We start from the raw sequence: 57015 nt of genomic DNA, 5'->3' as shown, positions 1-57015 counted from the left end.
CAATGAAGACCATGGGGCCGCGGCTTGGCACGACGAGACTTTCACGCAGCGAGCTGGCGAAAGCGAGGAATGTCCCTTGAAGAGATTCGGATTGACCAGCATTGTGATCCCTACCTATAACGGTCTTCGTTTGTTGAGTTCCTGCGTAGAGTCGATTCGCCATCATACGGATGCCCCCTATGAAATCATTGTCGTGGATAACGGTTCGAGCGACGGAAGCGTTCCTTATTGCCTTCGCGAAGGCTTGACGCTCATTTCTTTGCCCGAGAATGCCGGGTTTCCAGCAGCATGCAATCGTGGCTTATCGATCGCAGCGGGCGATCAGTTGCTGCTCCTGAATAATGATGTGAAGGTTTCGCCGCGCTGGCTGTCCAATTTGCTATCGGCGCTATGGAGCGCAAGCGAAGTTGGAATGGTGGGACCGGTCACTAATTATGCCAGCGGCCGCCAGCAAGTCGCCATTTCCGCAGAGAATGACGAGGGATTCTATGCCATCGCAGAACAGTTCAACAGATCGGATCCTGCAAAATGGGTGGTGGCCCAGCGGCTTGTCGGCATGTGTCTTCTAATGAAGCGGGAGGTATGGAGCAGGTTAGGCGGTTTGGATGAAATATTTTCCCCCGGTCATTACGAAGACGATGATTACAGTTATAGAGCACGCCAGCAGGGTTACAAGTTGCTGATTTGCGGAGATACCCTGGTGCATCATTCAGGGAGTGCAAGCTTTAAAGCCGGGCATCCGGAGGGATGGGACCGTTTGATCGAACGCAACAGAAAGCTATTCATCGACAAGTGGGGAGTAGATCCCTGGGAGTTTATTTAATCGAACATTTTGGGAGGGGAGTTCATGAAAGGTGTGATTTTGGCGGGAGGCACCGGAACACGTCTATACCCGCTGACCCGGCTCATTAACAAACATCTGCTTCCGGTCGGGAATCATCCGATGGTCTGTTATGGCATAGAACGGCTGCGTCAAGCCGGAATCACCGACATTTTAATGGTGGTCGGGAAACAATCGGCAGGTCTGTATACGAATTTTTTGGGAAGCGGCGAGAACTTTGGCGTCAAGCTGACATACCGGGTACAGGAGTCCGCGGGAGGGATCGCCGAGGCTTTGGAACTTGCGGGCGGATTCATAGGTACCGGCGAAAAATTTGTCGTACTGTTGGGCGATAATTTATTCCTCGATGATTTGACCCCGTTCGTAAAAAAGTTCAAACAGCAGGATCCGGGCAGCGCCAGGGTGCTGCTTAAACCCGTAAAGGATCCAAGAAGATACGGGGTTCCCGTTTTTCATCCAGATAATTCCGACTTGATTGAGTACATTGAAGAAAAACCGCAGAATCCGAAATCCCATTTTTCGGTGACCGGGATTTATATGTATGACGACTCCGTATTCGGCATCATTCAGGGAATCAGCCGTTCGGCACGGGGAGAACTGGAAATTACCGATGTCAATAACCGGTATGCCCGGGACGGCAAGCTGGAATACGATGTTTTGCAGTTATGGTGGGGAGACGCCGGCACGTTCGAATCGTTGCAGGAAGCCGCGATTCATATGAAGGGTGTGCTTCCTTAAGCAGAGAGGGGAGACGAGGATGCCTGCCGGACGTCACAGGAAAGGGAAAAGAACATTTTTCCGCCGGACGGGACGAAAACGTAACTTGGCCGGCGGAAAACGGGTAACACGACGCTCCGGGCGGAGTACCGCCCGGAGCGGTCAATCCCGAGGTGGCGGGCTAGCCGCTAGAAACAGGGCCGAAAATGAGGCTGTGGAAAAGAAAATATCCGACGCAGTATTGGTGGAACCGAACGTAGTAATGGACGGAAAAGACAGATTCCCGGATCCGGAACCGCGGCCCGAGGCAGCAGCCCCCGAAAACGCATCAGTCCCGGCTTTGTCGGAAGCCGAAAAGGCGGAGGTTTTTGATGAAGGCTACCGGAAAGGGCTGTTCGACGGCGGGGAAGCGAGGCTGGGAAGACAGATTCCGCGCTGCATGATACTGCCGGAGATTACGCTGGATGAGGTTATTGGGGTCGGACTCCGCCATTTGTCCTCCTTCCTGGTTCCCCTAATGAATTCCGCTGCCGTCCATCAAGAGATTACGAATGCGTTGTCGTGCCGCAAGCCGTACTCGCTCGTCCGGTTGGGCGACGGCGAATTGCTTACGCTGGCCCATGATACGGTACTCCCGGCGGAACAGGTCAAGCGCGAAGGTTCCTTTCTCCCTTACGCGGGCGTGAATCTGCCGGATCACATCGGTAGGGATGCTTTGGCGGAGACGCTGCGCCATGCCAGCCTTATCGGTGTCCCGGAGTCGCGCCATCCGTTCTTCCAAGGCCTGCTGTTCCCGGTACTTCGGCATTACCATCTCGATTACCGGAAGTTGAGGCTGACTTCATCGACGATTAATTACTCCCTGAATGAAGAAGGGCGGCTTCGGCAACTCATGACGGGCCGGAGGCTGCTGCTTATAGGCAATGAAGCTCCCGGCTTGGCTGTTTGGCTGGCGGCGAGAGGGTTCTTCGTAGCTGGCGCCGTGGCTCCCGTGGACGGAATTTACGGCGTGGACTTCGCGATGAAGCAAGCGGCAAAGATCGATTTTGACCTTGCTCTTGTTTCGGCGGGAATCGCAGCCGTGATTCTTTGTACGCGGATCGCGTCAGAACTTGGCAAAGTGGCGCTCGATTTCGGCCATTTGGCAAACAAGCTTATAAGCGGAGAAATGGCGCTGGGCTGATACGTACGGGGAGGTGCAGAAGTGCCGGAAAGGAATGCCGACTTTCAAAGAGGGTATGAAGCTGGATACGCACGCGGCGTGTCGGCGGGAAAGCAGACGTTCGGAACGCGGTTCGACGGAGTGAGCATCGTAATTCCGACGTTTAACAAACGCGAACTGTTGGTGGAGTGCCTGGACAGCATTGAGGCCTACACGGACTTCCCCTATGAAATTATCGTTGTCGACAACGGTTCGCAGGACGGAACGGCCGAATTGCTGCGCAAGCGGCGCGGACCGCTTCGTCTTGCTGTACATGAAGGGAATTTGGGTTTTGCCCGGGCGGTGAATACCGGGCTAATGATGGCGAAAGGCAGTCATATCGTTTTGTTGAACAATGATGTATTGGTGACGGAGCGCTGGTTGAGTCAGTTGCTTCAATGTTTGCGGGAATGCCCGGAAGCCGCGGCTGTCGGCCCGGTCACCAATTATATCGGCGGAGAGCAGCAAATTGACGTACCTTATAACGATTTGCCGGGAATGCGCGATTTCGCTGCGTCTTATAACCGGTGCGATCCTGCCAAATGGCGGGATACCAACCGTCTCGTAGGTTTTTGCCTGCTGATTCCAAGGAGTACTTTCGAGCAAATCGGGTATTTTGATGAAGGATATGAGATCGGAAATTACGAGGACGACGATTGGATGATAAGACTGCGCTTTCTTGGCAAAAAGCTGAAAATCGCGGGCGATACGTTCGTTCATCATTACGGCAGCATGACCATGAAAGAGCTGGGGTCTCAAGGATTTGCCGAGGTTAACGGCAGAAATGAAAACTTTTTCGCGACAAAGTGGGGCAATCCGCACGTTTTCCTTCAACGAATGGACTACTTGTCCCGAAATTCCGGGGGCGTGCCGGGGATGGTCCAATTTTTACCCTCACACCGCTGGGTTAAAAGCAGTTCCGGACGCGTATACCTGCTGAAGCAGGGAGTCAGGTACCCGTTGGCCGGTCACCTTGTGTATGAAGAATTGCAGCGCCAGGCCGTACGATTGTCGATTAATGATTTGCTTCAGCTTCCTCAAGGAGAGGAGATTACGGCATCGGATCCCCATTCCGCCAGACACGCTTCGCAGCATGAAGAGGACAGGGTTTACCGAGATCAGGATGGCCGTCTTTATCAAATCGACGGCGGGAAACGGAGGGAGATCTTGTCGGCATATACTTGCCGGGCTTGGGGTTTCTCCCTTCCGGAACAGGAGAATCTGCCGTCCGAACTGCGGGGCTTGCCGGAGGGATATCCGATTCTGCCGCCCGTCCGGTTGGTTTCGGAAGATTTATAAACTGGGATTTTCCGCGAGGAACGACATGAATCGTATCGGCATATGCTGAACAAGGATGACACCGGTGGACGGCTGCAGCCCCTCCGGGGGCAATCCGAAATGAGTTGGAGGAATCAGGATGGAGCAGAAGATTACCGAAATCATTGTCCATATGTCGCATTCCCATCAGCAGATGGCGCGGGTTATCGATGCCGAGCGGCAAGTTGCCGTCCGTATGGCTCAAATCGTGCATGCGATTCCTGATGCGGAACCAGCGTTTGAGGGCACCTCGGGTTTGCTCGAGAATTCGGGCCGCGTCAATAAGAGCGTAATCTCTTATTTGAATGCCATCGCCGATCTTCAGGAAGCCATGGCTGAGAATCTGGGCTATGTCATGAAGGAGATCAGAGGCCAGGATGAAGAGTAAGACAATGATAGCGGGGATGATGGGATGAGCAGAGAGCAGGCTTACTTGCAAATACTGGATGCCGCATCCAAAATCCAGTGGAACGTGGCCATGATTTTGGAGGCAAAAGCCGTTGAAGCGGAAAAGGTGCGAAACTGGATATTGAATCATGTGCATGCAGGAAGTTTTGAGGACCACGAAAAGCAGCTTTCCGATCCGCTGGACGTTCATGAGCAACTGGTGGAGGTGGTAGAGGGTCTGACGAAGCTGCAAAACGGACTTTGCAGCAATTTAAAGACGGTGCTTCCTCCGGAAGAGGATGATTCGGGCGGTGGTGGAGACGGGGACGGCGACTTTGGAGGTTTGTTCAGCGGCAGTTTCGACCTCGGAGATTCCGAAAAATGATTACCCGTATTGAGGAAGAAGCCGTCAAAGTCAAATTGATCGAATCGATCGCAAAGAGCCAGATGGCGATGGCCCGTATTTTGCAGAGCTTGGCGGATATAACCGGTCATTCCGGGACGACGGCCAGGCACCTGGCTGAAAATATCAACATACTGTCAAAATATCAAGCCGCGATGGCCCGGACTGTGTGCGGTATTCATGTCCATCGCGTACAATTTGGAACTCCTTCATCACCATGGATTATGGAGTCATGCTATCCGGCAACAGCTACAGCCCGAGGAGTACAGGAGGATAATAAAAACTATGCCAATAACCAAAATCCGGCGAAGACGCCGGCTTAAGACCAGAAGAATCGGCAAAGCCCGTCCGGGCAAACGTAAGTTATCTTTGCGGCGGCCCCGCAAGCTCGGCGTAAAGCGAGCCCGCAAAAGACAAGTACGACGCAGACACCGTCTTCGTCACCGTTTTACGCCTCCATCGGTTCAGGTGCAGCCGCAGGTTCAACCTCAGGATCTGCCGCAGGATCCGCCTCCTCCGGCGGAAGTCCCTGTGGTTGTTAATGAAGACCCGGCAGCTTATGAACAGGCCTACAATGATGCCTACCAGGAGGGCTTTAATTCCGGCTTTGCCAAAGGATTCGAGGACGGGCATAAATTGGCCTACAGAGAACGGGCGTAATCCACCACCGGGACATTGGGAGTTTTATCCAGGAACCTTTCTTTCCGTAACAAGCGGGACGAAAGGTTCCTTTTTTTTCGTTCGCTGGCACACTCCGAGGCATTCGCCAATTTATCAGGCTCCCGGGTAGTCGTCCATGATGCACGTGTCCGCTGAGCATATATTTATAGGGACCCAGGAAATCCACAAAGATAGGATGAATGACTTGAACAACGAACAGGATGTGAGATCCGGAGAAGGTTACAAAGCCGGATACAGTGAAGGGTACCGCTTCGGAGGATGCCAGGCCGTTCTCGCCCGTATTCCTGGCTGTTCCGTCCATAGACGGCATCTCCGCGTACTCTATGTTCCGCAGGGGTTTGAGGCCATCGACGGCGGCGTGGCCGACGCGCTTCGAACTTTGACGGACGAATGCATCGTGGCTTCACCGGATACGATGCTGCAGGAAGCGGCGAGCCACCGGCCTGATTTGGTGCTCGTCATGAACGCCCTGCACGTGTTTCCGGAAAATCATGCGGAGCAAATTGTACAAATCCGGCAAATGGGGATCCGGACGGCGGTTTGGTTCGTCGATGATCCCTATTTTACGGAGGATACCGTCCGTTTGTCCCAGTATTACGACACCGTATTCACCCATGAACTGGAATGTGTGTCCTTATACCGGGAGGCAGGTTGCCGCAGCGTCCATTACTTGCCGCTGGCTGCTGACGGGAACCTGTTCCGTCCGCGGCAGGTTTCAAGAGAGTATCAGTATGACATCTGTTTTATCGGCAACGCGTTTTGGAACAGGGCGGAATTATTCGACCGGCTCGCTCCGTTTTTGCAGGATAAAAAGGTGGTGATCGCCGGAGGACATTGGGACCGTTTGAAATGCTACGAACAGCTGGCCCCCTTCATCCGCAACGGCTGGATTCCCGTCGAAGAAACCGTGTCTTTTTATAACGGGGCCAAGATCGTAGTCAATATCCACCGGCCTACCGATGCGGGTTATGACAACCGGAATTCCCACAATGTGGCGGGGTCGTCGATCAACCCCCGAACTTATGAAATCAGCGGATGCGGTACGCTTCAAATTACGGATATCCGTCAGGATCTAACTTCCTATTATCGTCCGGGATACGATATCGAGACATTCAAGGATGCGGAGGAATTGCAAAGCAAGATCGCCTATTACCTCTCACACGAAGAAGAACGGCTCAGTATCGCATGGAGATCCCTATGGACAACGAGACAACTGCATACTTTCACAGACCGCATCGGCCGCCTGCTCAGCGCCATTTGAAGCCATGGTGCCGGATGTGCGGACCTTATCAGAAGGAGTGACGAGATGATCACAAATGGTATGAATGATTCGCCTCACTTTCCTGCGGGAGGGGAAGTGCTTACTTCCGGGCAGCGTGGCCGGGAGGACGGACTGAGGGATGGATTTAATGAGGGATATTTGCGCGGGCGCGCCAATGTGATCGTTCAAGCGGCAAGACCCCAATTTCCGTTTCGGCAAGTCAGGGTTTTGTATGTGGGTTCCGGGAAAGGTTTTCCTTATTCGCCGATTGACGAGGCCGTCATTGCTACCTTGCGGCAGATGACCGCCGAAACCATAGTATGTGAACCGGGGGTACCCCTGGTGGAACTAGCAACTTCGACCCGACCGGATCTGGTGCTGGTACTGGACGGGATGGATCAGCCGGTGGAACAAATAGACCAATTGCGGGCCAGCGGAATCCGGACGGCGGTCTGGATGACGGACGATCCTTATTACACGGACATTACCTTTGCGATGGCCCCGCACTATGATTATGTATTTACCCTGGAACGGAACTGCGTTGAGCTGTACCGGGCGACCGGCTGCGCGAATGTGCACTATCTGCCGTTCGCGGCATTCCCGGACCATTATCGTCCTACGCTGACCCGTTCCCCGCTTCGGGGAAACGTGGGCTTTATAGGCTCCGCCTATTGGAACCGGGTGCAATTTCTTCAGCCGATTATGGGCCAGCTCATGGATAAAGGATTAAATATGAACGGAATTTGGTGGGACCGCCTTCCCGAGTATCCGGCATACGCCGACCGGATCGAACTGGGCAAATGGATGGGACCGACCGAGACCGCGGAAGTATACAGCGGCACGAAAATCATGATCAACCTGCACCGTTCCCCCTTCGAGGAGACAGTCAACAAAAATATGGCGGGGGTTAATGCGGTATCTCCAAATCCCCGCACATTTGAAATATCTGCCTGCGCCACGCTTCAATTGATCGACGTACGGGAGGATTTGGCTTCTTTCTATACGCCGGGCGTAGAAATCGAGACGTTCGCCACTGCGGAAGAATTGCTTCAGAAAGTAGACTTCTACCTCACTCATGAAAAGGAACGGCAGGAAATTGCGCTCCGGGCCCTGGAAAGAACATACCGGGACCACACCTACAACAACCGGATCGACGAAATGCTACACATTATTTTCGGCTAAGTATTCCCTGCTAAGAAGCGGATTTCATCAGGAGGTGACTGCTCCTCCAAAACGATTCTGAGGTGATCGAGGATGTCGGAAGGAAAAAAGCTGATGCTTTTTTCACATGTATGCAATACCCGGAGCATTACGGGAGCCGAAAAACTGCTGCTCTTCCTCGCGCGGAAGCTGTCTCTTCATTTCGCCTGCACCATCGTTGCCCCCCAGGAAGGGAAACTGACGAAGCTGGCCCGGGAAAGCGGAATCCAAACCATTCTGCTGGAAACCCCTATGCTCTATATTATGTGTGCTCCCAATGAAAATTTGAACCGGGAAGCCCAGCGGCTGAAAAATGATCCTTCTACCGCCTGCGTGATCCAACTGCTGGAGCGGGAACGTCCCGATTATGTATTCGTTAATACAAGCGTAAACGTCATTCCGGCGATGGCGGCAAAGGCACTTGGCATTCCCGTGATCTGGCACATTACGGAGATCATCCGGGATAATCCCCACACGGACAGCGCGGTGGCGATCATTGACCGCTACAGCGACTGGATCGTAGGGATATCCGAAACCGCAGTGGCTCCCTTTCGTGGAAATCCCGTGGAATATAAAGTGAGCTTGCTGTATCCGTCCTGGGGAGCCGATGAGTTTCGTCCCGCGCTTTGGTCCGAATTAAGGAACTCCAAGCGTAAAGAATGGGGAATCAAAGCAGATGCGAAAGTCATCGGTTATATTTCATCGTTTCTGATTGTCGAAAAAGGTGCGGATCACTTTATAGAATCGGTTGCGGGGCTGGGGAAGCTGAATCCTGGTTTGCGCTTTGTCGTGATTGGAGGAGAAGTCGACCGGGTTTACTATCAGTCCCTCAAACGGAGGGTGATCGACTCCGGACGGAGCAGTCAATTCATATTCATCGATTATGAAGAGGATATCGAAGGCGCCTATTGCGCGATGGACATCGTCGTAATTCCGAGCCTGCTCAACGAGGGGTTCGGCATGACGGCCATGGAAGCCATGATTTGCGGGAAGCCGGTGGTCGCTTACGCTTCCGGGGGGCTCCGGGAAATTCTTCAGTTTACCGGGAATGAGCAATATCTGGTGCCCACGGGGGACAAAGAAGGGCTCACCGCGAAAATATCACAACTTCTGGTCTCGCCGGAAACCTCGGATACCGTAGGCCTTGAAAATCAGCGGCGTGTGGAAGCGATGTTCGGATCGGGAGCTTACGAGACCAGGCTGCTCAGCATTTTAGGCCATATCTTCTCGCTCTCCGGCATTCCGGTACCGATGGAAGAAATGCTGTATACGCCGCCGGTCGAAGCGACTGCGACGCTTGTTCCGGAAGTCCAGGCACCGGTTCCGGGAACGGCAAAACAGGGAAGACGGCGGAGACGCAGAAAATTAAGACGCCGTTTATCGCTGCGGAAAAGAAGACGGGTGATCTCCGCGAAGAAGCGGACCGGCCGGAAAATCAAACGGAAACCGCGCCGGATCGCCCGTGGAAGAAAACGGAACCGGCGGTTGGCTTCAAGGCGGCGATGAGCGGCCGTCCGAGTAAATGCTTGCAAAATTCTTGCACATCAGGGGGTGGAAATTAACGTGAAAGTAATGACGATCCTGGGAACCCGTCCGGAAATCATTCGCTTAAGCCTGATTATTCCCTTGCTGGACCGGCATGCAAGCAAACACATTCTGGTTCATACGGGTCAGAACTTCACTTCAAGCCTGAGCGGTATATTTTTCGAACAGCTCGGGCTCCGCTCACCCGATTACATTTTACAGGACCGCCAGGCTTCTCTTGGGGGGCAACTGGCAGCGATGTTTTCTCAAATCGAGAACATTCTGGAACGGGAGCAGCCCGACCGGGTGTTGGTTCTGGGAGATACCAACAGCGCGTTATGCGCGATTTTGGCCGAACGGATGGGCTACCCCGTCATTCATATGGAAGCGGGAAACCGCTGTTTTGATCTGGGCGTGCCGGAGGAGAAGAACCGCAAAATCATCGATGCCATCTCTTCCATTAACATGCCTTACACGGTACAGAGCAAAAATCATTTGATTGCCGAAGGCATCCCCAGCCGCAACATCGTGCTCACGGGTAATCCGATCTACGAGGTTATGCGCCATTACGAGAAAAAAATCGCAAACAGCGATGTTCTGGAGAGGTTGAAACTGCAGGCCGGAGACTATTTCCTGGTGACGACCCACCGGGCGGAAAATGTGGATCGGCCTGAACACCTGCGGGAAATCATGGCAGGATTAAACCGGGTGGCGGAAGTCTATGGACGCCGCCTCATATGCAGCATACATCCGCGGACAGAGTCCAGAATTGCAACCGACCTGGCGATGGATATGCATCCGCTGGTCGAGTTCCATGAACCATTCGGTTTTTTTGATTTTGTTCAATTGGAACAACAAGCATGCTGCGCTTTGACAGATAGCGGTACTGTGCAGGAAGAATGCTGCATTATGCATGTTCCGACGGTGACGCTGCGCAAAACGACCGAGCGTCCTGAAACTGTGGACTGCGGGAGCAATATCGTATCCGGACTGGATGCGGACCGCATAGCCCAATCGGTGTCATTGATGACCGAAATGAGCCGCGAGTGGGAGTGTCCGGAAGGATACCTCGCAGAACATGTTTCGGAGAAGGTTGTTAAATTTCTGCTTGGAGGGAAACGGCATGTTTGAGAATAAACGTATTTTGGTGACCGGGGGAACCGGTTCCTGGGGGCATGAATTGATTACTCAATTGCTCCCCCAACAGCCCAGAGAGGTAATCATTTATTCGAGGAATGAATCCACCCAAGTAGCGATGAGCCGCCAGTTTGAGGATGAACGGCTGAAGTTCTGCATTGGCGATATCCGCGACAAGGAAGCACTTACGTTGGCTTGCCAGGATGTGGATTACGTATTCCACCTTGCGGCGCTGAAGCACGTGCCCGTTTGCGAAGATCAGCCTTATGAAGCTTTGAAGACCAACGTCATCGGAACCCAAAACGTGATCGAGGCGGCCATCGTGAACAATGTGGAAAAAGTCATCTATATTTCTACGGACAAAGCGGCCAATCCGTCCAATTTTTACGGCATGACCAAAGCCATCGGGGAGAAATTGATCGTCTATGCCAATCTGCTCCGCAGCAATACCCGCTTCGTTACGGTTCGCGGGGGGAATGTGCTCGGAACGAACGGAAGCGTGGTTCACTTGTTCAAGGACCAGATCCGCCAAAAAGGGCAGGTCACGATCACGGACGTCAATATGACCCGCTTTTTCCTGACGCTTCGCGATGCCATATCCCTTCTGTTCAAAGCTTCCATTGAAAGCGTGGGCGGCGAAATCTTCGTCATGACGATGCCGACCTGCCGCATCGTGGATCTGGCTGACGTATTAATTGAAGATTCCGGCGTCATGGACGTGAAAGTGGTGGAGAGCGGAACACGTCCGGGCGAGAAAATCCATGAAATCTTAATGAGCGATTTCGAAAGCTTGACGACGGTCGTTTATGATGAGCAGTATCTCGTGATTTTGCCGACGCTGAACATTCCCGAACTCCGGGACCACTACCGCAATTGTCCGCCGGTTTCGTTCAGCAGTTTCAGTTCGGCCCACAATCTGATGTCGAAAGAGGAGATCCGCCATATTTTAAAACGCGGGGGGTTCCTGGTATGAAACTGCTGATTATCGGGGGAAACGGCATGGCCGGGCACCTGCTGGTGAAGTATTTTCACCGGCAGGGCCGCCATAGCGTTTTTTACACGAGCCGGGATGTACGCGACCCTCATGGACTCGTGCTGGACGCCTCCGACAGTTTTTTGGTCGAAAAAGTCGTGGAAACCGTTCATCCGGATATCATCATCAATGCGGTTGGCGTATTGAATCAGTTTGCCGAAGAAGATAAAATCAACGCCTACCACATCAACGGCTTCCTGCCGCATCGTCTGCAGCGGGCGGCGGATGGCGTTGGGGCCCGGTTGATTCATATCAGCACGGACTGCGTATTTAAAGGCACGAAAGGCAGCTATAGCGAAACGGATGAACCGGACGGGACCAGCGTTTATGCGGTCACGAAAGCGCTTGGAGAAATTCATGCTCCCGGGCATTTAACGATTCGGACCTCGATTATCGGTCCCGAGATTCGCGCTAACGGTATCGGACTGATGGATTGGTTCATGCGTTCGAAAGGCGAAGTATCCGGGTATCGAAATGTCATGTGGAACGGCGTAACAACGCTCGAATTGGCCAAATTCGTTGATCGGGTGATGGATTCGGATTTGTCCGGGCTAATCCATCTTTGTCATCCCTTGCCGATCAGCAAACATGATCTGCTTGACCTGATGCAAGAGATATGGGGGCTTCAGCATATTACGATTATTCCGGCCGAGACGCCCGTTCAGGACCGGACGCTGGTCTCCACCCGCAGCGAATGGTCTTATGAAGTGCCTCATTATCGTGAGATGCTGAAGGAGATGGAGAGATGGATGAGGGAACACAATTACTCCAGGGAAAGGTAATCCTCATTACGGGAGCCTCCGGGTTTACCGGAGAGCACGCTTGCCGGTACTTTTCAGCCTTGGGTATGCAGGTAGCAGCCATGGTACGGGATAAGCGCCGTACGCCTGAAATGATCGGGGTGACGTATTATACCTGTAATCTGCTGGCCGCAGACGAGGTCAGAGCGGTCGTTCGGAAGGTCAGCCCCGATTATGTCCTGCATCTGGGCGGTAAAAACTCCGTACCCGAGTCCTGGAAAGAGCCGATTCTGTATATGGAATCCAATGTCCTTTCGGTGCTTTATCTGCTGGACGCTCTCAGACTCTTTCCCGCCTGCCGCGTGTTGATCGTCGGGTCGCGTTTATCGGTAGGGCTAACCTTAACGGATCGCCCGCAACATCCGTACAGTTTAAGCAAAAGCTTGCAAAAGGTGGCCGCCTTGTCCTGGAAGGAGCTGTTCGGCCAGGATGTGATCCTGGCTGAGCCGTGTAACTTGATCGGCCCCGGCCCCTCAACGGGATTCTGCTCCTTGCTCGGCCGGCGTATCGTTCAGGAGGAACGGGGAGGGGGACTCCCCCCCTTTCAAGTTTCCTCCCGCCACAGCCGGCGGGATTTTCTTGACGTGCGGGATGCCGTCCGGGGATACGGGTTCTTGCTGACCGGGGGAAGAAGCGGGGAAGTCTATCAGGTATGCTCCGGTACGGAACGGAGCCTCGAAGAAGTGACGAAGGCGATGCTGCGTCTTGCCGGAAGCGGAATGACCGTCCATTGGGGAGAGGCAAGGCCGGAAGATGCCGCGGATATTCTAAAACCGCACTTTTTGGAGAACGCCGGTTGGAGCCCGCGGATTCCGTTCGAAACTTCGCTGCAAGAAGTGATTCACTATTTTCGGGCAGAGAAAGGAGGATAAGGATGCGGCCATTAGTTTCAATTATAATTCCTTTCTATAATTGCACTTATATCGAACAGGCGGTACAGAGCGCTCTTAATCAAACCTATAGCGCCGTGGAGGTCATCGTCGTGGACGACGGTTCCACTTCGCATGTTGACCGGCTATCCCCGTACCTCCCTTACATTCAATATCTGGGCAAGGAAAATGGCGGCACCGCTACCGCGCTGAACCATGGAATCCTCCATGCGGCCGGCGAGTACATTGCCTGGCTGAGTTCCGACGACCTGTTTTATCCCGAAAAGGTCAGCCATCAAGTGGCATTTATGAGGGACCAGCATGCGCGCATTTCTCATACCAATTTCAATTATATCGACAGCGGGGGGAACGTGACCCAGTATCATGTCGCACCGCTTTCGGTGGTCAATCACCCCATCGATTTTTACCGCTGTTTCCTGAATGCGAATCCCGTCAACGGGTGCACGGTGATGATCAAAAAAGAACTGTTTCAAACCATCGGCTTGTTTGACGTGAACCTTCCATATACGCATGATTTGGATTTCTGGCTCCGGACCATCCGAAGCGGCGCCCATTTCCCGTTTCTCAACGATACATTGACCGCGTACCGGTGGCATGACGCCATGGGGACGCGGCTTCACCAGGAGAAGATTCACGGGGAGTACATGCAGACGCAGAGCCGTGCAAGAGATCCTTTGCGGCAAATATTGGCAAGATCCAATATGTGAGTCCCAGCAAATCGTCGGCGAGAACAGTCTATCTGCTCCCGCCTTTTTTCATATAATCTTGGTTTTCGTCCATGCCGAATCTAGTACGCTGCATAGAATAGGATCAGAAAGGAGGTAGAAAAACAATGGCAAACTTTTTAGTAGACAGCCAGATATCCCAAGGATCGTCTTTTGCCAACAGCATCTCGGTACCGGCTTCGACGACGCCAGCGTTGTTCGGAACGCTCGGACTGAATACGGCCGGGGCGGGCGACGATCTGCGGGTCCATTTCAGCGCAACGGTCACGTTGGCGGCAACGATCGCGATTCTTGTTCCGGTAACGATCACAATTGTCCGTGTTATCGGCGGTGTCTCGACAACGGTCTATACGGCTACCGAGTCCCTTCCCGTCGGCAATCTTCTTTTGACGACGAGCGTGTTTACGGTAAGCGGAGTCGACGTTCCCCCGGATGATGCTAACTTTATTTTTTATCGAGCTTTCGTTAGTATTCCGGCCGGATTGGCCGTCATTCCTAACCGTGTCGGCCCGGAAAGCTTCCAAGCCGTAGCTTATTCCGACACGCCAGCCTTGGACTAAGTTTTAAAGGTATCGCCAGGATGGATATCCTGGCGATATTTCTTGATGAAAACGGTCGGTCAGTCTAGCAGCAACTGCCTTTTTTCATATAAAGAACTGTTCGTCCATGCATCCTACGGAACGTTGCATATTATAGCAGCAAGAAAGGAGGTAGATTGTAAATGCCAACTCAATACCTTGACAGTAAAGTAGCCGTTAACACGACGGGCGGCACTGCGGTAACTACCACGCCGGCCGTGTTTGGTACGCTGGGGTTGAACACCGCTGCTGCAGGTACGGATCTGGAAATCCAATTTTCAGCCATGGTAACCATCTCCGTAACGTCCATGGACCCAACCGATGTGATCATTACGATCAACCGCATTTCGTCGTTGGGAACCGTGCCTATTTACACCGTTACCGAAGGATTTCCGAATATTTCCGGAGAAGGCGGGACATTCGCCTTCACTATTACCGGCGCGGATTACCAACCGCCGAATCCGGACGGGTTCCTTATATACCAAGCCGTCGTTTCCGTTGACGACGATACAGCCGACCCGACCCGCGTCGGTCCCGAAGCCCTGATCGCCGCCGCTTACTCCAATCCTCCAGTTTAATCCGTTATCGAACTAACCCCATAGCGATTCCTCCTCAAGCCGGCGCCGGTGATCTGGCGCCGGCTTTATTGTCGACAATCCAGGGATAAAGGGAGGCAGGTTTCGAAGCCTGACATCGCGATTCATGGTTTGAAGCAAGGGGAACTTCCTCTTGCTTTTTTGCCTGGCTAGCGGGCATATATCGTGACCGGTGACTTGAGCGGCTAATATACTTTAATATCGTTAAGATTTTCAACAGGTGTTTTCCGCCGGATTGACGGATCGCCTGGGAAGGAGATAGCATGAGAATCTTGCTTGCCACCTATTGGCTGATTCCGCACGTCGGTGGGGTGTGGAAATTTATGATGCAAATCAACCAACAGCTTGAAGCGCTCGGGCATGAAGTCGATATGCTGGGAAACAGTCCGGACTACAGCAAGTTTCATATTTGGAACCGGGGACTGGAGCTTTCCAAGGAGGAGCTTAGACCCTTGCTGGCCGCCAAGCTGGATGCAAGTCAGGCTCCCCTGCTCCATGGCGACCATCTCATCGATTATTACGAGCGGGACCGCTATATGATGGAGCTGGCGGCAGCCTATTTCGGGCTGGAAAGCTATGACGTGATCCATACGCAGGATATATTCTCCGCCAGGGCCCTTAGCAGGGTCAAGCCTGCGCACATTCCTTTAATTGCCCATCTCCACGGCTCGGTGGCGACCGAACTCAAGAATCATTTCCGGAGCCATCCGGAATTGAACATCGACGAGCGTTCGCCAGCCTGGAAATATTTTGATTCCACTGAATATTACGGGGCGTCGGCCGGCGATTTGACGATCACCGCCAACCATATGCAGCGGAATATGCTGATCCGCGAGTTTCAGGTGCCCGCGTCCAAGATCGCCGTATTCCAGTATGGCTTGGATACCGAGGAGTTTTGGGGAAAGGTTGCCAAGGGGACCCCGATTCAACGCCCTACAAACAAGAAGGTCATTATTTTTCCGGCTCGTCTTGTGGCAGTAAAAGGTATCGATGTACTGATCTCTGCGCTCGGCTTGCTAAAATTCAAGCGCCAGGATTGGGTTTGCTGGATCGTGGGAGATGGGGAAAAGCGCCGGGAACTGGAGAGTCAAGCCGCCGGATTATTGCTTGAGAATGAGGTTTTATTCTTGGGAGAGCGCGACGACGTGCCGGCGCTGTTGACCCTCGCCGATATTTTTGTGCACTCCTGCATCCAGGATAATCAGCCGTTTTCGGTGATGGAGGCCCAAATCGCCGGACTGGCGGTTTGCGTATCCTCGGCGGGCGGTCTGCCGGAAATGGTCGAGCACGGAGTGACGGGGCTCATCTCTCCGGTAAACGACCCGGTTGCTCTGGCTCAGCAGTTGAACAATTTGCTGGAAGATGACGCCTTTCGCAAACAACTTGGAAGTAATGCGCAAGCATGGGGAAACGTTCACTGGTCGATGGGTACCATGATCCATCGTTTGCTTTCCGTATATCGATTGGCTGTTTATAACCCTTTTTAGGAGGAATAAAAACGTGGAGGAGCAACCGAAGGAGCAGGTTCAAGTGCCCGGGGATATGTATAACCGGATTTTTGCCATCCAGACTTCGCACCCCGAGGTGATGGTTGAATATTCCGTATGGAGTAAAATAATCGCTAATTTGCCCGGAGACTATCAATTGCCGGATTTGCCGGTTCTGGAACGCACGCGTCCATGAAGCTTGGTAAACCGATTGTAACCGAAAATGAAAAACAAAAAATCAGGGCGCTTCCTACAGGAAGGCCCTTTAGCTTTGCCCGACAACAGATTCCTTTATCGTGAAGGCTTAAAGATCGAGAAAATGGGTACCCTCCAAGGCCGATACAAAAGGGATACGCCCGTACTTTTGGATTGGAAAAGCATATCATGACATTAAAGACTTCATCTGCGGGAGGATTGACATGCCTATTTTGCGTATAAAATCCATGGAAAACGGAAAAGTCGATTCACGCTACATTCAATCGCTCGATTTGGAATTGTCCAATCTCGGAAGAGAAAGCTTTGAGTTTCTTTTGCTTGGTTATGCTCCGAAGGGGCTGGTTTATAGGGGACTGCATCATTTGGGGCAAGGTTCGACGGTGTTCATTCCCCGGATCAATACCGATTACGCCCCATTCGATCTGCTTGTAGTGACCAATGCCTCCACTTATATGACCACGGGACTGACATTGAAGGCCTGGAATCAGGAACAGTATGTTGCCTTGTTCACGCAGGAGGACGCAATTCGAGACCATTGATCGGTGGGGGGTGAGGACGGTGAATGTGCTATTCGTATTTTATATTCCGAGCGGAGGAGTGCACAGCTTAAACCGTCAACGCTGCCTGGCTTTGCGCCGTTACGGAATCCGGGCCGAGTGTCTGTACTACAAATGGGGCGCGGGGCTGCAAAATTTGGAGGATTTCCCCGTATACGTTACGCGCGACGATGAGGAAACCCGGCATATTTTGCACTCCCGGAAATATGATTTCGTGGTCGTGACTACGGATCATACCTGCTTCGAGCGTTTTCGGAGGCTCGGTTACGAAGGGAAAATGATCCTCGAAATTCAAGGATACGGGCCTGAGGAAGTGGCCCGCACCCAGTTAATGTTCGCCGGACCGTATGTTAAGGCTTATGCTTCCGCCTTGCTGAACCCGAACACCCCGCATATTGCCTCCTTATTTCAGGAATTGTATCCGGATATTCCGCATTTCCATTTCAACAATTGCTTTGATTACGGCAAGTTTAAATATCTGGAACAGAAAGAAGTTATGCCGGGGGCTCCGATCATGGCCTGGCTGGGAAGAATCGAGGACAACAAAAATTGGCGGGAGTACCTTTACATCGGGCATGCTTTGAGCTATTTTTACCCGAATCTCCGGCTCTGGATGTTTGAGGACATCAATCTATCCAATGCGGCCGAAAGGGAGCAGTTCATGCAGGTGGTTAAGGACCTGCATTTGGACTTCCGGCTTACCTTGCGTTCCAATGTGCCGAACGAGAACATGATGGCCCATTTCTCGATGATCGGGGATTCCGGGGGCTTCTTGTGTTCCACCTCCAAAATGGAGGGGGCGCCGCTTGCCGTATTGGAAGCGATGAGCTGCAGATGTCCGGTGCTGGCAACCAATTGCGACGGGGTATCTTCTTCGGTCGTCCATAATATTACGGGCAAGAATTACAACCTTGGAGATATCGAGCATGCGGTCCGTGAAGCCAGAGAACTGATTGAGCATACCGATTTGCGCAAAAACATTCAGGCTGCCGCGCTGCTGCACGTTCAGACGGAATTTAATGCCGATGTATATTGCCGGAACTTTATAGGCATGTTGGATCAACTTCTATAGGAAAGGAGAGGGCATTCGATGAAATATATCCATAAGGTGGGGACGGCAGCGGGGACATTCAATCCTTTTTTGGTGGGGAAAGATGAGGTTGTATTAACTTCGGTGAGTCTAATGCACATTTCTCCGGGAGACCGTTTGGTCCTCAGGATGGATGTCGGTTGGGAGAAATCGGTTCAGTGGGATACGGGGGAAATCGAATTCCGAATCCGCAAAGACGCTGCGGATGGTCCGGTGATTTATTGGACGCGGGAAACTTGCTCCGAAAAGGGATACACCATGGAAAAAACGACCGATTCCGGCGTTAATCCGGTTCAGCATTACTACTTGACGGCGTGTTCGTCGGACAGCAGGGCGATTATCTCCGGACCCTATTCTTTACAGGGGTCGGTTTTTCCGCTGGAATAAAGATTTAAACTCCGGCCGCAAAGGTTCCGATGAGCTTTTTGTGCCATAAAAAGAAGCTGAATCCATCCCGGGTATCGATGGTCAGCTTCTTTTTATTTTATGGAATGGTCAGGTCATGGGGTGAACGGGGGAGCAGATTGACCAAGTCGGTACGTCTCGGCTAGTCCTTGTTGGATTGAGTACGCCGGCTTCCAGTGCAAATGATTGCGGGCTTTCAGGTTGGAGAGACAACTGTGCATGATATCCCCCGGTTTGGGGGGCTGGTACAAGACGTCAATTTGCTTTGGATGCAAGCTGCCGAGAAGCTCAATCAATTGATTGAGCGAGGTTTTGATACCTGTGCTGACATGAATGGTATCCCGGATTCCATGGTCTCCAGCGGCCGCAATAGCCTCCACGACGTCTTTTACATAAACGAAATCACGGGTTTGTTCTCCGTCTCCATTTACCGGAAGCGAAAGATTTTTGCTGACTTTGTCCATGAAAATAGAGATTACGCCGCCTTCTCCCTTTACGGTTTGACCCGGGCCATAGACGTTGGCGAAACGCAGAATCGTGTAAGGGATATCGTAAAACTTGTCATACATGCGGATATAGTGTTCTGCGGTCATTTTGGATAATGCATAAAAGGAAATCGGTTTGACGGGATCCAGTTCGGTCAGCACCTCTTTCTGCAAATCGCCGTAAACCCCGGAGGTGGAAGCGAAAATAAACTTTCGGACTTTTGCCGTGCGGCAGGCTTCAAGCATATTCAAAGTGCCGCCGACATTGACCTGCATGTCAAAGAAAGGGTCGGCGACCGATTGCTGGACATCGGCCTGGGCCGCAAGGTGAATCAGCGTATCCGGCTTGGCGTCCATAATGATATCGCGGGCCTGTTCGCTTCGGATATCTTCCACATGAAGCGTTGCCTGAGACGGCACATTTTCCAAGCACCCCGTACTCAAATTATCAATGACATGAACCTGCATATTTTGGCGGACTAAACGGTTTACAAGATGGGAACCGATAAACCCCGCACCGCCTGTAACGACGACTGTCTTCAATTCAGTTGCCTCCCAAAAGAGCACATAATACTCATCGTATGAAAAGGCTGTACCTTTGGTACTGGACGTTCGACGGGTTCGGTTAAGTTTACCTGTATTCTGCGGCGGGCAGCGGGCCATCCTAATTCCTGATCATCATAAATTTATAAAAAGGATTGGGGATGACTACATGCGAGTAGCTAAATTCGTCAGCTTGTCATTATCCGCTGCAATGATTGCCGGGATGGTCGGTATGACAGGTTGCGGAACCCGTACGGATAACAATAACGTGCGGACGCAAAGCTTGCGGAACAACGATGGTCGTAATTATGACGTGAATTCGCTGCCTCAAGGGAACCGGATGTTTTCGCGCAGTGCCGGTAACGGACAAAGCGAGCGGATCACCTCGCTGAAATACAGTCCGGCTCTGAGCAACAAGGTGGCCGGATTGAGCGACGTTCAAACGGCCCATGTGGTGGTAACGGACCGGGATGCTTATGTAGCGTTGACGCTTCATGGCGCGAATGCCCAGTCCCGGATGTCGGAAATGTCGACGGGGATCACTACGAACCGCGGTACGACGAATAACGGTGGACCTTATGGAGCCGATTATGGAACGCGCGGCGCGGGGGACAACGGTTTGGCAGGCGGATTGATGGGTCGATCCGGCACGGCGGGAAGCCTGTTCGACATGAACCGGGGGAACGGGCCCGCAAACGGACGGAACACGGGGAACGGGCTGATGGGCAATGATATGGGACTGCGCGGATTTAATGGCGACAACGGCCGCAGAGGGATAGGAACCGATATGGGAGCAGGATTATCCGGAACCGCAACGGCTCCTGGAAGCCCTAGAATGACAGGAACCGGAACCTTCAACGGACTTGGAAACGGGACGGCAGCCGGAAATGTTACGGACAACGTACCGCAGCGCGTGAAGGATCAGGTTTCCAGTGTTGTGAAAAAGACGGCTCCGCATATCCGTAACGTATATGTATCCGGGAATTCCGATTTTGTGAGCCAGGTCGGCAATTATGCGACCCAGTCCCGCGGCGGGGCCACCCTGAACGGATTCATTGCCGATTTTCAAAATATGATCCAACGCGTATTCCCTGCTCGTGCCGGCACGATGCCCGGACCGAACGGCTACGCTCCGACAAGACCCAACGGGTTGAATAACGGCAACATCGACCGAACAGGAATCAACACGGACGGTTATACCGGCGGCGTTTCCCGATAATCTGCCGTCAATAAGAACAAGCGTGGCCGACAAGGAAACATTCCTTGATCAACCACGCTTGTTTATTTATGCTTGCTATTCCTGAAACAAACGTCCTTCTACCCAAACTTTTTGCAGTTCGAGATCCTCCCGGTCAATCAGAAGCAGATCGGCCTGCTTTCCGGTTTCGACGGTGCCCGTAAGGTGGTCGATGCGGATCAGCTTGGCCGGATTAAGGCTTGCCGCTTCCGAGGCTTGTTCTACATTCAGTCCGATTTCCCGAACGAGATGGCGGAAGCCGCGAATCATGGTCAACGTACTGCCGGCCAGAGTCCCTTCGCTCTCTTTCAAGGTGCAGACATTGTCTTTAACGATTACGGGAAGGTCGCCAAGTTTGTATTCCCCGTTTCCGAGACCTGCCGCCGACATGGCGTCCGTAATCAGAATCAGATTGTGATTGGTTTTGACGCTGGCAAGCAATTGAATACCCGCTTTGTGTACATGGATGCCGTCCGCAATGATTTCGCCGCTGATTGCCGGGGAGCTGAGAATTGCGCCTGCCGTGCCCGGTTTCCGGTGATGGAGCGGAGTCATGGCGTTAAACGTGTGCACCGCATGGTGCAGACCGACTTCCACGGCCGCCATGATTTCTTCATAGGTCGCATCCGTATGGCCCGCTGCGGCCACGATGCCTTTCTCGCGCAGGAACTTGATCAGCTCGTGCGCCCCTTCACGTTCCGGCGCAAATGTAACCTGCTTGATGAGCCCCGGATATTGTTCCTCCCAGGCTTCCACCCAGCTGCGGTTCGGCGGCACGATATGGGCCGGGTTTTGCGCACCCGGCCATTTCGGACTGATGAACGGTCCTTCCAAGTGCACGCCAGCCAGTTTGGCATAAGGCATATCGCTGTTGATATAACGGTGTACCTCTTCCAATACCGTATCAATCACGTCTTTCGGCAGCGTCATCGTCGTGGCCAGCATCGAGGTGGTTCCCTGGCTGCAGTGCAGCTTGGTGATCGCATCGAAAGCTTTCTTGCTCGGTTCGGAGAAGTCTTCCAGCATTCCTCCATGCACATGGACGTCTATAAAGCCGGGCAGTACATAGGCTCCCCTGGCGTCGATCACTTCGACGGCATTGTCAGCACCGGCGGGAATTCCGGCGGTTGAACCGACATAAGTAATGAGACCGTCGCGTACCGCGACCGCTCCATCATGAAAAATGCCGCGAGGCGTAACGACATCGGCATGAATGATTTGAAATGAGGTCTTGTTCATCAGACCAGCCCTCCTGCGGCTTGATCAAGTACAACGACAACGTTGGGATGAGTTTGCAGGAACGAGGCCGGACATTTGGTCGTAATCGGTCCTTTAAGCGCACGGGCGACGATTTCGGCTTTGTCTTCCCCTTTGGCCATGAGCAGAATTTGCTTGGCCTGCAGAATAGAGCCGATCCCCATCGTAATCGCATGGGTAGGCACCTCTTCAATCGAAGGAAAGAACCGTGCATTGGCCTGGCGCGTCCGTTCATCCAGCTCCACGATGTGGGTAGGGCCCTGGAGTTCCTCTCCCGGTTCGTTGAATCCGATATGGCCGTTATGGCCGAGTCCGAGCAGTTGCAGATCGAGTTGGCCTACCTTTTCCAGCAACCGGGTGTAATCGGCCGCAGCTTGTGCGGGGTCTCCCGTGTGGCCGGCAGGAACATGGGTGCTTTCCAGCGGAATATCGATGTGGTTGAACAGTTTCTCGTTCATGAATCTCCGGTAGCTTTCCGGGTGATCCTCGGTCAGGCCGATATATTCATCCAGATTGTAGCTGCTGGCTTGCTTGAAGCTGACCACGCCATCACGGTACAGTTCGATCAGTTTCTGGTATACGCCGACGGGGGTGCTGCCGGTGGCCAATCCCAAAAGAGCCCGGGGATTGGACTGGAGGAGGCTGGCGATAATGCCGGCTCCGGTCTCGTTAAACAATTGTTCGCCCTTTACTTTGATAATGTTAAGCATGTTTGTTGCCCTCCCTTTGTTTTCTGTATATCTGAACATTTTGATATGAGCTTTCCAGCTTAGGGATAAAATCCTCGAATTCCATACTTACCATGCCCGTAAATAAAATATCGATCACATGCAGCTGCGCGATCCGGGAAGCCATATCGCCCCGGCGCATACCTTCTTCGAGAGATGAGGAGAATAGGGATATGTCGGCCAGTGTAGCGAGACCGTTGCTTCCGTATTGGGTCAAGGAGATCGTGACGGCCCCGCTGTCCTTGGCGCACCGGAGAGCATCGATCGTTTCCGGCGTTTCCCCGCTGTAGGAAATGGCCAATGCGACGTCGCCTTTTCCCAGCGAGGAAGCGGAAGTGATCTGCATATGGGAATCGGCGAAGGCCGTACAGTTTTTTCCGATCCGGATCAATTTCTGGTAAAAATCCTGAGCGATAATGGAAGAAGTCGCCACGCCGTACAGGTCGATGCGACCGGCCTTGCAGAGAGTATCTACCGCCCGTCGGAGTTCGTTCATATCCAGAAGACGCGTGGTATCCGTAATCGAGGCCAGGTGGTTGGCTTCCATGGCCTGTACGATTTTATGAAGGTCATTTCCGGCAATAACGTCCTGGTATTGGCTTTCCGAAGGCTTATGGGCGAGTTCGCCGGCCAGCTTCATTTTAAAATCGGGAAATCCTTTGAAGTGAAAAGTTTTGCAGAACCGCGTTACCGTTGAGGGGCTGATTCCGCAGGTGTAGGCAAGTTCGGTTATGCCGAGATGAATCACGGAGGCGGGATTTTTTAAAATATATTCTGCGAGCCGTCGCTCCTGGGGCGGAAGGGCCTCCAGGTTGCTCGTGAGCGCATGCAAGATAGGAGTCAGCATCTGATCACCTCGTATCTGATTTACGAAAATTATTTCTAAAATAATCATAAAAATGATGAAAATAATTTTGATTTCATCATAAGGGATTCCACCCCCGAAAGCAAGAGATGTTGTCACGAAAAACAGAGAATCCTTGTCATTTTGATAGGTACATACTACACTAGGTGTAAGCAACAAAGATCCGTAGAGGTGGGTTGTCGTGGATTACAATCTTGATGAGTATATCGACCGGCTTCTGAACGCATGGTCCAAGACGTTCCGCAAAATGCAGAGCGAGATCATGCAACACCGTGAGCTCGGTTTAACCGGGCCGCAATTTCATATGCTGGCTTTGATCGCCAAGAAATCTTCCTGCAATGTCAGTTACTTATCGGACAAGCTGGAGGTTAAGCCGAGCGCGATCACCGTCATGGCCGATCGTCTGGTACAAAGCGGTTATATCGAGCGGCGGCATGATGAACAGGACCGCCGGGCGGTGCTCCTTTCGGTCACCGAATTGGGCGACGAGGTTTACAAAGAGGCCGGTGCCCGGTCTCGAAAAGTTTTAAGATCTTATTTCTCCGATTTGACTTCTCACGAGTTGGACGTGTTAATCGGTGTCATCGAAAAGTTTGCGCAAAATGACGCTCCGCATGCAGAAGCGTAAAAATTTTTTTAGGGATGTATGGAAAGAAGCTTGCCATCCGGCAGGCTTCTTTTTATAAAGACACGGTGATGTTAATAAAAAGGAGTGTTTTCGCTGATGTATGAACAAAAGACGAAAGAAACCGACAACAGTGTGATCGAGTTCATCGAAAACGTGAATTCACCGGCAAAGCGCGAAGACGCCTACAAACTGCTGGACATATTCAGCGAAACGACAGGATTTCCGCCGAAAATGTGGGGACCCAGCATCATCGGATTCGGTTCCTACCATTATAAATACGCAACCGGACATGAAGGTGACGCTCCGTTGGTCGGCTTTTCGCCCCGCAAAGCGAAGATCAGCTTGTATTTCGCGACAGGCGATACGGAGAGGGAAACATTGTTGGACAAATTCGGCAAACATACGGCCGGAAAAGGCTGCGTCTATATTAATAAAGTCGCGGATATTGATGTAGATGTCTTGAAGGAATTAATCCATCAGTCCGTCCGGTTTCTGCAAAAAACTTATCCTGGCTTGGAATAGAAGACATATGAATCCCGGAACTCCCCTTGCGGCCATTTTTGCAAGGGGAGTGGCGTATTGCCATACCGTCGAGTTATTATAAAAACAGTAATTTGTAAGCGTTATTTTATTATAAATCTTAAAATCATAATTTAACCGACTGGAGGAACCGGGATTGGAAACATATATCCTTGCCCTGGACCAGGGTACAACAAGCTCGAGAGCCATTTTGTTCAATCGGGAAGGCGGTATCGTTCACTCCGCGCAGCGCGAATTTCCGCAATATTTTCCTAAACCCGGCTGGGTGGAACAAAACCCGAATGAGATCTGGGGGTCTATTCTTGCGGTGATCGCTTCCTGCCTGTCCGAATCCGGCATCAAACCAAGGCAGATTGCCGGCATCGGGATTACGAACCAACGGGAAACGACGGTCGTCTGGGATAAAGAAAGCGGAAATCCGGTCTATCCGGCGATCGTATGGCAATCCCGCCAGACTGCGGACATTTGCGAACAATTAAAAGTCGCCGGTTTGAATGACCTGTTCCGGTCGAAAACCGGGTTGCTAATCGACCCGTATTTTTCCGGGACCAAAGTGAAATGGATTCTCGATCATGTGCCGGGTTCGCGGGAACGCGCGGCGCGGGGAGAACTTCTTTTCGGAACGATCGACACATGGCTGATCTGGAAGCTGTCGGGAGGTCAGCTCCATGTGACCGACTATTCCAATGCGTCGCGGACACTCATGTTTAACATCCATGAGCTGGCCTGGGACGATGAATTGCTTGACCTGCTCGGCGTTCCGAAAACTATGCTTCCGGAAGTCCGGTCATCTTCGGAAATTTTCGGTACCACCGTGCCTTACCATTTCTTCGGCGAGCAGGTACCGCTCGCCGGAGCCGCCGGCGACCAGCAGGCCGCGCTGTTCGGTCAGACCTGTTTCGAGCCGGGCATGGTCAAGACCACTTACGGTACCGGCTGCTTCATGCTGATGAACACGGGGGAAACCCCCGTGTCCTCCGAGCATGGCCTGATTACTTCCATCGCGTGGGGACTGAACGGGAAGGTGGAATACGCGCTGGAGGGAAGCATTTTCGTCTCCGGTTCGGCGATTCAGTGGCTCCGGGACGGCCTGCGCATGTTCCGGGACGCGAAAGACAGCGAAGTGTACGCCTCCCGGGTGAGTTCCACGGAGGGCGTCTATGTGGTACCCGCTTTTGTCGGGCTTGGCAGTCCGTATTGGGACAGCGACGTCCGGGGAGCGGTGTTCGGCTTGACGCGGGGCACGAAGAAAGAGCATTTTATCCGGGCGACATTGGAGTCCCTGGCTTATCAGACCAAAGACATCCTGGGAGCGATGGAGCAGGATTCAGGATTTACGGTCCGCAAGATGAGAGTGGATGGAGGGGCCGTATCCAACGGATTCCTGATGCACTTCCAGAGCGACATTCTCGACGTGCCGGTGGAACGTCCGGTTGTACGCGAGACGACGGCTTTGGGCGCCGCTTTCCTGGCGGGGCTTGCGGTAGGATATTGGAGCGACCGGGAAGAAATTTGCCGGACATGGAGTCTCGACCGGCGCTTTGAACCGGGGATGGAGACGGCGGTTCGTGAAGCGTTGTACGGAGGATGGAAGAAGGCGGTGCATGCCGCGATGGCCTTTAAATAGCACCGCCCATTTTAATGTCTCACGGCACCATTGCCCCTGTTTCTTCATAATATGTGTTGACTGTATCCCTTAACCTTGTTAAACCATAAAACCCGAGCAAGGAGGGGTGACGCATTTTGAAGAGCAGCGATCGTAACAGCAAATTTCTGTTAACACATCGTGAACGGGAAGTTTTCGAACTCCTCGTGCAGGATAAAACGACGCGCGACATTGCGGGCCAGCTGTTTATCAGCGAGAAAACCGTACGGAACCATATTTCCAACGTTATGCAGAAACTGAATGTCAAAGGTCGTGCGCAGGCGGTTGTCGAGCTGATCAAGCTTGGGGAGTTGAAAATCTGACGGTTTTTTTTAAGGGCGAAAACCGTAAACCTTCTTTCTTATCCGTTCCGGCGGGGAGAAAGAAGGTTTTTTGTTTATCTTTATGACGTATCGAGAAGATGAGGTTAGCTGATATACCCGTTAGCTGTCGGCAGAAATTTGATTCCGATTCGCAGCGGTCTGCTGTCTTGCCTTGAAGTGGATTTTGGCCTCAAGGTCCGATAAGTCTCCGTTCAGCACTTTCAGGCCGGGAAGGAAAAGGGCGGCGGCGAAGGAACTGAGGAGCGGCAAAAGGCTGGCACCCACCATTAATGCGCCGACCCCGTAATGCTGCGCAATGGCTCCCCCTACAAAAGCTCCAACGGGTTGCAGGCCGCCTCCGATCAGAAAACGGATCGAGTTGACCCGGCCCTGAAGGTGTCCGGGCACGAGTTTTCCGTGCAGGGAAGAGCTGAGCGAGCCGAAGAAAGCACCGGCAGCACCGGCGGCAAAAAAACAGGCCAAAGCAACTGGATAGGATTGTGCCAACCCTTGAATCGTATTCAAGAGGCCGATCAAAGCGAGACTGCAGAGCATCACCGTCCTTCGTTGCTTGATTTCGCCAAGTAAGGAAATAATGGCAAGACCGCATAAAGAGCCGAGTACGGAGGCAGTCGTCAAGGTGCCCATGGCTGCGGCATCCCTATGCAGCACTTCCTGGACATAGGGGACCATCATCGTCCAGATCGCGAAGGAGCTCATGTTGCTGATGGAGACGGTGCCCATGATGGCGAGCATCGCGGGAACTTGTCTGTAAAAGGAGAAGCCTTCGGTAATTTCGCGTACATAGGAGGTAATGGAGAATGGGGCAAAATCATCGGTCCGCGGTTTCATTTTTGGAAGGAATAGCAGCGTTACGATAGCTGCGGTATAGCATACGGCATTAATTCCAAGCGCCGGGAGCCCTCCGCTGGCGGCAATTACCACACCTGCAAGGGCCGGCCCCATCAAAACGGCGGCATTTCGGCAACCGTCAATGACGGCAAAGGCGCGCACCAGCTTGCTCTTGTCCGCCACATCAGGAACGGAGGCAATCGCGGTCGGCATAAACATGGCGGCACAGGAGCCGCTAAGTCCTGCGGCGAGAAACAAATGCCAGAGCTGCAAGTGTCCGGCAAGGCCGGCGCCTAACGGCAGAACGATGGCGATCAGGCGCAAGGTTGCGAGGCCGGCCATGAACTTCCCGCGCGGCAGCCGATCGGCAAGCGGTGAGCCGAGGAGGCGAAGCGCCAATTCGGGAACTCCGGAACAGAGGGCGAGCGCTCCCATCACCAATTTGGAGTCGGTTAATTCGTAAGCCAGCCACTCCAAGGCCAGCAAGCCAAAAGTATCGCCAAACCCGCTTATGGCAATCGTCGCCAGCAGCCCATAATAACTGCGTCGTTTCATCCTGAATCAACCTTTCAATCGCGGGCCGTTGCTCCGCGGGATCATTTTTTAAGAAATTGTCCGATCTGGAGCGGAAGATCATCCAGCGCCTCCAGACGGAGGCTGTATTCCACGCTTTTGTTATCATTGCGTTTCAAATAGCAATGCACGATGACAAGTCCGGCCGCCCGGAGAGAGATTAAATGATAATGAATCGTGCTCTTGGATAACCCGATTTTGCGGACGATTTCCGTAAAGGTCATTTGCTTCTCCGACAACAGGCGAAGAATACATAGCCGCGTCTCATCCGACAAGGCCCGCGTGAGCCGGAGGAGGCCGGGAGCGGGGCGTCCCGGCGCCGGAGGAATAATGTCGCAGGAATAATGAGTGAAGAGGGTTTCGTCAAAGATGCTGGACGTTACCAGCGGGCGGGAATGGTATTGGGGGATGAGGACGACCCGCTTCAGCAATTCATTGGGATAGATCCGCATACCACCGGTGACCTGTTCATAGACCTCCAGTCCGTTCATTTCATTCAATCCCGATTTTAGGGATTCGGCTTCCCGGGCCAATCCTTCGATGATGGCCGGGCTAATGCCGCTAAAATAACGTAAATTCCATTCCCGCAACACTTCCGAGGTCAGATCACGCAGATCGGGAAGATTGGAAGGGACGGTCTGTCCGAAGCCCGCCGCTATTTCATACAACTGCCCTGTGGATAAAGCATCGAACCAATCCAGGAATTCCGGAACGGAACGATTGCCGGGGCAGCTCCAAATATACGGGGAAAGACTGAAGTCCTCCAACTTCTTTATGGCTTCCCGCATTTTTTGCATAGTAACGGGCGCGAAAAGATCCTGAACTTCCCGGACCCAGAGTTTTCCCGCATCCATGGCGTTATGGTTTTGTTTACTGATAAAAGCGGTGATGCTTGTTACACATTCATATATGGGCGCAAAATCGGTTTCAATGCTATAGCTCATTCCGTTACACGGTTCCTTTCTTATTCATTGGATTTGAATTAGTAAAATCGAACTAATTTATAGTTCTATAATTATAGAACTTGATTATTGTTAAATTATATTCGAACTATTTCGGTATTGCAAGTGGATTTTCAAGCAAAAATCCCCACAAAAAAACCGCCCAGGTTTGGACGGCTTTTGAGAGGATTTTCTTTTTACAGCGACTTCAGATACTCCACGATGGTCAGTAATCCTTTATCGAAGTTTTCCAGATTGAAGTGTTCATTCGGCGCGTGCAAGTTCTCGTCCGGCAGGCCGAATCCCATCATGACGGCCGGAGCCGACAATACGCGGGACAAGGTTTCCACGATGGGAATGGAGCCTCCGTCTTTCGTAAACAGCGCCCGTGTGCCATACACCTTTTCGTAGGCGTCGGCCGCTTTTTGCAGCATTGGATCTGCCGGTTCGATCGTAAATGCCCGGGCTTTCTCCGTTGCTTTCACTTGAATGGTTGCGCCTTTTTGCAAGTTTTCGCGAAGATGCTTCTCGATTTTGTCGATGATATCCTGGGGATCCTGGTCTCCGACCAGGCGGCAGGTAATTTTGGCGTGAGCTTCTTTCGGAAGGACTGTCTTTGTGCCCTCGCCTTGGAAGCCGCCGTAAACTCCGTTTAATTCGAGGGTTGGGCGTGCTCCTGTTCTTTCTACGAAGGAGTAGCCTTCCTCCCCATACAGATCTTCTAAACCCAGCGTTTGCTTGAGCTGCTCTTCATTAAACTGCTGTTTCGCGAATTCTTCCCGGATTTCCGGCGTCAGTTCGTGAACTCCCTTGTAGAAACCGTCGACGGCAACGCGTCCTTGATCATCATGAAGGGTGGCAAGCAGAGAGATGAGCGCATGCAAAGCGTTTGGTACTCCACCGCCGAAGGTGCCCGAGTGTAAATCGGTATTGGCCGTATTTACGCTCACTTCAAGCGCGCACAAACCGCGAAGCCCGATGCAGATTGCCGGTTTACCCGGTTCCAGCAGGGCCGTGTCCGAGATCAGGATGACGTCAGCCGCCAGTTTGTCCTGATGGGACTCCAGGAAGGACGGAAGATTCGGGCTAGTCACCTCTTCCTCCCCTTCAATGCAAAATTTGATATTTACGGGCAGTTCTTTTTCCTGTGCCAAAATCGCCTCGACGGCTTTAACATGCAGGAACATTTGGCCTTTATCATCGGTTGCGCCGCGTGCATATAACTTGTTATCCCGAATGGACGGCTCGAAAGGAGGCGTGTCCCACAGATTCAGGGGATCCACCGGCTGAACGTCGTAGTGGCCGTAGACGAGGACGGTCGGCTTGCCTGGAGCATGCAGATGCTCCGCGGTCACGACGGGATGCCCCGCTGTCGGATGTACCTCTACGTTCTCCATACCGGCGCGGCGCAGGGAGTCGGCGACCCATTCCGCTGCCTTCAATACGTCGGCTTTATGCTCGGATAAGGCGGAAATGCTCGGAATCGTGAGCAGTTCGCAGAGCTCTTTTAAATGTGCATCTTTTTTGTCTTGAAAGTAGGATTGATAATCCATGGTTGTGTTCCTCCTGGACATTTTCTCTTCCTTATTTTACACCTTTTCACCGTATAACACGAATGACAGAATCGGAGGGGAGATGGGTACATTAAAATTAGCTTAAGATTATTAGCTCTTTTTTTATAATTCCTTAAGGTAATAGAAGTATAATTCTGTTAAAGTCATAAGAGTAGAGATGGTTGTTATTTGATGAAGGGAGTCAATTAAAAAATGACAGACAAAGAGAATAAGGATTTGGAACCCATAAAGGGGCCGGAAGATCAGCCGGAAGTGTCCGAGAACACGGGTGCTGAAAGCGCAGGCACCGAGAATCCCGTTGAAGAAGGACAGGCCCCTGTTGAACATACGGAAGCTGTCGATCCCGAAGAAGGCAAAGCCGATGACAGCGTTGAAGAGAACGAGAGTCTGATTCCTCAAGTTCGGGAGGGAGAAGTCTTGGCCTTACTGTCAGAGGAAGATGAAGAAACCCGGGGGGCCGAAATCCAGGAGGCAGTTCCTGCTTCCGGCGGCAAAGGGAATCTGGCATGGCCGATCGTATCGGCCGTGCTTGCCATCCTGCTGGTCGTCGTTTTGATCAAGCCGCCGTTTGCCGCAAAGAAGGCGGAAGCGGTTGCCACCGTTAACGGTGCGGAAATTACCAAGGATCAGTTGTATGACGAAATGTCGACTGCCGGCGCCGATCAAACCGCCCTGGAAAAACTGATCACCAAAGAGCTCATTAACCAAGAGGCGAAGAAGCAAAACATTGCGGTTACCGAAGCCGATATCGACAAGGAATTGGAAAGCTATCTGAAAGATTACGGTTCGGAAGAAAATCTGAATCAGGCCTTGGCTCAAGCCGGGATGACGATGGATCTATTGCGCGAAAATATTCAAATGAACAAGCTCTTGACCCAACTGCTTGAGCCGCAAGTGGAAGTCACCGATGAGCAGATCAAGCAAACTTTTGAAGATTATAAATCATCTTTCGATACGCCGGAGCAAGTTCGTGCCTCAATTATTCTGGTGAAAACGGAAGCGGAAGCGAATGAGATTATTAAAGAACTGAAAGAAGGCAAGGATTTTGCCGAGCTGGCGAAGAGCAAATCGCTGGATGAAGCCACGAAGGCCAACGGCGGGGATACCGACTTCTTTGCCCGCGGGCAGATGGAAGAAGCGGTTGAGAATGCGGCCTTCAAGCTGGCTAAAGATGAAATCAGCGGTGCCGTGAAAACGGAAGGCGGCTATCAGGTCATTAAGCTGACGGATCGTAAAGAAGCCCATTCGGCGACGCTGGAGGAGAAGAAGGAAGAGATCCGTGAAGGACTCGTTAGCCAGCAGGTCTCGCAGTTGTCGGGAACGTGGATTCAGGATATCCGCAGCAAGGCAACGATCACAAACACTCTGACGGATAGCACTGAGGATTCGGCTGCCGGAAGTAATGCTGCGACGGAATAAAACGATCGTCTGATCTTAAGGAGGGAGCCATAGGGCTTCCTCCTTTTTTCTATATTTAAGACGAATGCCGAAAAGGGTTTACAAAGGAAATATCCCACTCTATAATAAAGAAAAAATCCACTTTATTATTTAGAAAAGGAGATAATATCCTCTTTTTGATATTAACTTTTAAGAGATTTACACCAGAACTATCGGAGGTCTTATTCATGACACATCCCATGATTGAATCCTTTCAGGGCGGACTGATCGTTTCCTGCCAAGCGCTCGAAGGGGAGCCGTTTTACGGAAGCGAATATATGGCCCGGTTTGCGATATCCGCCGAAATGGGCCAGGCGGTCGGCATACGGGCAAATACGCCGGCCGATATCCGGGCGATCAAGCGTGTGACGAAGTTGCCGGTGATCGGCTTGTGGAAAAGGGAATACGCCGGATATGAAGTTTATATAACGCCTACTTTGGAGGAAGTGGAGGGCGTTATCGCCGCCGGGGCCGACATTGTAGCTATGGATGCTACCCTGCGGGACCGGCCGGACGGAATGCCCCTCAAGACTGTGGTCGAAAAGGCCAAACTAGCCTATCCTGAAGTGCTGCTCATGGCCGACGTATCCACGGTGGAGGAAGGCGTCGCGGCCGAGAAGCTTGGTTTCGATCTCATTTCAACCACTTTGTCCGGGTATACGCCGTACAGTCCGCAGTCGAAGGAACCCGATTTTCAATTGATCGCCAAACTTAGCCGCAGCGTCTCGATTCCAGTACTGGGAGAGGGGCGGATCCATAGCCCCGAACAAGCGGTCCGCTGTTTGCTGGAAGGAGCCTATTCCGTAGTGATTGGCGGGGCGATCACAAGGCCCGATACGATCACCAGAAAATATACCGAAGCGATGGCACATTACATGCATGACTGAGGCTTTTTTGCATTAATTATTCGCGTCATTACGGCGATGCGGTCAAAGAATAGAAGCTGCCCCGGGCAAACAGCCTTTGCTCCGGAAACGGGAGGTGTCCACTAATGGTTGTGAGAGACGAAGTAGCGATCGGTATCGATCTTGGGGGAACGAATATCAAGGCAGGCCTGGTCAACGGCAATGGAACCATTATCCATCGCCTTAGCTTGCCTACGGAGGCCCGAAAGGGACCCGAGGCACTGATGGACCGCCTGTCAGAGATCATCTCGGCTTTACAGGCTTATGCCCGGGACCTGGACTGTGAAATCTGCGGCGTCGGCGTCGGCTCCGCGGGGCAGATCAACAACGAGCAAGGCATCGTCATGGGAGCGACAGCCAATTTGCCGGGTTGGGCCGGCATGAAACTATCGCAGCGGCTACATTCCCGGATCGGGCTGCCCGTGGCCGTCGACAACGATGCGAACGCGATGGCTTTCGGCGAAGCCTGGATAGGCGCCGGCCGGCACTGGCGCGATTTTGTTTGCGTCACGCTGGGGACGGGCGTCGGCGGCTGCCTGATTCTCGGCCGTCGTCCTTATCGCGGCAGGGACGGATTCGCAGGCGAATTCGGTCATCATGTCATCGAAGCCGGCGGGGTACCCTGCAACTGCGGCCGAATCGGGTGCTGGGAACAGTATGCATCCGTAACTTCATTGATGCGGATGGTCCGTGAAAGAGAGGCCGCCGTTCTGCTCGCCACACCGAAGGACGTATTTAGCAGCGCCAGGGAAGGATACGGACCGGCGCTTGACCTCGTGGACGTTTACGCGCGGTACGTTGCCGTTGGTCTGGCTAATTTGATCCATCTGTTTAACCCGCAGGGGATCGTTGTCGGAGGCGCGGTGACGGAACAAGGAGATTTTCTCTTTAGCCGGATTAGACAGGCGGTTGCAGGATACTTGCTCCCTGTTTATGGGGAGGCCGCCGAAGCCATCCCGATCGTTTCCGCCGAACTGGGTAACGATGGAGGCGTCGTCGGAGCGGTTGCGGGATATTTTATCTAACTGAATCACGAACATGGGAAGCCGCCTGGTTCTTGAACAAATGCGTTGCCATTTTCCGGGGATCATGTAGACTTAGATTTAAGACATCACATGTGGTGGTACATCGGGCTATGACTGCAAAATTAGGTTATTATGCCTGAAAGGGGAATTTATTTGTCAAGCGAACAGGCAATGGGAAAGACGCTGCTTTCGATCCGCAGCCATTTGAACGGATTGACTAAAACGGAACAAAAGGTGGCCCATTTCATTCTGGAGCATGCCCAGGATGTGATTTACCACTCGGTCACGGAATTGGCGGAAAGGGCGGATGTGGGGGAAACTACGGTACTGCGGCTATGCCGGAAATTGAAATTTCAAGGGTTTCAGGACTTCAAGCTTTCGCTGGCCCAGGACTTGGTCAAGCCTTCCGACCGTTTATATAATGAAGTTACAGAGGAAGACGATGCGTCTACCTTGAACCGTAAGGTGATTTCCATGCATATCCGGGCCTTGGAGCAAACGTCGGAACTGGTCCATTCGGAACAGCTGGAGCAGGCGATCGCTTTGCTGCATCAGGCGGACGACATTCATTTTTTTGGCGTGGGATCTTCGGGATTGACGGCGCTTCAGGCCGCGCACAGTTTTTCCAGGATCGGCAAGCGCAGCCAGGCCAAGACGGACACGCATTTTCAGGCGATGGCCGCATCGCTAATGCGTCCCGGTGACGTAGCAGTGGGGATCTCGATTTCAGGAAGCACGAAAGATACGATCGAAACCTTGAGTCTGGCCAAAAAGGCCGGGGCCAAAATCATTGTGATTACGAGCAATGCGAGATCTCCGATCACCAAGCTGGCGGATATCGTGCTGCTGATGGTGGCGAGGGAGAATCCGCTCCAGGGAAGTTCGTTGTCGGCCAAGATTTCCCAACTGGTCATCGTCGATATTTTGAATGTCGGCGTCACGCTCAAGATTAAAGAAGAGGCGTTGAAATACAGGGAAGTGACCGCCAAGGCCATCTCGGACAAGCTGTATTAAGAAAATTTATAGCATGAGACCGGGGCCTTTGCCGCGGTTTTTTTGACTTTTTCGTTTGTTTCGGGTGGATTCAAGAGGTACAATTAAGGCTATAAACAGATAGATAGCGTGAGGCCGGAAGTCGGGAGGGAGACTAGGATGGCGGAATGGTATGAAGAGAGCTTTGGTGAAGATTATTTGCTTGTCTACAAACATCGCGACATACAGGGAGCGAAGCGGGAAGTACATAAGATGATAGCCTGGCTGGATCTGCCGCAGGGAGCCAAAGTACTGGACTTATGCTGCGGGATGGGGCGGCATTCCATGGCGCTCGACGAAGCGGGATATGAAGTGACCGGGATCGATCTCTCCGAGGTCCTTCTTAGGGAAGCGCGAAACAATGATCCGGAGGGCCGTGTAACCTGGCTGAAGGGAGATATGCGGAATTTGCCGCTGGAAGGCGGATTCGATGCGGTCGTTAACCTGTTTAGCTCCTTCGGCTATTTTGAGCGGGATGAGGAACACGTTAAAGTGCTGAAAGAAATTCACCGGATGCTTAAGCCGCAGGGACGGTTCATTATTGATTTTCTTAACGCGGACTATACCGCCGCTCATCTGGTTCCGGCTTCCCAACGGGTCGATGACGGCCAGTTGATTACCGAACAGCGTTCTATCGAAGACGGCTATGTCAAAAAGAAAATCTCCATCACTAAGACTGAGGGGAGCAATGACGATTTACCGGAGAATCCGAGAAATTACCTGGAGCGGATCAAGCTGTATAAAAGTGATGACTTTGCTGCGATGTTGTCTCAGGCAGATTTGGTTTTGGAAAAAATTCACGGGAACTATAACGAGGAAGAATATGACCCTTCGGCTTCACCCCGGATGATCATCGTGGGGAGAGCACTATGAGCGGCGCAGATATCCAGACGTGGGAGCCCGAGGGACTAACCCGGGTTCGCATTTCGATGGCCCCGCCGCTGCGTTGGGTCAACAGCTACCTTCTTCGAGGCGACGAAGGCGTTACGATCGTCGATCCCGGCCCCCGGTCGCAAGTGACGGAAGAGGAATGGCGTACAGCTTGGCGTGAACTGGGCATGACGCCTTCGGATATCTCCGGCATCGTGCTGACCCACCACCATCCCGATCATTACGGGTTGGCCGGTTATTTACAGTCGCTGTCCGGCGCCCCGGTATTCATGTCGCGGCGGGCGCATGAGGAGAGCCTGCGGATGTGGGGCGAGGGCAGCGACATGAACGAAGCGCTGCTGCAGCTCTACCGTAAACACGGAATGCCTCGTTCCTGGTATGAACAGCTTCCCGCGCATATGGAAAGCTTTCTTCCGCAGGTGACGCCGGCCCCGGCAGTTACTTATCTTGAAGAAGGAGATAGGGTCATTATGTGCGGACGGAGCTGGACGGCGATCGAGAGTGCGGGTCACGCGCCCGGGCATCTGTCGTTTTACGAGCCGGACAACCGCCTGATGCTTTGCGGGGATGCGGTATTGCCGCAGATTTCTCCAAATGTCAGCCTGCTGCCGGGCAGCGATCCGCAGCCGCTAAAGTCGTTCCTGGACTCGCTCGGCAAGCTGGGCGCCTACGAAGTGGACAAAGCGTTCCCCGGGCACAGAAACCCGTTCCCGCATTTTGCGGAGCGCACCCGGACGTTGCTTGCACATCACGAGGAGCGGCTGGACCGTATTGAGGCGATGATGGCTGAGCGGAATGTAACTTGCTTTGAGGCGTGCGCAGCTCTCTTCGGTTTAGAGCTCGGCATCCACCAGATGCGGTTCGCCATGTCGGAGACGCTGGCCCATTTGACCGAGCTCACCCGCCGGGGGCGGATAGCCGAAGTCAATCGACCGGACGGGAGCAGCGTGTTCGGAATTCAAGGCCGCCACGAGTCTTCAACAAAATAAAAAACGCCCGTGGGGGCGTTAACTAAATCAAGCAACCCGACTCCCGTGTAATTGCGGTAGGAAGGTTGCTTGATCGGTTTATTGTCTTATTACCGGACAATGTCTTTGCCGAGCGTCTCCTCGCCTTGCTCTTGTTCGCGCTCCGTTTGTTTGCGGTGGGCGATCCGGCTGCTGGCCGAGGCGGCTACGGCGCCTACGATATCGTCCAGGAACGTGTTGCACGGACCGAGCGTTTTATCGTTCAATCGCTCCAAAATGCCGGGTTTTAACTTGTCCACATAGCCGTAGTTGGTGAATCCGATGCTGCCGTAGACGTTCACGATGGAAAACGCGAGAATTTCGTCTACCCCGTACAATCCCTCATCATTGGCGATCATGTCCTGAAGCTCCGGGATCAGCAGCTCCTGTTCGGCAAGAATATCCAATTGAATGCCGGTCAGAACGGCGTTTTGCACCTCTCGTTTGCTCAACACCTGCTCCACATTATGGATGCATTCCTCCATCGTCAGATTCGGATAATATTTTTTCTGAAGCAGCATGACCAGTTCCGCGATTTCTTCGATTTTTACGCCCCGTTTCTGGAGCCACGCCTTGGTGGCGTCGGCCACTTTTTTGCTGTTCAGGCTGTAAGGCGCTTTTGCTTTCCGTTCTTCCATCTCCATCCACTACTCCTCCCGATGTCCGAGGTAAACTCGCATTTATTTGAGAAACATAGCTATGATGCAGTTTGTCCACCTTCTTGAAAAATATAGTTATTTTTCGAAAAAGGGGCTCGTATACATAGTAATAGAGGTTGTTCAAAAAGTCATCTTTTGGACATATCCAAGAACAGGTTAGGAGGATACCGGATTATGAAATGGAACCGCCGTTTACGCAATACGGCTGCCGCGGGAGTGCTAACGATTCCGCTTTTGCTGTCAGGCTGCAGCTTGCTCGGGATAAACCCTTCGGCATCGGTCGACCCGCCCCCAAGCGATGTGGAGGCGCAGATGCTGCAGTCTCTTGAGTCCGCAGATCAGACAAGCCAGACAAGCAAGGCAAACCTGGATACGGAGGAAGCATTGTCGACCGTATATTTGAAGAATGAGCAGGGCTGGCTTGTACCCGTTTCTTTGCATCTCCCCAAAGGTGAGGCTACGGACAAGCTGAACCGGATGCTGGGCGTGCTGGTGGAGAGCGGTCCCTACCAGGGAGTCGTTCCGGTAGGATTTAGCGGGGTGCTTCCCGAAGGCACGGAAGTTCAAGCGGTCACGCTGAAAAAAGACGAGAAACTGGCCATCGTGGAATTCAACAAGTCGTTCGGAAATTATGAAGCGGCAGACGAGCGGAAAATTCTGGAGGCCGTTACCTGGACGCTACTCGGCGATCAAGATATCGAGCATGTCCAGCTGTGGATGGACGGAGCGAAGCTGAATGAAATGCCGGTCAACGGAACGCCGCTGGATCGGCCGCTGAACCGGTCGCTCGGCATTAATCTGGAGTTGGGTGACGGCGTAAGTCTGTCCCAGACCCGTCCGGTGACGGTCTTCTTTACGGCGTCCACGCCGGAAGGTGTTCAGTATTTCGTACCGGTAACCCGGTTTGTGTCAGCGGATAAAAATCCGGTGACTGGCGCGCTGGGTGAACTGATCAAGGGACCGTCCCGGGGAGACGGCCTGGAGCGGGTGATGACGGACAATACGGTGCTTAAAGCGGTAGAGCTGTCGGAGGATGGCGTAATCACGGTATCGATTGAGGACGATATGTTTGAAGCCGGGGAAAAGCCGCCGGCGCAAATGCTGCAATCCCTGGTGCTTACGGTGACGGAGAACGCCAGGGACAATAAGGTACGGATTTGGCTTAACGGACAAAAAGACGTGATCGGCATGGATAACCAGAAGTACGGAGAGCCGGTGCTTCGTCCGGAGAGCATCAACGAAATTCCGCTTTAACGCGTAGACTTCTTTTCCGGACCTGCTGAGGCGGGTCTTCTTTTTTGAGTTCGATATCCTTTGACAGAAGCAGGAATGGAAAGGTGCTTTTATGCCTACACTTTGGTAGAATAGGGAAAGCAAAAAGACAGCATGAAACGTAGGAGGCAGTTATGATGAGAATTAACGGGCGTGAGGCGGACGAGCGGCGGCCGATGAAATTGACCGTGGATATTAATAAATATGCGGAAGGCTCGGTGTATATCGAAGTCGGAGACACCAAAGTCATGTGTACGGCTACGGTGGAGGAGAAGGTCCCTATGTTCATGAAGGGCCAAGGAAAAGGCTGGGTCACCGCCGAGTATTCCATGCTCCCCCGGGCGACGCAAACCCGTAATCAGCGTGAAGCCGCGCGCGGCAAACTCAGCGGAAGAACGATGGAAATCCAGCGCCTCATCGGCCGTGCACTGCGGTCCGTAGTAGATCTGCAAGCGCTTGGGGAACGGTCCATTACCATCGACTGCGATGTGCTGCAAGCGGACGGCGGGACGCGGACGACGTCGATCACCGGCGCGTTCATTGCGTTGGCTTTTGCCGTGAACAAGCTTGCCTTGAAGCATTCGCTGCCTGTTTTTCCGATTACGGATTATCTGGCATCTGTCAGCGTAGGCGTCGTGGGTCAGCAAATGCTGCTCGATTTGAACTATGATGAGGATTCCAAAGCCAAGGTCGACATGAATGTCGTAATGACGGGACAAGGCCAATTCGTAGAAGTTCAGGGAACCGGGGAAGAGAAGCCGTTCTCGCGGCAAGAACTGGACGGAATGCTTGCCCTTGCCGAAAAAGGAATTCAGGAAATGATTCAGCAGCAGCGCGAAGCACTGGGACCCATTGCGCTCAAAATCCGGGGCGGCGAAACGGGAGCGAACGTATGATACGCGAGGAACAATCCGTAATTATCGTTGCTACCCGGAACCAGGGCAAAGTGCGGGAATTTGCTCATGCCCTTGAGTTCCTCGGCAAGCCGGTTAAAAGTATGTACGATTATCCGGAAGTGCCGGATATCGTAGAGGACGGGAAGACTTTTGCGGAAAATGCCCGCAAAAAAGCCAAAACTGCCGGCGATCTGCTGGGACAGCCGGTTCTGGCGGACGATTCGGGCCTCTGCGTCGATCGGCTGGACGGAGATCCGGGCGTCTATTCCGCCCGCTATGCCGGGGAACATGCGACGGATGAGGAGAACAATCTGAAGTTGTTGTCCGAACTGGAGAAGCAGCAGCAGGGCGAGGATACGGAACAGCCGCTGCTGAGCACGGCGCGGTTCGTATGTCATCTGGCCCTGTATGATCCGGCCACGGGGCAATTCACCGAAGCGTCCGGCACCGTCGAGGGTTGGGTTACCTCCGAGCCTGCGGGAGGCGGAGGCTTCGGCTATGACCCGCTGTTCTACTTGCCGCAGTACGAGAAGACGCTTGCCGAGCTGACCCTGGAGCAAAAGCAGGCCGTCAGCCATCGCGGCGCCGCGCTACGGGAACTGGCCGACAAATTGAATGAGGCGTCCCGGGCCTAAACATCGAAAACCTTGGTTCTTCCTTTGGGGGAAGAACCAAGGTTTTTTTGATGATCTTTGGATGGGTGGCAGGTTACCGGATCGCCACGCGGTAGGTCGTTAGCCAATGATTGACTTGGGCCAGGTAGGCGAACAACTGCGGTCCGGACATCAGCTGACCAAACCAGGGAAGATTGGACGAGGATTCCGGGGAAGCGGCAATCTCGCGGATTCGCGCGGCATCGATGAGCGGCAAAATCGGCGAGGAAGGATTGTCGAGAATTTCAAGCATTTGCCCTTTAACGGCTTCCAAATAAGCGGGGTTATGCGTTTTGGGATAGGGGCTCTTTTTGCGATATAGGACGTCATCCGGCAGAACCCCTTCGAGTGCTTTACGCAGGATCCCTTTTTCCCGGTCTCCGGTCGTTTTGATCTCCCAGGGAACATTCCAGACATACTGCACGAGACGATGATCGCAGTAAGGGACGCGGACTTCGAGTCCGGCGCCCATGCTCATCCGGTCTTTCCGGTCAAGCAAGGTCGGCATGAAGCGGGTGATGTTCAAATACGACATCGTTCTCATCCGGGCCTGTTCCGCCGTTTCTCCCTCCAGATGCGGCACCTCGCCCACCGCTTCGGCGTACCTGTCCGCCACATACTGCTCCGGGGCGATCCAGTCGCGGATTTCCGGAGACAATAGTCCAGCCCTGAGCCCTGTCGCTACGGACCATGGAAAAGTACCGGCTCCGAGCAACTCTTCGCGATGAAACCAAGGGTAACCCCCGAATACTTCATCCGCGGCTTCCCCGGAAATGGCGACGGTAGCTCCCTTTTTGATTTCCCGGCAGAACAGCAGCAGCGATCCGTCCACATCGGCCATCCCCGGCAGATCGCGAGCCACGGTAGAGTCTGGCAGAGATCCGATCAGCTCGGGCGTATCGAACGAAATCCAGTGATGCTCCGTGCCCAGCTCCTCTACCATGCGTTTGATCCATGGAGCGTCCGCTCCCGGCTGGTAGCTATGGGCCTGGAAAAACTTATCGTTATCGACGTAATCCACCGAATACGTATGCATTTGGCCTTGCCCGGTCCGCCGGTAATAGTCTACGGCGAGGGCGGTCAGGGCGCTGGAATCCAGGCCGCCGGACAACAGCGTGCACACCGGAACGTCGGAAATCAGCTGCCGTTCCAGCGTATCCTGAAGCAGGGTGCGGATGTTGGCGGCCGTCTGGTCTACCGTGTCGGCATGAGGCTCGGCTTCAAGCTTCCAATAAGCATAGGAGCGAAGGCCTGAAGTGTTGTAAATCATTACATGTCCCGGACGCAGCTCCTTCATGTTCCGATAAACCCCGTGACCCGGCGTCCGGGCTGGTCCGATCACGAAAATCTCGGCAAGCCCGTCAGGTCCGACGACTGCTTCCGCTTTGGGGTGCTGCAGGATCGATTTCGGCTCGGAAGCAAAGATCAGCGTCCCCTCGATCTCGCTGTAGAACAGCGGCTTGACGCCAAGCCGGTCCCTGGCAAAGAACACGTGCTGTCTTTCGCTGTCCCATACCGCAAAGGCGAAAATACCATTCAGCCGGTACACGCAGTCCGGTCCCCATTCGATATAAGCTTGCAGCAGCACCTCCGTGTCGCAATTCGTCTTGAACGGGCGCCCCCTTTTGCGGAGTTCATTCTTTAATTCCGGCGCGTTATAAATCTCACCGTTATATACAATCGTATACGTGGCTTCATCCTCTTGAATAACCATCGGCTGGGCTCCGTTTTCAGGATCCATGACGCTCAGCCGCCGGTGACCGAACGCGCAGGGCCCGGAAATCCAGGTTCCCTGGGCATCCGGGCCTCTTTTTTCCAAACAGGATGTCATCGACAGCACCAGCTCCAGTTCCGTCGTCAAATCCCGATTCCATTCGATAAATCCGGTAATTCCGCACATGCCGGTTTCTCCTCTCTATGTTGCTTCCATTTCCCTCGTCGTTCGGGTGAAAAGTATTAACAAATTATGCCCGGAGAGAGGATAAAATGTCTGTCCTCTAAGGAAAACTATGACCAATAAGGGGGGGGTTCCCCCAGCTAGGGAGGGATGGCGTTGGAAAAGAAGACGTACTATGTATCCTTGCAAGGACGTTCTTTGTTGGAGGAGCAAGGCGCTGCTGGGTATGAATGGGTGATTCGGGCAACGCCGGAAGAAGCTGACATGATAAGTCATATGTTGGAGCAAATTGATGAAAAAGAAGTGAGCAGTTTTTTTGCGTTCACTTATCCATGGCCGGATTCGCCCGAAGAAGATGTCAATGCCGGTTATCAGAGCAATTTGGATGAACTGTACCGTCATATATATTCCCTGGGCACCGAGGAAACCCGCGAGCAGTTGCATCGCTCGTTGGGCATGGGGCCGGCCGGGGAGAAGGAGTGACCAAACAGATGTACTATATCAAGGATGCCACATTCCGAAGAATCACGGAGTACGAAGGTACCGCATGCGCGGAGATCCAGGTCCGTCCGGGAGCCGTCGGAGATCCGGATCTGTTCGTTTATATCGCCCGTACCCCCGGGGGCGGGGGAGATGGCTACGAGATCATTCGCATGATTCGCAGCGACGCCGACCTGGAAACGGATTGGTTCGATAACAGCATGCACCAAGCTACCGCCGTGGTCGCCGAGGAGGATTTCTGCGACTCGGGCTGGCCCGCTCCGGAGAAGCAACGCCAGCATTTCAAGCAGCATCTGCTTGCCCGCGAAGACATCGCCTCCCGGTTAAAAAAGGAGCTGCCCCGCTAATTGCATGACCGGCGCGCTTGTTTGATGTGCTGAGAAAGATGTGCTATTAACTGAGTGCTCTTAATCGAAGAGTCCCTGACTGAAGAATTCCTGAACTGAATAATGAGTTCCTAGCGGATGAACTTTAACTGGCACGACTTTCCAGTATGCTTGCGTCGTTTGTCTGGCGAACGTGAAATCAGCTTTGAATGAACAGCTGACTGGTGGGGACTGGAGGACTGGTAGCTTAGCTTAGTGGCGTGTAATTAGCAAGTGTCGAACATGAATAGTGACTAGTTAGATTTGTGGAGTAGCGTATGACAGCGTGCGGCCAGTATTTGACCAGGGACGTGGTAACAGTAACTAATGTACGACTAGAATATGATGGGCATATGGTTAACGGTAGCTAATGTGCGACTAGAATATGATGGACATGTACTAACTGTGGCTAATGAGCGATTAGAATTTGATGGACATGTGGCTAACTGTGGCTAATGAGCGATTAGAATTTGATTGGTATGTAACAAACAGTAGCTTTATCGACCGGGGAAGGATTTCACTCGCCTAATTCTTTACCGTCACCGGCTAACGGACACCAGAGCCGTTAATTCGCTAAAAATGAGTTGTTTTTTATTTTAACGGACACCAGAGACCTTAAGTACTTAGAATTCGCCCCAGAATAGGCTATTTTCGTAAAATAACGTCCCCTGTGTCCGTTAGCGATTCCAAAGCCTCAAAATCGCCTGGTTAACGTCTCCTGTGTCCGTTAAAAAATTTGATCGTAGGATTGTAGGCCACACAGCGGATCAATCCAAGATTATTTAGCCTCGGGCTCCGTCTGCTGCTTTCTATCCAGCAGATGTTAATAATCGTCAAATAAATCCTCTTTGAAAAAAGCTTAGGATGCGTTATAATGATTAACGCATCCCATTTTACATAGTATGTGTCCCAGTAGCTCAGCTGGATAGAGCAACGGCCTTCTAAGCCGTCGGTCGGGGGTTCGAATCCCTCCTGGGACGTAGTCAAGAGCCGGTTCAAAGCGAACCGGCTCTTTGCGTCCCAGGGGATGAGAACCCCTAAGAGAGGTTCGTCGTAGTGAGACCATTCGGCGCGCAGCGGAATATTGGTCGAACGGAGTCTCGCGCCGGAGCGCGAGTACCCCTCCTGGGACGTAGTCAAGAGCCGGTTCAAAGCGAACCGGCTCTTTGCGTCCCTGGGGATGAGAACCCCTAAGAGGGGTTCGTCGTAGTGAGACCATTCGGCGCGCAGCGGAATATTGGCCGAACGGAGTCTCGCGCCGGAGCGCGAGTACCCCTCCTGGGACGTAGTCAAGAGCCGGTTCAAAGCGAACCGGCTCTTTGCGTCCCTGGGGATGAGAACCCCTAAGAGGGGTTCGTCGTAGTGAGACCATTCGGCGCGCAGCGGAATGTTGGCCGAACGGAGTCTCGCGCCGGAGCGCGAGTATCCCTCCTGGGACGTAGTCAAGAGCCGGTTCAAAAGCGAACCGGCTCTTTGCGTTCATAGGCAGGGTGTGTCGCCAACCAGGCTACTTTAAAGCCACGAGCAGCGCGCCGGCAGCGATCAGAACGACGCCGGCCGCAGCCGTCCAGGAAATTTTTTCGCCGAGGAAAAGAAAGGCCAGGATTACGGCAATCACGACGCTAAGTTTGTCGATCGGGCCGACCTGTGATACTTTGCCGTATTTCAGGGCTAGGAAATAAAACAACCAGGATAGGGCGCCGGCAATGCCGCTCAGAACAATAAAGGACAGCGCTTTTTTCTGGGAGACGATCTCCGCCAGCTGCGTGAACTTGCCTTGAACGGCAACCACGCCGATCAGGAATAACGCCATGATGACGGATCGGATCGCCGTCGCCGCGTTAGCGTCGATATGCTGAAGTCCGATTTTCCCGAAAATCGCGACCAAGGCTGCGGATACGGCGGACAGAAGGGCATAGATAAGCCATAATGGCATCCGGTTCATCAGCTCCTTTCAACTCTGAAAAAACAGAAAACCCCTTGGTGAAGTCCAAAGGGTTGAATTTATGTATGGAGCGGGTGAAGGGAATCGAACCCTCGCCTCAAGCTTGGGAAGCTGGCGTTCTACCATTGAACTACACCCGCATTTAGCGACTTAAATATTATATCACACGGCGATAAAAGATCAAGCCTTTACCCAATTGGGGAGTGTCGTTGCTTTACATCACTACGATTCGCCGGGTCGCCGCTAAAGAGCGGAGCTCTACATTGATTTTTTCCTTTTCCTCGCTGGTCAGTTGCAGGGATAAGCCGTAATGATAGAATTCAGTTCCATAAGGTTTTTGCCAGCGAATTTCACCGGGAAAGGTATAGTTCTCCTCACTTAATTGAAAATGGACGGCAGCGCCGATGGAGTGATTTTCTGCATGAAGGTTAAGCTCCGTTTTAATCCGGCAGCCTGATTTGCTGATATCGATTAATTCCGCCTCGGCCAGTTTGCTGCTGACCGGCTTGAGATCGATGGATTTTATCTCGATCCAGCAATCCATCGGCGGATTCATAGTATAACGAAACGGTTCATTTCTGCGGGAATTCATAAGTAGTCGGGAACCTCCGAAAATAAAGTTATTCAGATTATACAGGGAAAATGGGAATAAAGACATGAACCTATTGCCTCATTTTTCAAAAGAAATCTCGTAAATCCCAAAGAAAACGCTTGCAGATGAAAAAGGGGTATGATATAAAGAAAATATAAATCTAAACGTTTAGATTTTGTGATCTGGATTGATTTAAATTATATTTTCAGTATTTCATTTCCCAAAAAGCTGGTGAAATTCAGGGAGGTAGTAGGTTATGTCCAACATCGGCATCAAAGATATAGCCGCACGGGCAAATGTATCAACGGCTACCGTCTCCTATGTGCTCAATGGAACGCGAAACGTCAGTCCCAAAACCCGCGAACGCGTGTTGGCTGTTATCGAAGAGCTCAATTACAAGCCGAACGACATCGCCAAAAGCTTGAAGCGAAGACGCACCGACACGATCGGCGTCATCGCCGAGGACGTTACCGTCTTCAACACCCCGGAGATTATTGACGGTATTAATGATTACGGGGATCGGCACGATCTTCATATTTTGCTGACAAACCTTCGGCTGGACAAGCGGATCGGACGCGACTTCACAAACCCGGACAAGTACCGGAGGTATGCGGAAAGCGCTGTATCCGAGCTGCTGAGCAAGCAGGTGGACGGTATCATTTATATCGGTGTGCATACCCGCGATCTGACGGGGTTGATTGATACTGAAGGCAAGCCGATCGTTTATACCTACGGATATACGCAGGCGGACATGGCGATTCAGTACAATGATGAGCAGGCTTCCTATGAGGCCATGTCATATCTGACGCAAAAAGGACACCGCAAAATTGCGATTATCAGCGGCTTGATGGATTCGATACCTTCCAGGCTCCGTCTGAACGGGTATTACAAAGCCGTTACCGATTACGAGCTTCCTTTTGATCCTTCTTACATCAAAATGGGCGATTGGGAGCGGGAGTCCGGCTACCGTTTGACCAAAGAGTTACTTCAATTGCCTGAGCCGCCGAGCGCAATCTTGGCGATGAATGACGTGATGGCCGTAGGGGTGCTCCAGGCCGCCAAGGAGTCAGGGGTGCAAATCCCGGAAGATTTGTCTCTGATCGGATTCGATAACCGTGAATTCAGCGATTATTTAAGCCCGCGAATTACTACCATGGATATTCCATTGCATGAAATGGGCTACAAAGCCATGGAAGCCCTGCATGGCTTAATGCAAGGCAAACCGCACAAACCCGCAGAAATGCCGGTATGCCGTCTGATTGAGCGCGATTCGGTAGGATCGCCGCGATATTGAGTGAACATTTCAAATATGTTCCTCAGTCTCCAACAAAATCTAAACGTTTAAATTATTGAACGATTTGTGACTTTATATTATCGACATCCTTTGAGTCCACTCATTCACCCGGTGATATTTTACAGGGATCTTAAGAGCGAAGAGCAGACTCCCTGTAAATTCACATATAGAGCATTCATACATTAAGGAGGGGTTAGTGTGAAATTGAGCAAGAACAGGAAATGGGTAGTTCTCACGCTGGTAGCGGCGCTTTGCCTCGGTTTGTTGTCCGCCTGCGGCGGGAAATCTGAAAGCGGTGCCAATTCTCCGGAAGCTTCGGCCGAAAACGGCGGAAAAGAGGGGGAAGTCACGCTGCGGTTTATGACATGGGATTCGGGACAAACGCTGCAGCCTTACCAGAATGCGATCAATGCCTTTATGGAAAAGCACCCTAATATTAAAGTCAAGGTGGAATCCGTACCGGACAACTACGACCAGAAGCTGCTGACATCCCTTGCGTCCGAAACCGCCCCCGATGTGTTTATGGCTTGGAACTACCCGCTGTATGTACCTGGAGGAGCGCTTGAAGACATGCAGACCTGGGCGGATAAAGACAACTACGATTTAGCCAAATATTATCCGATTCTGATGGATTACATGAAATACGACGGCAAGCTTTGGGGCCTGCCCACCACGTATTCGACACGCGCCATTTATTACAACAAGAAGCTGTTTGACGACGCCGGCGTACCTTATCCGAAGGATGGCTGGAGCTGGGATGAATTCGTCGATACGGTCCAAAAGCTGACGAAACCCGGACAATACGGCTTCATCATGACACCGGACGACGTGATGACCATGCAGCCGTATGTGTGGAGCAATGGTGGAGACATGGTGAGCGAAGACGGAAAACAGATTGACGGCGTGCTAAACAGTCCGGAAAATGTGAAGACGTTTACATTCCTGAAACAACTTTATGACGCGTCCTCGAAAATCAATTCGGCGGGCAAATTCAGTACCAACAACGGGCTGGAGTCATTCCAAACCGGACAGATCGCCATGTTTGACAACGGCATGTGGCCGTTGGGAGACATTTTGAAAGAAGGCAAACTGGATATCGGAACGGTAACCCATCCGCTTCCTGAAGGCGGAAGCCTTAAAGGAATTATTCATACTTCCGGGTATTCGATGCCGAAATCCGGCAAAAACAAGGAAGCCGCTTGGGAATTGATCAAGTTTATGTCCGGTGAAGAAGGCATCAAAATCATTACGGCCAATAAATTCGCATTCTCGCCGGTCATCTCTGTAGACGAAGAGAACGGATATGCCACGGATCCTTATTTGGAAGCTTTCGCTAAAGAATTGGAGGGCTCCGACAAACTGATCGCCAGCATGCGCAATGAAAAATGGAGCGAAGCGGAAGACATGATCCGCGCCGGGGTACAAGCTATCTTTTACAGCAATGCCGATATCGAAAAAACCTTGGGCGAAGCCGCCAAACAAGCACAAGACGTAATAAAGTAACGGAAGGGAAGGGAAGCCTAACCGCTTCCCTTTTCTCCTCCCAAACGAGGTGATGATGAAGTGGCACTAGCAAGCTCGGATACATTAATGATGCGCCGCTCCGCCAAACGGAAAAGAAGACGGGAAAATCTCGCCGGGTTAATGTTCATTTCCCCTTGGTTGATCGGTTTTCTCCTGCTGATGTTCGGACCCTTAATGTTCTCGCTGGTCATCAGTTTTACCGAATGGAACATGGTCGGAAGCCCGAAATATCTCGGCCTGGACAACTATATCCGGATGTTTACCAATGATCCGTTTTATTTCAAGGCGCTGGGCGTGACGTTTAAATATGTGTTTATCATGGTTCCGCTGCAGGTGATTTTTGCGATCCTGATCGCCTTATTGCTGAACCGCGCAACTTATGGGATAAAGTTTTTCCGGGCGGTTTTTTATCTGCCTTCCCTGATCCAGGGCGTGACCCTCGCTCTTATTTTCAGCTGGATGCTGAACGATGATTTCGGACCCGTGAATTACATGCTTGAGCTTGTGGGGCTTCCGAGGGTACATTGGCTGACCGACCCGAACGTTGCGCTGTACGCGCTCATCTTCATCGCCCTATGGGGCGTAGGCTCACCAATGGTGCTTTATCTGTCGGCACTACGGTCGGTATCGTCGGAATACTATGAAGCCGCCGATATTGACGGAGCGGGACCGGTGCGCAAGTTTTTCAACATCACGTTGCCCTTGATTACTCCGACAATTCTGTTCAACATTTTGACGAGTCTGATCTCGGCATTCCAGACGATCGTTCTGGCATTCGTGCTTACGGGCGGCGGACCGGCGAACTCGACTTATTTTTATTCCCTGCACGTTTACCGCAATGCCTTTACCCACTTCAAGATGGGCTACGCTTCGGCGATGGCCTGGGTGATGTTTATATTAATCGTCATTTTGACCGGCCTCATTTTGAAATCGTCCAAGTATTGGGTACATTACGAAGCTGACGGAGGTGGACGCTGATGCATACGATCGAGACAAAAAAGCGGACTCAGTCCATCGTATTCCTTATTCTGATTATTCTGCTTGCCGCAGCATTTCTGTTCCCGATCGCCTGGATGCTGTCGACCGCGGTGAAAGCGCCCGAGGATATTTTTACGCCCAAGCCGCAATTGTTTCCCGAGTCCTGGCATTTCAATAATTTCGGGGACGCCTGGAATGCGCAACCGTTCGGTCGGTTTTTGCTGAACACGCTGATCGTGGTCGTCGTGTCGACCCCGCTCGCGATGCTGTCTTCCACGATGGTCGCCTTCGGCTTTGCCCGGATCCCATTTTGGGGACGGAACGCTTTGTTCCTGCTCGTGATCGGGACGATGGTCATTCCTTGGGACGTAACGGCGATTCCGTTATATATCGAATATAACAAGCTCGGTCTGATCAATACGCTGTGGCCGATGATTTTGCCCGGGGCATTCGGGTCCGCCTTCTTCATCTTCCTAGCCCGGCAGTTCATTATGGGCATTCCGAAGGACTTGGACGAAGCGGCGGAAATCGACGGTTGTAACCGCTGGCGCATTTACTGGAACATCATTTTGCCGCTCTGCAAGCCTACCGTCGTGATGATTGGCGTCTTCCATTTCGTCTGGTGCTGGAACGAGTTTTTGACGCCGCTCATTTTTATCAACGATCAGAGCATGTATACGTTGCCGCTAGGCATTAACTTGTTCAAGAACGCGTTTAACATCGAGTACGAAAAACTGATGGCCGTATCTTGCCTGTCGGTTCTGTTCCCGGCCACGCTGTTCTATTTCACGCAAAATCTGATTTTAGGGGGCATTTCGCTCAGCGGAGTCAAAAAATGATCAAGCGACAAGACTGAGGGGTGGAGAAAGTGAACATACTGAGCAATTCCAAGTTTGAGCTGGTCTTGAACGAACGGGGGGCGATGAAGTCCCTGGTGCTGAAAGAGGATAGGGCGGGCATGAATTGGGTGGTGGATCCCGCCTATTTGAGTAAAGCCGGATACGGAGATGCCGATAAGCTGTTCGGGGAGTGGACAGCGGTCGTAGACGGAGTGAACATAAGCAGTGCGGACCTTGCTCCGCCGCAAATCAAGGCCGAGAACAGGGAACAGGCCAAAATCAGTTATGAGGCGTACGGACTGAAGATCGAATTAGAATATGTCTTGGAAGGCGACAATCTTCATTGGAAGATGACCTGTGCAAACCTAATCGATAGAAAACGGGTTATCAGCGGCTTTCACGTCTGGTTTTCCCTTGCCTACATCATGTTCCGGGATGAAGATGTGATGCGCAATATGGAGCAATCCTGTGCTGTTTTTGGACATCTGGGCGGGGACTTTGCCAAATTTGCCGCGATGCGCCGCAGCAACGGAGCCCCGCATCTTGGAATTTACGGGACGAAAGGAAGAACGGCGGCACTAGGTACTCTCTGCCGGTATGAAAACCGGTTTTTGGAACAGGTGTCCCCTTCCCTGGACGGGTTATTGTTTCACCGGCTTTCGCTGGTCGAAGACGGGAGTTCGATGCCGGAATCCGCGGCGGTTGACTGGATTTACAAAGACGGTTACGGCCAATTGGAGTTAGCGGCAGGGCATAGCGCGGAATGGGAATATGTATTTACCCCATTTGCGGATCGGGAGGATTTCTACAGGCAAGCCGGAGAATTCGGTCATCCCCGCTGGACGTATACCCCGGTGCTGACCCAAGGCGGCCTGTTCGAAGCGGAGCTTGTAGTTTCCGAAGGAGAGCAAGTTCGTGAAGTGCTGATCTATACCGCCTCGACGGAAACGGAGAGGATCAACGAGGAAAATGTAACGCAGCATCTCATCCAAGACCGAGAGAAGCAAGGCGGCTATCGCCTTTCCCTAAAAAGGGATCACCCCGGAGAACATAAGCTGGAGCTGCATTTGGAAAGCGGACGAAAGGATGTGCTGGTCTGGAACGTGCTGGAACCGGTTGAGCGGATTCTGGAGAAGCGCGCCGAATGGCTGTGCAACCACAATTATGATCCGGAGGGAAAGGCCGGGCGGCCGCATGCTTTCCTGCCCTTGTCTAATCAAGGGGAATCGTTGGGCAAGCTGACGTTCCTGCTGATGAAGAACAGTCTCGGCAAACCGGTGCAGGATCAGGTGGAAAAGGCGGAGGCGTCCGCGGTACTGGACATGAAGCGCCATTGGTTCGAGCAGGGCAATTTCACCAAGCCGCGAAAGTTATACGGAACGTTTTACCGCATTTTTGATCTCGACTACATCGCCCATGTGTTTTATTTGCTTTCCCGTATGCCGGCTTCGCTGCTGAAGCTGAATTCACCCGAGACCTATTTGCAATGGGCAGCCGAAGTGCTCTCGGTCCGGCTTAATCCGGACTGTCATTCAGGGCAGCGGGAAAAGGATGAAACCGGCCTTAACGGGGTGTTCACTCTATACATTCACGATTTGTTGAAAGAATTGAAGGCATCTTTTCTGCAGGAAGAACATCGGCGGCTGCTTATCTTATGGGAAGAATTCGGAAAACGGATGGAAACGGGAAGCCGCCGGTACGGGGGAGCCATCACGGAGCATTTTTACGACAACGCCGGCTTCGGTCCGACCTGCGAAACATTGCTGATCCTCGGCAAGGAGGAAGAAGCGCGGGAGTATGGGGAGTTGATTCTGGCGAACGTCGGGTTCAGCAATGACTACCGGGCACAAAATCCGGACCGCTGGTGGGAGGCACTTTCTTATATGATTCATTCGTTATGGGGCGGCATGGTTGCCTCCTCGGCCAGAAGGGCGTACGAACATTTCGGCGACTACCGGTATATTGAGGCCGCCTATCGTGCGACAATGGCAGTCTTCAACTGCTATGACTGGAACGTGACGTCAACATCGCGCCGTCTGCAGCCCGGAGAGGCCGCTTCAACGTTTAGCGTGGCTGCGCCTAACCTGAATATGCCTTCCCTGTCCCGCAACCGGTTTGGCCAATCCGTATTCCGGGAAGCCAGCGATCCGCTGTTTGCGGCGTTGTTTGCAAACGCTTCGGGCGATGATTGGGATATGGGCGAAGAACTTGTAGCCTACCTCCTCGGATTTGGCACTACCGCTTATGTGTACCGGGATTCCGGCGGACAACTGCATGGCGTGAACGGCTTTCTTGCCCGGGAACGGGACGGTGACGGCTGGATCATTACCAGCTATGCGGCTTACCCAAGGAGAATCGTGATGCTGGACGACAAGTTGGAGTTGCGGGCGGGCCCGGGCGAAAGCCTTCGCCAGGCGCGTTTTGCGGAGGGATGTCTGACGCCAGTGGTGAGTTAGCGGCAGCATCGATGCTTAGAGACCCTACTATATAGATAATTGAAGGGGCGTGACCGAAGCAGAACACTGCCTTGGTCACGCCCTTTCATATTATTTAGCGGCCATGCCGTTCATGATCAGAGTGATCGTATGACGGATTTCCTGTTCTTCATCCCAAGGCGAGTCCGGCATCACCAGAAAATGGGTGATAAACAAGCCGATCATGGCCGTTGAGGCAAAACGAAGCAAGGCCGGGGTAGGCAGGTCGACGACCTCCCCTTTCGCTTTGAAATGCTCGATAATCTCCGTGAAGCGGTTGAACACCCTCGTTCCGATATGTTCCTTGAATTCTTTTTGCAGCATCGGCTGAAACGGAATTTCCTGAAGCAGGATCTTGATGATTTTGAGGTGCTTACGGGCAAAATTCATGCGGTTGACCGCAACGGCGTACAGGAACTCTTCCAGCGTAGGGTAATCGTTTTCCAGTACCTCTTTAAAGTCGTTCAAGACAAAGGGGGCAAGCAGCTTGCTCATCATTGGCGAAACGATAGCGATCAGAAGCTCTTTTTTCGTTTTGTAATGCCGGAAAATCGTTCCCTCGGCCACCCCCGCTTTCTGAGCGATTTCACTGGTGGAGGAGGAGGCGTATCCCTTCTCGGCAAACACCTCCACGGCGGCTTGCACGATTCTGAGCTGCTTTTCGGTCATTTTTTCGTCGCTCATTTTAATGATTTCTTGGATCCACTGATCGACGGGTTCCTGCTGCGGCATAACTTTGGTTCCTCCTGCTTACGGCTGTTATTATCTCATTTTAACATAAAGGGAAGGATCCTTTTCAAATCTTGCGGTGTTTACGCAGGGCAAGCACGTTAAGGAGCATGAACAGCAGCGAGAAACCGATCAGCACGAACACGTTCCCCGCAATCGTATCCCATCCCTTGCCCCGAATCATGACCTCACTGAGCGCCTCGGTCCCGTAGGTAAGCGGCATCAGGATTTTAAGTTGCTGCAGCCATTCCGGCAGGGTCTCCAGCGGGAAAAGGCCCGATAAGAAGAGCTGCGGGACAATGATGAGCGGAATAAACTGAATCATCTGCAACTCGTTGTTGGCAAACGCGGACAGCAGCGTCCCGAGGGTCAATGCCGTCATCGACAGGAGCAGCGTCAGCAGCATTACGAAGGCAAAGGAACCGGTCATGAGGATCCCGAGAACTTGTATACAGAACCAGGAGATCAGCAGGGCCTGAAATACCGTGAAGATGCCGAAACCGCCGACATATCCGACTACCAGCTCCCAGCGTTTGATCGGTGTCGAGAGAAGCCGCTCTAGCGTTCCGGTTGTACGTTCGCGCAGGAAGGACACACCGGCGATAAGAAAAACGAAAAAGAATACGAAAAATCCGATTAGGATCGGTCCGAACTGGTCGATGCTCGTCATATTCTCCGAACCGTGCAGATAGGAAAAGTTCATTTTATCCGCGGCTCCGCTCTCCTCCGGCTGAAGTTCTTTGGCAGCCTTCTGCAGCAGCATTATCACGGATTTGTTTACTGTCGGCTCGCTGCCTTCAAGCTTGACGTCCAGCCCTTTCTCCATCGGGATTAGGATCGCGTCGATTCTTCGGTCGTCCAGTGCCTGTGCGGCCTTTTCCTTGTCTTCATAGGTGAGAATATTCGCTCCATGCTTTTCCAAGCTTGCAATCAGGGGGGCGGGAATTTGGACGACACCCATATCGGGTTCATAATCTTTGCCGTTAAATACCAGATACATCAAGGATAGCACCACGAGAGGCGCAATAAAAATGAGAGCCAGCGTCCGCTTATCGCGGCGGAATTGCCGAAGTATGCGTAAAATGACGGCCCAGATTTTCATGACTCACCACCCCCGTAATAAATGAATGCCTCTTCGATCGTTTTTTTACCGGCTTGTAAGATAAGAGCGGAAGGCGTATCCACGGCAAGGAGCGCACCGTCGCGGATCATGCCGAGGCGGTCGCATTTCTCCGCTTCGTCCATCACATGCGTAGTCATGAGGATCGTGGTGCCCTTGGCATTCAAAGCCTTCAATTCGTTCCAGATCGACTGGCGCAGCAGCGGATCGATCCCGACAGTCGGTTCGTCTAGGACCAGCAGCGGCGGTTCATGCAGCAAGGCAATCGCCAGCGACAGTCTTCGTTTCATTCCGCCCGAATATTGATCCACTCTCTTCTTCAGATGCTCCTCAAGGGCGACAACCTCCATGACTTCTTGGATTCTAATTTTGCGGCGTGGTCCTTTCAAACCGTAAAGGGCGGCAAAAAACTCCAGATTTTCGAGAGCGCTTAGCTCGGTATAGAGCGCATCGGATTGCGCCATATATCCGATCTGGCGAAGCAAGCCCAGCTTCGGCATAAGCGTCCCGAAAACGCGCACTTCGCCGGAACTCGCGGTATCGATCCCTGTCAACAGTTTGACGAGCGTGGTTTTTCCGGATCCCGACGGGCCCAGCAAGCCGAATGTCTCGGCGGGGCGGACTTCGAGTGAAATATTGTCCAAAACCTTTTTCTTTCCGAAACTTTTAGAGACATGGGTCGCTTGAATAACCGATCCGTTATGAGACATTTAGCAGCCTCCCATTTGCATTTATAAGAAAAATGAGTGAGTACTCACTTTTAAATATAGAATAAAGTACGCTAAATGTAAATGGAATACGATTTTTTTAAACATTTTACAAAGTATTACAATTCCGGAGAATTGATTTAACAATTCTGTACGACAATCAAGGCATAGCACAATATACCAATTCATCACCCCCACAAAGTTACATAAATTCTCAACTGCTAATCTCTTCACTTTGCGGGACCCCGGAAACTAAATCATAAAAAAAGGGTGAACCGAATGAAAAACAGTAAAATGCTCGGCATGGTTCTTGCTACCGCCGTATTGGCCTCGGCCACGGCAGTCGGTACCGCAGGAGCCGCCGTCAGTACAAAAGCCGGCAATGCGGGAGCCAAGGCGACAGTAGCTCAAAGCAAAGCGGCAAACGTCAAACTTACCGTCGATGGCAGCCAAGTCCCCGTCAAAACGGTGACTGCCGGGAAAACAACGCTTTACTCGCTCCGGGATCTGGCGAACGCCTTGGACGCTGACATCAAGCTTAGCGGAGGTAATCTGGTCATCCAGGATGCTTCGCAACAATATGGACTAAGTCTCAAAATCGGCTCCAAAGATTACCGGGTAAACGGAGAAACCTTGCAATTCGGTACAGCCCCGCAACAGATCGGCGGAACGGTTTACGTCGAGCTGTCGCCGGTAGTTGAAGCGCTTGGCGGGGAACTGCTGTCAGCCAAGGGGGAAATTAGCAGTGTTGGCCGCTTGTCCGGTCAGTTTGACTTGCCGTTTTTTGATGCCGCAGGGAATGTGATTGCCACGAAAGAGGATGGAGAAGTGCCGCAATTGATCAAGTTGGATTCAGCCGGCCGGCATGAAGTTTTTTCCTCAAATGAAAGTGCGGTTGGCGCGGTAGTTTCCCCGGATGGATCGCAGGCTGCCTTTACGGATGAGAACGGCGGGCTTTATCTGCTGAATACGGCCAGCGGGCTGGTGAAGCAGCTCGGTAAGGACACTTCGGTGAAGACGGATCTGTCTTGGTCTC

General features: G+C 52.5%; 60 protein-coding genes and 2 tRNA genes (2 of these 62 running past the window's edge). 47 read left to right on the top strand and 15 right to left on the bottom strand.

Translation table 11 applies throughout. The annotated features are described in order from the left end of the window. The 24 genes from ACLB09_RS21660 to ACLB09_RS21545 all read left to right on the top strand — a co-directional run. Positions 1–80, top strand: the end of a protein-coding gene (locus ACLB09_RS21660) for a glycosyltransferase (protein WP_410771929.1). Its footprint begins 889 nt before the window's first position; 80 of the gene's 969 nt are visible here — the last part of the coding sequence; its start codon lies beyond the left edge, outside the window; the stop codon is at positions 78–80. Further along, positions 77–823, top strand: coding sequence for a glycosyltransferase family 2 protein (locus tag ACLB09_RS21655; protein WP_410771928.1), 747 nt, complete (start codon positions 77–79; stop codon positions 821–823). The genes ACLB09_RS21660 and ACLB09_RS21655 overlap by 4 nt, the downstream gene beginning before the upstream one ends. A 24-nt stretch (positions 824–847) precedes the next feature. Beyond that, positions 848–1579: a sugar phosphate nucleotidyltransferase gene (locus tag ACLB09_RS21650; protein WP_410771927.1), complete on the top strand. Its 732-nt coding sequence runs from the start codon at positions 848–850 to the stop codon at positions 1577–1579. Positions 1580–1598: 19 nt separating this feature from the next. After that, complete coding sequence (locus ACLB09_RS21645; RefSeq protein ID WP_410771926.1) at positions 1599–2741, top strand: GT-D fold domain-containing protein; 1143 nt, start codon at positions 1599–1601, stop codon at positions 2739–2741. A 21-nt stretch (positions 2742–2762) separates the two neighbouring features. Then, positions 2763–4058, top strand: coding sequence for a glycosyltransferase family 2 protein (locus ACLB09_RS21640; protein ID WP_410771925.1), 1296 nt, complete (start codon positions 2763–2765; stop codon positions 4056–4058). 118 nt (positions 4059–4176) lie between these two features. Beyond that, a complete protein-coding gene (locus ACLB09_RS21635; RefSeq protein WP_114497013.1) occupies positions 4177–4464 on the top strand; it encodes a nucleoside-diphosphate sugar epimerase in 288 nt (95 codons plus the stop codon). Between the two features lie 24 nt (positions 4465–4488). Then, positions 4489–4848: a restriction endonuclease subunit S gene (locus tag ACLB09_RS21630; protein ID WP_410771924.1), complete on the top strand. Its 360-nt coding sequence runs from the start codon at positions 4489–4491 to the stop codon at positions 4846–4848. Next, positions 4845–5189, top strand: a complete 345-nt coding sequence (locus tag ACLB09_RS21625; RefSeq protein WP_410771923.1) for a hypothetical protein — start codon at positions 4845–4847, stop codon at positions 5187–5189. The genes ACLB09_RS21630 and ACLB09_RS21625 overlap by 4 nt, the downstream gene beginning before the upstream one ends. Further along, a complete protein-coding gene (locus ACLB09_RS21620; protein ID WP_410771922.1) occupies positions 5152–5526 on the top strand; it encodes a FliH/SctL family protein in 375 nt (124 codons plus the stop codon). Before ACLB09_RS21625 ends, ACLB09_RS21620 begins: the two co-directional genes overlap by 38 nt. Positions 5527–5722: 196 nt before the next feature. Next, a complete protein-coding gene (locus ACLB09_RS21615) occupies positions 5723–6808 on the top strand; it encodes a CgeB family protein (RefSeq protein WP_410771921.1) in 1086 nt (361 codons plus the stop codon). 45 nt (positions 6809–6853) lie between these two features. After that, positions 6854–7990, top strand: a complete 1137-nt coding sequence (locus ACLB09_RS21610; protein ID WP_410771920.1) for a CgeB family protein — start codon at positions 6854–6856, stop codon at positions 7988–7990. Between the two features lie 72 nt (positions 7991–8062). After that, on the top strand, positions 8063–9514 hold the full coding sequence (locus ACLB09_RS21605) for a glycosyltransferase family 4 protein (RefSeq protein WP_410771919.1): 1452 nt from the start codon (positions 8063–8065) through the stop codon (positions 9512–9514). A gap of 57 nt (positions 9515–9571) precedes the next feature. Beyond that, positions 9572–10663, top strand: coding sequence for a non-hydrolyzing UDP-N-acetylglucosamine 2-epimerase (wecB, locus tag ACLB09_RS21600; protein ID WP_410771918.1), 1092 nt, complete (start codon positions 9572–9574; stop codon positions 10661–10663). Further along, a complete protein-coding gene (locus ACLB09_RS21595) occupies positions 10656–11642 on the top strand; it encodes a polysaccharide biosynthesis protein (protein WP_410771917.1) in 987 nt (328 codons plus the stop codon). The genes wecB and ACLB09_RS21595 overlap by 8 nt, the downstream gene beginning before the upstream one ends. After that, a complete protein-coding gene (locus tag ACLB09_RS21590; RefSeq protein ID WP_410771916.1) occupies positions 11639–12484 on the top strand; it encodes a dTDP-4-dehydrorhamnose reductase family protein in 846 nt (281 codons plus the stop codon). Before ACLB09_RS21595 ends, ACLB09_RS21590 begins: the two co-directional genes overlap by 4 nt. Further along, positions 12448–13374, top strand: a complete 927-nt coding sequence (locus ACLB09_RS21585; RefSeq protein WP_410771915.1) for an NAD-dependent epimerase/dehydratase family protein — start codon at positions 12448–12450, stop codon at positions 13372–13374. The genes ACLB09_RS21590 and ACLB09_RS21585 overlap by 37 nt, the downstream gene beginning before the upstream one ends. A 2-nt stretch (positions 13375–13376) precedes the next feature. Beyond that, the gene (locus ACLB09_RS21580; protein WP_410771914.1) at positions 13377–14099 is read left to right on the top strand and encodes a glycosyltransferase; all 723 of its coding nucleotides are present in this window, start codon (positions 13377–13379) and stop codon (positions 14097–14099) included. Positions 14100–14224: 125 nt separating this feature from the next. Further along, the gene (locus tag ACLB09_RS21575; protein WP_410771913.1) at positions 14225–14677 is read left to right on the top strand and encodes a hypothetical protein; all 453 of its coding nucleotides are present in this window, start codon (positions 14225–14227) and stop codon (positions 14675–14677) included. A gap of 161 nt (positions 14678–14838) precedes the next feature. Beyond that, positions 14839–15273, top strand: coding sequence for a hypothetical protein (locus ACLB09_RS21570; protein WP_410771912.1), 435 nt, complete (start codon positions 14839–14841; stop codon positions 15271–15273). Positions 15274–15554: 281 nt separating this feature from the next. Then, the gene (locus ACLB09_RS21565) at positions 15555–16778 is read left to right on the top strand and encodes a glycosyltransferase family 4 protein (protein WP_410771911.1); all 1224 of its coding nucleotides are present in this window, start codon (positions 15555–15557) and stop codon (positions 16776–16778) included. Positions 16779–16791: 13 nt separating this feature from the next. Continuing rightward, entirely contained in the window at positions 16792–16974 is a 183-nt protein-coding gene (locus ACLB09_RS21560) for a hypothetical protein (protein WP_410771910.1), read from the top strand. A 223-nt stretch (positions 16975–17197) separates the two neighbouring features. Continuing rightward, a complete protein-coding gene (locus ACLB09_RS21555; protein ID WP_410771909.1) occupies positions 17198–17533 on the top strand; it encodes a hypothetical protein in 336 nt (111 codons plus the stop codon). 19 nt (positions 17534–17552) lie between these two features. Beyond that, the gene (locus tag ACLB09_RS21550) at positions 17553–18623 is read left to right on the top strand and encodes a glycosyltransferase family 4 protein (protein ID WP_410771908.1); all 1071 of its coding nucleotides are present in this window, start codon (positions 17553–17555) and stop codon (positions 18621–18623) included. An 18-nt stretch (positions 18624–18641) separates the two neighbouring features. Next, positions 18642–19028, top strand: a complete 387-nt coding sequence (locus tag ACLB09_RS21545) for a hypothetical protein (RefSeq protein ID WP_410771907.1) — start codon at positions 18642–18644, stop codon at positions 19026–19028. A gap of 113 nt (positions 19029–19141) precedes the next feature. Here ACLB09_RS21545 and ACLB09_RS21540 read toward each other — a convergent pair whose 3' ends face one another. Continuing rightward, complete coding sequence (locus tag ACLB09_RS21540; protein ID WP_410771906.1) at positions 19142–20074, bottom strand: NAD-dependent epimerase/dehydratase family protein; 933 nt, start codon at positions 20072–20074, stop codon at positions 19142–19144. Between the two features lie 169 nt (positions 20075–20243). Here ACLB09_RS21540 and ACLB09_RS21535 point away from each other — a divergent pair, with 169 nt between their 5' ends. Next, positions 20244–21293, top strand: a complete 1050-nt coding sequence (locus ACLB09_RS21535; protein WP_410771905.1) for a YhcN/YlaJ family sporulation lipoprotein — start codon at positions 20244–20246, stop codon at positions 21291–21293. A 75-nt stretch (positions 21294–21368) separates the two neighbouring features. On the opposite strand, the gene nagA is transcribed toward ACLB09_RS21535, so the two are convergent. The 3 genes from nagA to ACLB09_RS21520 are packed head-to-tail and all read right to left on the bottom strand — an operon-like array spanning position 21369 to position 24140. Next, entirely contained in the window at positions 21369–22550 is a 1182-nt protein-coding gene (nagA, locus tag ACLB09_RS21530; protein WP_410771904.1) for an N-acetylglucosamine-6-phosphate deacetylase, read from the bottom strand. Next, complete coding sequence (gene nagB, locus ACLB09_RS21525; RefSeq protein WP_410771903.1) at positions 22550–23278, bottom strand: glucosamine-6-phosphate deaminase; 729 nt, start codon at positions 23276–23278, stop codon at positions 22550–22552. Before nagB ends, nagA begins: the two co-directional genes overlap by 1 nt. Beyond that, entirely contained in the window at positions 23271–24140 is an 870-nt protein-coding gene (locus ACLB09_RS21520; RefSeq protein ID WP_410772114.1) for a MurR/RpiR family transcriptional regulator, read from the bottom strand. Before ACLB09_RS21520 ends, nagB begins: the two co-directional genes overlap by 8 nt. A gap of 202 nt (positions 24141–24342) precedes the next feature. Between ACLB09_RS21520 and ACLB09_RS21515 the strand changes: the two genes are divergently transcribed. From ACLB09_RS21515 to ACLB09_RS21500, 4 genes are all read left to right on the top strand, one after another. Then, a complete protein-coding gene (locus ACLB09_RS21515) occupies positions 24343–24789 on the top strand; it encodes a MarR family winged helix-turn-helix transcriptional regulator (protein WP_410771902.1) in 447 nt (148 codons plus the stop codon). A 96-nt stretch (positions 24790–24885) separates the two neighbouring features. Next, positions 24886–25311, top strand: coding sequence for a DUF1801 domain-containing protein (locus tag ACLB09_RS21510; protein WP_410771901.1), 426 nt, complete (start codon positions 24886–24888; stop codon positions 25309–25311). 154 nt (positions 25312–25465) lie between these two features. Next, on the top strand, positions 25466–26956 hold the full coding sequence (glpK, locus tag ACLB09_RS21505) for a glycerol kinase GlpK (RefSeq protein WP_410771900.1): 1491 nt from the start codon (positions 25466–25468) through the stop codon (positions 26954–26956). A 116-nt stretch (positions 26957–27072) separates the two neighbouring features. Continuing rightward, positions 27073–27297 (top strand): helix-turn-helix domain-containing protein, encoded by a 225-nt coding sequence (locus tag ACLB09_RS21500; protein WP_009225122.1) that lies wholly within the window; start codon positions 27073–27075, stop codon positions 27295–27297. Positions 27298–27417: 120 nt separating this feature from the next. Here ACLB09_RS21500 and ACLB09_RS21495 read toward each other — a convergent pair whose 3' ends face one another. The 3 genes from ACLB09_RS21495 to ACLB09_RS21485 all read right to left on the bottom strand — a co-directional run bounded on the left by ACLB09_RS21495 (position 27418) and on the right by ACLB09_RS21485 (position 31216). After that, positions 27418–28704, bottom strand: a complete 1287-nt coding sequence (locus ACLB09_RS21495) for an MFS transporter (RefSeq protein ID WP_410771899.1) — start codon at positions 28702–28704, stop codon at positions 27418–27420. A 41-nt stretch (positions 28705–28745) separates the two neighbouring features. After that, positions 28746–29666 carry an ArsR/SmtB family transcription factor gene (locus ACLB09_RS21490; protein WP_410771898.1) on the bottom strand — a complete coding sequence of 307 codons (921 nt, stop codon included), beginning with the start codon at positions 29664–29666 and terminating at the stop codon, positions 28746–28748. A 194-nt stretch (positions 29667–29860) separates the two neighbouring features. Continuing rightward, on the bottom strand, positions 29861–31216 hold the full coding sequence (locus ACLB09_RS21485) for a dipeptidase (RefSeq protein WP_410771897.1): 1356 nt from the start codon (positions 31214–31216) through the stop codon (positions 29861–29863). A gap of 213 nt (positions 31217–31429) precedes the next feature. Between ACLB09_RS21485 and ACLB09_RS21480 the strand changes: the two genes are divergently transcribed. From ACLB09_RS21480 to ACLB09_RS21455, 6 genes are all read left to right on the top strand, one after another. After that, entirely contained in the window at positions 31430–32656 is a 1227-nt protein-coding gene (locus ACLB09_RS21480; protein WP_410771896.1) for a peptidylprolyl isomerase, read from the top strand. A gap of 206 nt (positions 32657–32862) precedes the next feature. Then, complete coding sequence (locus ACLB09_RS21475; RefSeq protein ID WP_410771895.1) at positions 32863–33561, top strand: N-acetylmannosamine-6-phosphate 2-epimerase; 699 nt, start codon at positions 32863–32865, stop codon at positions 33559–33561. Positions 33562–33665: 104 nt separating this feature from the next. Beyond that, positions 33666–34604, top strand: coding sequence for an ROK family protein (locus ACLB09_RS21470; RefSeq protein ID WP_410771894.1), 939 nt, complete (start codon positions 33666–33668; stop codon positions 34602–34604). A gap of 153 nt (positions 34605–34757) precedes the next feature. Next, positions 34758–35618 carry a MurR/RpiR family transcriptional regulator gene (locus ACLB09_RS21465; protein WP_410771893.1) on the top strand — a complete coding sequence of 287 codons (861 nt, stop codon included), beginning with the start codon at positions 34758–34760 and terminating at the stop codon, positions 35616–35618. Positions 35619–35756: 138 nt separating this feature from the next. Beyond that, entirely contained in the window at positions 35757–36509 is a 753-nt protein-coding gene (locus tag ACLB09_RS21460) for a class I SAM-dependent methyltransferase (RefSeq protein ID WP_410771892.1), read from the top strand. Then, positions 36506–37516, top strand: a complete 1011-nt coding sequence (locus tag ACLB09_RS21455) for an MBL fold metallo-hydrolase (protein WP_410771891.1) — start codon at positions 36506–36508, stop codon at positions 37514–37516. Before ACLB09_RS21460 ends, ACLB09_RS21455 begins: the two co-directional genes overlap by 4 nt. Before the next feature lie 89 nt (positions 37517–37605). Here ACLB09_RS21455 and ACLB09_RS21450 read toward each other — a convergent pair whose 3' ends face one another. Continuing rightward, on the bottom strand, positions 37606–38172 hold the full coding sequence (locus tag ACLB09_RS21450) for a phosphatidylglycerophosphatase A family protein (RefSeq protein ID WP_410772113.1): 567 nt from the start codon (positions 38170–38172) through the stop codon (positions 37606–37608). 195 nt (positions 38173–38367) lie between these two features. Between ACLB09_RS21450 and ACLB09_RS21445 the strand changes: the two genes are divergently transcribed. The 3 genes from ACLB09_RS21445 (at position 38368) to ACLB09_RS21435 (ending at position 40996) form a co-directional block, all read left to right on the top strand. Beyond that, the gene (locus ACLB09_RS21445; RefSeq protein WP_410771890.1) at positions 38368–39447 is read left to right on the top strand and encodes a GerMN domain-containing protein; all 1080 of its coding nucleotides are present in this window, start codon (positions 38368–38370) and stop codon (positions 39445–39447) included. 152 nt (positions 39448–39599) lie between these two features. Further along, complete coding sequence (gene rph, locus ACLB09_RS21440; RefSeq protein WP_410771889.1) at positions 39600–40361, top strand: ribonuclease PH; 762 nt, start codon at positions 39600–39602, stop codon at positions 40359–40361. Further along, positions 40358–40996, top strand: a complete 639-nt coding sequence (locus tag ACLB09_RS21435) for an XTP/dITP diphosphatase (protein WP_410771888.1) — start codon at positions 40358–40360, stop codon at positions 40994–40996. The genes rph and ACLB09_RS21435 overlap by 4 nt, the downstream gene beginning before the upstream one ends. 73 nt (positions 40997–41069) lie before the next feature. Here ACLB09_RS21435 and asnB read toward each other — a convergent pair whose 3' ends face one another. Then, complete coding sequence (gene asnB / locus ACLB09_RS21430; protein ID WP_410771887.1) at positions 41070–42914, bottom strand: asparagine synthase (glutamine-hydrolyzing); 1845 nt, start codon at positions 42912–42914, stop codon at positions 41070–41072. Positions 42915–43067: 153 nt separating this feature from the next. Between asnB and ACLB09_RS21425 the strand changes: the two genes are divergently transcribed. From ACLB09_RS21425 to ACLB09_RS21415, 3 genes are all read left to right on the top strand, one after another. Then, entirely contained in the window at positions 43068–43394 is a 327-nt protein-coding gene (locus ACLB09_RS21425) for a hypothetical protein (protein ID WP_410771886.1), read from the top strand. Positions 43395–43402: 8 nt separating this feature from the next. Continuing rightward, complete coding sequence (locus ACLB09_RS21420) at positions 43403–43759, top strand: hypothetical protein (RefSeq protein ID WP_410771885.1); 357 nt, start codon at positions 43403–43405, stop codon at positions 43757–43759. Positions 43760–44683: 924 nt separating this feature from the next. Beyond that, positions 44684–44757 (top strand) — tRNA-Arg (locus ACLB09_RS21415). Between the two features lie 527 nt (positions 44758–45284). Here ACLB09_RS21415 and ACLB09_RS21410 read toward each other — a convergent pair. The 3 genes from ACLB09_RS21410 to ACLB09_RS21400 form a co-directional block, all read right to left on the bottom strand. After that, positions 45285–45713: an EamA family transporter gene (locus ACLB09_RS21410; protein ID WP_410771884.1), complete on the bottom strand. Its 429-nt coding sequence runs from the start codon at positions 45711–45713 to the stop codon at positions 45285–45287. 75 nt (positions 45714–45788) lie between these two features. Next, positions 45789–45862, bottom strand: a tRNA-Gly gene (locus ACLB09_RS21405). Positions 45863–45936: 74 nt separating this feature from the next. Then, positions 45937–46314 (bottom strand): PilZ domain-containing protein, encoded by a 378-nt coding sequence (locus ACLB09_RS21400; RefSeq protein WP_410771883.1) that lies wholly within the window; start codon positions 46312–46314, stop codon positions 45937–45939. 256 nt (positions 46315–46570) lie between these two features. On the opposite strand from ACLB09_RS21400, the gene ACLB09_RS21395 reads away from it, so the two are divergent. From ACLB09_RS21395 to ACLB09_RS21375, 5 genes are all read left to right on the top strand, one after another. Further along, positions 46571–47608: a LacI family DNA-binding transcriptional regulator gene (locus ACLB09_RS21395; protein ID WP_410771882.1), complete on the top strand. Its 1038-nt coding sequence runs from the start codon at positions 46571–46573 to the stop codon at positions 47606–47608. 198 nt (positions 47609–47806) lie between these two features. Further along, positions 47807–49111 carry an ABC transporter substrate-binding protein gene (locus ACLB09_RS21390; RefSeq protein WP_410771881.1) on the top strand — a complete coding sequence of 435 codons (1305 nt, stop codon included), beginning with the start codon at positions 47807–47809 and terminating at the stop codon, positions 49109–49111. An 87-nt stretch (positions 49112–49198) separates the two neighbouring features. Further along, positions 49199–50110, top strand: a complete 912-nt coding sequence (locus tag ACLB09_RS21385) for a carbohydrate ABC transporter permease (RefSeq protein ID WP_410772112.1) — start codon at positions 49199–49201, stop codon at positions 50108–50110. Beyond that, complete coding sequence (locus tag ACLB09_RS21380; RefSeq protein ID WP_410771880.1) at positions 50110–50949, top strand: carbohydrate ABC transporter permease; 840 nt, start codon at positions 50110–50112, stop codon at positions 50947–50949. Before ACLB09_RS21385 ends, ACLB09_RS21380 begins: the two co-directional genes overlap by 1 nt. Before the next feature lie 29 nt (positions 50950–50978). Next, entirely contained in the window at positions 50979–53405 is a 2427-nt protein-coding gene (locus tag ACLB09_RS21375; protein ID WP_410771879.1) for a hypothetical protein, read from the top strand. A gap of 90 nt (positions 53406–53495) precedes the next feature. Here ACLB09_RS21375 and ACLB09_RS21370 read toward each other — a convergent pair whose 3' ends face one another. The 3 genes from ACLB09_RS21370 to ACLB09_RS21360 form a co-directional block, all read right to left on the bottom strand. Continuing rightward, on the bottom strand, positions 53496–54155 hold the full coding sequence (locus ACLB09_RS21370; protein WP_410771878.1) for a TetR/AcrR family transcriptional regulator: 660 nt from the start codon (positions 54153–54155) through the stop codon (positions 53496–53498). A gap of 64 nt (positions 54156–54219) precedes the next feature. Beyond that, a complete protein-coding gene (locus ACLB09_RS21365; RefSeq protein WP_410771877.1) occupies positions 54220–55254 on the bottom strand; it encodes an ABC transporter permease in 1035 nt (344 codons plus the stop codon). Further along, positions 55251–55982 carry an ABC transporter ATP-binding protein gene (locus ACLB09_RS21360; protein WP_410771876.1) on the bottom strand — a complete coding sequence of 244 codons (732 nt, stop codon included), beginning with the start codon at positions 55980–55982 and terminating at the stop codon, positions 55251–55253. The genes ACLB09_RS21365 and ACLB09_RS21360 overlap by 4 nt, the downstream gene beginning before the upstream one ends. Before the next feature lie 276 nt (positions 55983–56258). On the opposite strand from ACLB09_RS21360, the gene ACLB09_RS21355 reads away from it, so the two are divergent. Further along, positions 56259–57015, top strand: the 5' portion of a protein-coding gene (locus ACLB09_RS21355; protein WP_410771875.1) for a stalk domain-containing protein. The gene runs 671 nt beyond the window's last position; 757 of the gene's 1428 nt are visible here — the first part of the coding sequence; its start codon is at positions 56259–56261; its stop codon lies off the right edge, out of view.

This window comes from Fontibacillus forbon (genome assembly GCF_046559655.1).
Taxonomy (GTDB): domain Bacteria; phylum Bacillota; class Bacilli; order Paenibacillales; family Paenibacillaceae; genus Fontibacillus.
The sequence above is the reverse complement of the archived record's forward strand: the minus strand, read 5'-3'. Positions and strand labels throughout refer to the sequence as shown.

Coding starts and splice junctions, on each gene's coding strand:
- ACLB09_RS21650 (WP_410771927.1), top strand. CDS start 848: ATGAAAGGTGTGATTTTGGCGGGAGGCACCGGAACACGTCTATACCCG.
- ACLB09_RS21645 (WP_410771926.1), top strand. CDS start 1,599: ATGCCTGCCGGACGTCACAGGAAAGGGAAAAGAACATTTTTCCGCCGG.
- ACLB09_RS21635 (WP_114497013.1), top strand. CDS start 4,177: ATGGAGCAGAAGATTACCGAAATCATTGTCCATATGTCGCATTCCCAT.
- ACLB09_RS21630 (WP_410771924.1), top strand. CDS start 4,489: ATGAGCAGAGAGCAGGCTTACTTGCAAATACTGGATGCCGCATCCAAA.
- ACLB09_RS21625 (WP_410771923.1), top strand. CDS start 4,845: ATGATTACCCGTATTGAGGAAGAAGCCGTCAAAGTCAAATTGATCGAA.
- ACLB09_RS21620 (WP_410771922.1), top strand. CDS start 5,152: ATGCCAATAACCAAAATCCGGCGAAGACGCCGGCTTAAGACCAGAAGA.
- ACLB09_RS21615 (WP_410771921.1), top strand. CDS start 5,723: ATGAATGACTTGAACAACGAACAGGATGTGAGATCCGGAGAAGGTTAC.
- ACLB09_RS21610 (WP_410771920.1), top strand. CDS start 6,854: ATGATCACAAATGGTATGAATGATTCGCCTCACTTTCCTGCGGGAGGG.
- ACLB09_RS21605 (WP_410771919.1), top strand. CDS start 8,063: ATGTCGGAAGGAAAAAAGCTGATGCTTTTTTCACATGTATGCAATACC.
- ACLB09_RS21595 (WP_410771917.1), top strand. CDS start 10,656: ATGTTTGAGAATAAACGTATTTTGGTGACCGGGGGAACCGGTTCCTGG.
- ACLB09_RS21590 (WP_410771916.1), top strand. CDS start 11,639: ATGAAACTGCTGATTATCGGGGGAAACGGCATGGCCGGGCACCTGCTG.
- ACLB09_RS21585 (WP_410771915.1), top strand. CDS start 12,448: ATGGATGAGGGAACACAATTACTCCAGGGAAAGGTAATCCTCATTACG.
- ACLB09_RS21580 (WP_410771914.1), top strand. CDS start 13,377: ATGCGGCCATTAGTTTCAATTATAATTCCTTTCTATAATTGCACTTAT.
- ACLB09_RS21575 (WP_410771913.1), top strand. CDS start 14,225: ATGGCAAACTTTTTAGTAGACAGCCAGATATCCCAAGGATCGTCTTTT.
- ACLB09_RS21570 (WP_410771912.1), top strand. CDS start 14,839: ATGCCAACTCAATACCTTGACAGTAAAGTAGCCGTTAACACGACGGGC.
- ACLB09_RS21565 (WP_410771911.1), top strand. CDS start 15,555: ATGAGAATCTTGCTTGCCACCTATTGGCTGATTCCGCACGTCGGTGGG.
- ACLB09_RS21555 (WP_410771909.1), top strand. CDS start 17,198: ATGCCTATTTTGCGTATAAAATCCATGGAAAACGGAAAAGTCGATTCA.
- ACLB09_RS21545 (WP_410771907.1), top strand. CDS start 18,642: ATGAAATATATCCATAAGGTGGGGACGGCAGCGGGGACATTCAATCCT.
- ACLB09_RS21535 (WP_410771905.1), top strand. CDS start 20,244: ATGCGAGTAGCTAAATTCGTCAGCTTGTCATTATCCGCTGCAATGATT.
- nagA (WP_410771904.1), bottom strand. CDS start 22,550: ATGAACAAGACCTCATTTCAAATCATTCATGCCGATGTCGTTACGCCT.
- nagB (WP_410771903.1), bottom strand. CDS start 23,278: ATGCTTAACATTATCAAAGTAAAGGGCGAACAATTGTTTAACGAGACC.
- ACLB09_RS21510 (WP_410771901.1), top strand. CDS start 24,886: ATGTATGAACAAAAGACGAAAGAAACCGACAACAGTGTGATCGAGTTC.
- ACLB09_RS21495 (WP_410771899.1), bottom strand. CDS start 28,704: ATGAAACGACGCAGTTATTATGGGCTGCTGGCGACGATTGCCATAAGC.
- ACLB09_RS21490 (WP_410771898.1), bottom strand. CDS start 29,666: ATGAGCTATAGCATTGAAACCGATTTTGCGCCCATATATGAATGTGTA.
- ACLB09_RS21485 (WP_410771897.1), bottom strand. CDS start 31,216: ATGGATTATCAATCCTACTTTCAAGACAAAAAAGATGCACATTTAAAA.
- ACLB09_RS21480 (WP_410771896.1), top strand. CDS start 31,430: ATGACAGACAAAGAGAATAAGGATTTGGAACCCATAAAGGGGCCGGAA.
- ACLB09_RS21475 (WP_410771895.1), top strand. CDS start 32,863: ATGACACATCCCATGATTGAATCCTTTCAGGGCGGACTGATCGTTTCC.
- ACLB09_RS21470 (WP_410771894.1), top strand. CDS start 33,666: ATGGTTGTGAGAGACGAAGTAGCGATCGGTATCGATCTTGGGGGAACG.
- ACLB09_RS21460 (WP_410771892.1), top strand. CDS start 35,757: ATGGCGGAATGGTATGAAGAGAGCTTTGGTGAAGATTATTTGCTTGTC.
- ACLB09_RS21455 (WP_410771891.1), top strand. CDS start 36,506: ATGAGCGGCGCAGATATCCAGACGTGGGAGCCCGAGGGACTAACCCGG.
- ACLB09_RS21450 (WP_410772113.1), bottom strand. CDS start 38,172: ATGGAAGAACGGAAAGCAAAAGCGCCTTACAGCCTGAACAGCAAAAAA.
- ACLB09_RS21445 (WP_410771890.1), top strand. CDS start 38,368: ATGAAATGGAACCGCCGTTTACGCAATACGGCTGCCGCGGGAGTGCTA.
- rph (WP_410771889.1), top strand. CDS start 39,600: ATGATGAGAATTAACGGGCGTGAGGCGGACGAGCGGCGGCCGATGAAA.
- ACLB09_RS21435 (WP_410771888.1), top strand. CDS start 40,358: ATGATACGCGAGGAACAATCCGTAATTATCGTTGCTACCCGGAACCAG.
- asnB (WP_410771887.1), bottom strand. CDS start 42,914: ATGTGCGGAATTACCGGATTTATCGAATGGAATCGGGATTTGACGACG.
- ACLB09_RS21420 (WP_410771885.1), top strand. CDS start 43,403: ATGTACTATATCAAGGATGCCACATTCCGAAGAATCACGGAGTACGAA.
- ACLB09_RS21410 (WP_410771884.1), bottom strand. CDS start 45,713: ATGCCATTATGGCTTATCTATGCCCTTCTGTCCGCCGTATCCGCAGCC.
- ACLB09_RS21400 (WP_410771883.1), bottom strand. CDS start 46,314: ATGAATTCCCGCAGAAATGAACCGTTTCGTTATACTATGAATCCGCCG.
- ACLB09_RS21395 (WP_410771882.1), top strand. CDS start 46,571: ATGTCCAACATCGGCATCAAAGATATAGCCGCACGGGCAAATGTATCA.
- ACLB09_RS21385 (WP_410772112.1), top strand. CDS start 49,199: ATGATGCGCCGCTCCGCCAAACGGAAAAGAAGACGGGAAAATCTCGCC.
- ACLB09_RS21380 (WP_410771880.1), top strand. CDS start 50,110: ATGCATACGATCGAGACAAAAAAGCGGACTCAGTCCATCGTATTCCTT.
- ACLB09_RS21370 (WP_410771878.1), bottom strand. CDS start 54,155: ATGCCGCAGCAGGAACCCGTCGATCAGTGGATCCAAGAAATCATTAAA.
- ACLB09_RS21365 (WP_410771877.1), bottom strand. CDS start 55,254: ATGAAAATCTGGGCCGTCATTTTACGCATACTTCGGCAATTCCGCCGC.
- ACLB09_RS21360 (WP_410771876.1), bottom strand. CDS start 55,982: ATGTCTCATAACGGATCGGTTATTCAAGCGACCCATGTCTCTAAAAGT.